The sequence below is a fragment of the Ruegeria discodermiae genome (genome assembly GCF_030758345.1).
Lineage (GTDB): Bacteria > Pseudomonadota > Alphaproteobacteria > Rhodobacterales > Rhodobacteraceae > Ruegeria_C.
In genome coordinates, this window is the sequence record NZ_JAVAMO010000001.1 from 1,121,819 (window position 1) to 1,172,588 (window position 50,770).

A 50,770-nucleotide genomic window follows, 5' to 3' on the forward strand; every position below is an offset into this window, starting at 1 on the left:
CGGGATTTCCAAAGTTTCCCCAATTCTGCCCATCCGCGTTGTCAGTCCACGTTGCCGTGCCAACTACCTTCCAGCCTGTGTCGGCCATTGGGGCTAGCCTGCGGCGAAGGCGCTGGACGCAATCACACCATCAAGTGGTGCTGCGAGTGATGCCAATTCTGACAGCGGAATGCTTGCGGTCTTGTGCCCTTCTGCCAACGAAAACGTCACGTGTGTCAGCTTGGAAAACACGACCTCGTAGGCGGAGTAGAACGCCTCAAGGTCCGACCTTAGCTGGATAAGCGCTGCATGAGTGTCTGCAGGCGCACCTATGGTGTGAGCCGCGACCGTGGTGTTAACCGCCGATGCGCTGTTTTGTGCGGCATCCAGAAGCGGCTGAACCGTATCTAGGTACTGTTTGCGCATTCGGTCTAGGTACGCTCGAAGGTTGTCAAATTCGATCTCAGATGAGCGCGCACGCAGATTTATCGCGTCCGAATTAATTGCTCGGACGCCGAGAATCGCTTGGCGAACCAAAACATCGGGGAATATTACTGGCATAATCTTTCCCCCTATGCCGCTGCGGCCACGGTGGTTCGATAAACACCATTCGCATCGATAGTCACAGACAACGTGCCGTTGGTGGTCGAGAGAGACCCGCCGTCTTCCAGTTCACAGCAGAATACCGGGATGTCTGTTCCCGCGAGCGTGCCGTTGCTGTCCGCGTCTCGCACAATGATGGCATAGGCAACATTCGACAGCGTCGAAGATGTCCAAGACTGATCGTCGCAGTCGATTTGAATAACGCGTGCTGTCGGATTGCTGGTGGTAACTGTCAGCAGCTTTCCGTTTGCCGTGTATCCCGTGCCAGATATTTCATTCGCGGAAATATCAGACCACGCATCGTCGGTGGCCTGGTTGGGGGTGTAGCCAGTGCCGACGAGGACCATGCGGAATGCGTCGGTGTCAAAGTCAATGCCGCCATTTGCATGCGCAAGTGCGGCCTGGTCATAAAAGAAGAATGGGTTAGCAGCCATTATCTTGCTCCATGTTGTAGGATGCGGCTCAGCCGCAGGGGATGAATTCCAGCGCCAGAACAAAGCCAGCAAGGAACGAAAGCGCCGCGCCAAGACCCATTAGGAGGCGCGCCGCAGTTTCAGGTGTCATTGGGACTTCAGGCCGATCTGCTCTTTGGCAACGACTCGGCCATACATTGCGTAGATACCGCCGAGGGCCGAAATGATCGCAGAGACCTTCTCTTGCAGGTCAGCCGCGTCCGCCTCGGTGAACTGGAAGCCGAAGATCAGCGCCAGTTGGGGTAGGATGGCGATAACTGCACCCCACACCGTCTTGGACGTCAGAAAGCTCTTCACATCGGTCATTGGGTTGCCTCCTTCACAGCAGCGCAAACCGTCTCTATGGTTGCGATTTCTTCCGGAGCGAAAACTGGGCCAAGGCGGCATGCGCTCTCCAAGACCTCCAACTGCTCAGGAGAGAGGTCAACGATGGTCTCGCCTTCGTCTTGCATCGCATCGGCAATGAACACGGCCTCGGCAACAAGTGCTGTCTTTTGCTCCGGCGTGAGATCGGAACAAGCCGCAAGAATTGGAACCGCCATGAGGGCGGCAATCATACGTTTCATGGGGTTTTCCTTTAGGTTTTGATTTTGGAGGTCTTGTCGTCTTTGCCGTAGACAGCCCACGGCAATTGCCAGTGGGGGCCATCCTTGAAGCTCCGCCAGTCACCGCCCCACTCAATCTGTATGCCCAGCTTTTCGGCGCATTGCTTCACGACAGGGGCTAGCTCGTGGTAGTGTGGCCAATGCCAGGAAATCTGACCATCGACGTAGGGTGCGATGTCCACTGCATGGCCTGTCAGGTGGCGGCTGTTCATGGTTCTGGACGCGCCCGAGCGAACCAACTTCCTCTGCCGATCTACGCTCCGCAGCCCCTCTAAGATAGTGAAGTCGATGGGCGTTTCTTTGATGGCAAGGTGCATCAATGAGACGATGTCAGGGTGCACGCCTTTAAGGCGCTCAAGCGAGCGCTTCGAAAATCTGAATGTCATGATATTACCTCTGGGGTTAGTCTTTGCTGCGAAGCGCGGCTTCGATATCGTCCAGCTTGCCCATGATCTGCCGGTACTGCTCTTTGTGGAACCCTACCTGCGTTTGGAGCACGGCAATGTCTGTATCCTGCTTTGACTGCTTTCGATGCAGTAACCAGTTCCAGCCCAGAAGCGGTGCAACCACGAAGTTAACGGCGTGGATAATCCAATCGGGAAGCGTCATCTCAACCAGTCCTCAGCCTCGTGGCGCTCAACGTTGCGGCGTGACCGTTCCACTTCCCACTCCCACCACTTGCGGCAATGGTTCTCTTCACCGAACATCGAGAAAAGCGCGTCAATCCAGCGTTCTGTCCATAACTCCTCAACGTGAGACCGAGCTGAGAAAGTGATATCGGCGCTTCCGCCCAGCAAAACGTTAATCAGCCGCGAAACGACCGACAGGACTTCAAGCGCGAACCTCTTCACGTCACACCACCTGCAATAGTCGCCACCAGCCATCGGTCCCGTGCGCGTCCTTGCGCTGCGTGAGCTGATCGCCGGATTCATTGAACTTTATCCTTAAGCTGCTGTAGCGGTTGGTGATCTGGACCAGGCGGCCACCAGAGATGAACGAGCCGTCCCTAGCGCGCACGTCGTGAACCGGGCTCACCATCCACTGACCCGCATAGTTGGCGCTGCCCGTTCCGGGGCTGTCGAACACAGCACAGAACTTGTTGTTGCCGCGCCCGTCATCGCGCACCCGCAGGATTTTATTGGAGGCAACATTCGTCAGGAGCGAGAACCCGACCTCGTCAGAAATATCCCACAGGTCACGATCTGTCCCCGTCAGCGCGCTCCCCTCCACCAGTGCGTCCTCAGTGGTGTCGGTCGCGACCATGTAGAGGCCGGTCTTCACGTTTTGAATGCGATACCGCCCAGCAGGAACCGCTACGGCGTCCCAGTCTTCGAGAGCAAGGCGGCTGCCCCATTCCACCACCATTACGGACTTGTAAGTCGTCGGGAACATATCATCGTCGTTGCCGCTGTATGGGGTATCGCGGCAGTCCAGCATATCCTGTGACCCGACCTCGCCAAGATCATTGATCCCCCACATCTGATAGAGGCCGTAGAACCCATCGCCGGTATCGATGAACGATAGCTGCCACGTCCCGCCCTCAGTGGGATCACGAAGCATGACGGGGCGCGGGTACTTCTCCCAAGTGTTGTCTGTCTGATCGATAAGCGAAAGCGGCGTGCGGAACAGCGTCATGCCTTCCGGCCAGTCAGGATGATCGACAGTACCAATCGACGGCACCAGCATGTAAGCATAGGTGGCGTCCTGCCAGCCTCGGCCCGTCACATGGCTGTAGCGGTCAATCTCGCCATCAACGCCAGTGGGCTGCATGATGTCATTCTGACCGGTCCAGGTATCACCGAGGCCTGTCGCAGAGCGCCGCACCCGCTTTCCGTTTCCGAGCAGGGGATCATCGGCATTAACACCTCCAGCGAAAAAGAAGTTGCCGTTATGGTGGTAGATCGCCGCAATGTTCGATCCCCAAATGCCCCCATTCCAAAGACATTCCCCGTCGAAGTTGAGCGCCGGGGTAACAGGATCGAAGGTAAACCTCACCAAACGCTGTCCGGCCTCTGCAATCATTACATAGAGGTAGACGGTGCCAGCGACATTGATCGCGTGCATGTCGCCCCATTTTTCTGCGGCGGTTGCGGTTAGGCCCGGCTCTGTAGCGGCAAGAACATCAGGCGTATCAACAAGTGGGTTTGTCCGCCAATCCCCCTTCCAACCCGGCTTACCGAAGTCAGCAAGAGGCGTAGACATCATGCTTAGTTGAAACTCGCCCCCTGCGGTCTCCCGCATGTCGATGCCGCGATAGAAGACATAGACAGTATCGTTAAGAACCACCGGAGTGCAGGACAGAGCCCCCATGCCGTCCCATTCGCCGGATCGGGTTGTATTGCCCCCTGCCCTGATTGATCTCTCGTTAACGCGCTGTGGAAACATGACTTAATTCCCGAAAGCGACATAGAAGACGGTGCGCGCTACGCGCGTGGTTCCGGTGTTGTCCTTCCGGTTCACGGCAACGTCAAAGCCAGTGATGGTGCGGTTCTCGGTGATAATTTCGCGGACATTGGTGTCGACGGGTCCATTACCGCTCGTGAGAACCCCGTGGATTTCTGTCGAAAATGGCGTGTCAAACACGACAGCGGTGGTCCCGGACGTCGTGGTAGTTACAAATCCTAACCTGATCTGGGTGACGGTTGAATCTGTATAAGCCGACGGCAGGTTGAGCGAATGCTGGTTGCCTCCTGATGCCCCTGCAAAGCCCATCATTTCCTGCAGTTGAGCGTTCCCCATATTGATAGGGGTGGCAAGGCTGTCGGTCGGATTGCCGACAACAGTTCGAGCCGTCATCTGCACAAGACGATCAACAGCGACCTGATTGACCGCATCGTCAATCTTTGCGCCTGCAATTGCTACTGCGTCGTCTGCTGTGTACCGGTCCACCCATCCAGAAGAAGTTTTCTCAAACTTCGAAGTTGGTGACTCAAGCACAGTGCCATTTTCGTAATTGGCACCATAGTTTGTCAGGTAAAGTTGAAGCTCTGCATCCGAAGCGAACGTGATGGTGTTGTTCTCTTGGTGGATGTTGTCAGCTTCGTAGATTGTGACGTCGCTCGCATCCTTGACGACAAACTTGTAGACGCCAGCCGCCGCATAGACCTGCGCAAAGAACCCTGCGGCATCGGCAACAATGGGCTGGGTGTGAGGTGTGGTCAACGCGATGTCCGAGTACACCGTTTTGTCGGTGGTGGAACCGCCCTCATAGACGTACATCCGAGCGCCGGATACAGGGTCGCCGTTGCTGTCCAACGCGCGAGGGACAGCCTCAAAGTCTGATCTTGCCATGTGTTATCCCCTAGAAATAAGACGCTTCACGCGCCCTGCGACTGCGATTTATGCCGTCGTTGTGGCTGCCAAGCGCCATTATCGCGCCTCTGGCGTCTCCGCCGGTCCTGAGGGCATTCGTGACCCCGGATAGATCGTCATCCCACGCTCCTGCTCCGTAGTTGTAAGCAAGAGATACAAGCGCGGCTTGCTGCTGAGGATGAAGCGCGTTGAACTGATCCTGTCCAATCGCATTGACAGCAGAGGGCATGAATTCGGTATTGACCCGGCGCATCAGGTCACGCTCGGCGGCTTCGCGATCCACGCTCATCCCCTGTCGAACCGGGATCACCGTTCCATCCTCAAGCGTGACGGTGTCCGACCCGTACCCAGCCCGATAGGCGTTCACGTCCCAATAGGGGCTTTCCCGGTAGCCTTCAAAATCACGGATCAGGCCGAGAATTGCATTGTCACCTTGCGGCGCGGTCTGACCGGTGCTCTGGGTCGTCTGATTTCCACCGGCCAACGCATTTCTCAGATGCATCACGTTGGCATAGGTCGAGAGCGCGTTGCCCGAGATGTTCGGTCCGCGAATTTCTGGAAGCATGGGGCCTCCTATCGTGTCTGCCAGATGGGTGGACGCCGGTCAGTATTGGCGCTGGGTGAGACTGTCGCGGCATCTGCTGCGGCCAGTCTGAGGATCGTCTGGGCATCCATGGCATAGGGCGAGCCACCGCGAGCAATGGTCTGCATGGCCTTGTAGTCGCCCCGTGCGGCCCTGTTGGCGGCTTTTAACCAGCGCTCAGAGGTCAGCGCCCGTGCTGAGATGTTTGCGGCACCTACAGCAGCGGCTGTGGCCCCTACGTCCACTCCAGCGCCGAACACAATGGCGAGCCAGGTTTCTACTGTGCCGGTATTGGAAAAGTTTCGCTCTGCGTTGGCGTTCTTCAATCCCTCGGACACCTTGGCCAGCTTATCCAACTGCACACGCGCCTTGGGTGTAACCAGCACACCCTTTGCGTCTGAAGACATCTTGTTCCACTCGGTCAAGAATATGCTTGGTGAAAAAACGTCACCGGCCGCGTTCTGCTGACCCGCTGGGGCTTTGCCGAGGCGGTCAATGATACTGGCCGAAACCGTGTTCCATTCCTCAGTTGGCATGGATTTCCTGATCTTGCGCATCCTGGTCACATCGGCAGTGGCGCGATCTGCCTTGGCCATATTCACGAACGCCTCGAATGCACGCTCAGGACTGTCTGCCTTGATTGTTTTGTCTAGAGCGCCCTGAATGTGCTGAGCGCCCTTGCGGTAGTGCGTATTGGCGGTTTTCCATGCGGCCTCAGCCTGTGGCCCGGCCTGCTTGACTGCGGCCTCCATGTCAGAGGTCAGCTGAGCATACATCTGCTTCAGACGCCCTTCGCCCATGTCTGAAAGCGGCCCCTTTTGACGTCCGATACTTTCCCCGATGCTGGACCGAAGATCGCTCATCGCACGCCAGGTCAGGCCGCCCTCTAAATCCTGACCGATGCTTGCGAAGCGGTTCAGGCCAAGCTCTCGCTGAATGCTGGGTTGACCCTCATATTTGGCCATCATGTCGTTGATAAACTGGACCGTGTTCGGTGACTCCACCCGCACAGTTTCAGGCACATGCTTGCCGACCTGATTGTAGAGCCGTGTTGAAACTTTCTCGAAGCGCTGAACAAATTTTCCCAATCCGCCCTGCAAGGCCTCGCCTGCGCCCGCAGCATCGCTCGCGGGGCCGATACCTCGACGCACTTTGTCGAATGCTTCTTCAACATCCCCGACAAACCGGGTCGCGTCCCGCTCAAGAACCTTACCAACACCCGGCACCTTTTCGAGGAAGGCCCCCGCTTGCGCCTTGGTCTTGCTGGTGGCCCCGAGGCTTGGGACTATCCCAAGATCATCAGCCGCCCTTGCAATCTCCTGCCTCGGCGTCGGGGGTTTGGCTGCCTTTTCCGCTGCTCTTGCAACTTTACCTGCCGCTGTAACACCGCTTGATACACCCGCCATTTCAGGCACAGCCACCTCGCCCATCATCATGAGGTCACGGGCGAGCTTTTTCTCGTTCGTAGGGCTTCCGCCGAGGGTTTCGCCAACAAGGCCCGCTCCAAATGCGTACGTGGTGCCTGCTGCGGAAAGGGCTGTTTGCCCAGCCGCCAAAGCCCGTTCTCCCAGGCTGTTCTCCGGGTCCATCACCTCACCAGCAAAATGCTTGGTGGCCGCGAGCGGCTGCTTTGTTGCTGCTCTGATGGTGTCGCCAAACCGATCAACTTGAGGCGTGGCGACGTCCTGAGAGGGGTCGTATGCAACGGGAGCAAGGTTCCCGGTACCCGCTACATCCTCCTGCGTAACGGGTGGGGCCTGCAGGAGCGACTGCGCCATCTGCACCAATTCACGCGCTGCATTGGTATCACCGGCGTTCTCAGCGTTTTCCGCTGCACCCATGAGTTCTTGAAAAGTTGCCATGCCGCCCCCATGCTAAGGGTATGATTTTACGCTGGACGCCGCACAAAACGGCTATTTGCATTGCCCTAGGCCTATTAGCCGCGTGGTCGGGAATCGCCGTTCACACTCTTGGTGCAGATTGGTGGATACCAACCATTTGGCCTGCGATATTCGTTACTTACGTGGTGTTTCTCATTATCCGCTGGGAGTGGCGTATTTTTCGAAGATCGCCTTCTGACGATCATTCTGAAACTGGAATTGCGAACCAGGATCGACCTCCAGCTCGCTAGGTGCCTCGGTTTGACCAGGAGGGGCAAACCTGTTTCCTGACGCAGCAGAAACTGCCTGAGCCCATTGGTCGCGAAGCTGCTTCTTATAAGCAACCGTTTCGGGTGTATCCCCCGCCTCCGCGAAGTACGTTCTCACAACACGCTCAATTTCAGGCTGGGTTGCCGCCGCACCGGTGGACAATCGCAACGCACCTTCGGCCCACGCCGCTGCCGCCGCCCGATACTTTTGCATATCCTCGCTGCGGACAAAGTTTCCGAACGTGCCAAGGCTGTCTGCCGCTTTATCCCTGAGGTTGGCGGGATTAAACTGCTCTTCTAAGCCATTGATAACAGGCATAGTGCTGTCCATCATCGACCCGAATAGAGCAATTTGCGACTGCTTCTCGGAAAGCTTGACGGGTTTCTGACCCCCTGTCCCGAACTCAATACTGCCATCAGGCCCAACGCTTAGGGAGGTTCCGCCTGTCCGTAGGGGCGTGCCCTCGGGCAATATGCCTGCATCGATGTCGGCCTGCACCTTGCCCGGCCCCGACATAGGCTTCGGCCCCGCCTGACTCTCCAAGATGTCCGCAGCGGTCGCATAACGATTCAGCCACGCATCCTTGTTTTCAAACTGACCCACGAGGTCTTGAGCGCCGAACTGAGTTGCAATCGCGTCCCACTGTTCCGGGGTTTGAGCCGAAGAAGCGGCAAACACGCCCTGCCTGATTTGTTCCGCCTCTTTCGCAGCCTGGGCAGCATCAAGGGATGCCGCGTACTTCTGCACATCCAGATCGAACTGCTTGGCCATACGCGCCTCTTGACGCTCGCGGAACCCATAATCCCGCTCATTGTTGCGGATGCTTATCGCCTGGCCTGCATCAACACCAGCCAAGGCATTCATGGCGTTCGGGTCTCCGGCAAGGATGCCCTGACCGTGTTCCTGGTAAACGTCGCGCAAGGCGTTTTGCTGACGAACGCGGTTCATGACCGCAGCCGTGCCGACGCCCCGCGTGATGCCGTCTAGGATGCTCATGCGAATGCCCCCAACTGGTTCATCATGTAGAGGCCACCAACATCACCGAGAGTGTTATTGAAGGCGTTGGCGGTGTTCGTGTAGCCAGAAGCGCGCGCATTACCTGCATTCAGGAAGGCATTAGACGCTCCGGCTGCATAGTTCTGTCCTGCGCCAATCTGCTGGTTGGTTGCAGTCTGTCCCGTGCCCGAGATAGACGCCAGCCGGTTGAACGCGTTCCCGTATTCCTGAGACGCAAGCCCGCTGGCATAGTCCCCGATGCCCTTCATCGTAGCGCCGGATAGACGGAGACCACGTGCCGCAGCCGCCCGCTCCATCGCCTTGGTGCCCTCATCCAGGCGGAACTGATAACCGGGGTCCTGCTCGAAGCTGAACCGCCGACGGTCCATCATGCGCTGCGCACCACGCTTTTTGTCGAATGACCTGATGACCTTACCGAAGTTGTTCTGGACTTCCCAAGCGCCATCATTGTTGTGCACGCTCAGCCGGTTGCCCGCGCTCCCAAACGACGGCATGTCGCCAATGCCTGCCATACCCTGCATGGCCGCAAGTGCGTTGTTGCCCGCATGGCGTTGCGGTTCGGTCAGCTTGACAGAGCGGTCAAACATGTACTTGTTGACCGCTGCGGAACGGTCTGCGGCTTCCACGTGCGCGTCTGCCGCCTTGTCGGAGCTTCTCGCACTAAGTGCGCCGCCAAGAAGGGAACCACCGATAAGTGCGCCTATGCCCATTTCTTCCACCCCTGTAGAATTACGTCGCCTTCAGGCAGTGGCATGCGTCCATACTCGAAAAACCCGAGGCGGCGCGCAAATGCGATAGCTGCTCTGTTGGTAGCGGGCGTCCAGCCCGTGATTAACTTTGCGTCACTGGCGTCCCAGAACGCGCTTAAAACGGCGGTTGCTGGCCTCGTCAGCCTTCCCCACCCTACAGGCTTTACGCCGTAGTGAGCGTTGAACACGCCCGGCCAAAGGCCATAGACAAACACTCCGCAAACCGGACCGCTGGCCCAGAACTCCATTGGCTGCTCATCCGTCAGGTCTTCCGGCGTGAAGCCGATTTGCTGTGATCGGTGCTGGAAGAACTCTCGCGCTTCACCCGCACTGATCCTCACGACTTCACTAGCCAATTCACACCTATGACGGGCGGCAGAATGTCGAACGCATCGCCTGACCCTGTGTTATCTATCGTGATGCCAGTAGTGCCCGACCCAACCGTGCCGTCAGCAGTCGCGTTATCGATGGTGATACCCGTTGTGTCCGTGGATGTGCGAACCGTGTCGTTTTGCAACGGAACCCGACCATCCGCACCGGCGGTAACGTCCACCGTCGCAGTTCTGGTCATATCGATATGGCTATGGCCCGGATCGGTGATCGTATGATTGTGCGGCGTGCCTGTGAACGTATGGCTATGACCCGCATCCGTAACGCCGTGATTGTGCGCCGGAAGGTTGCCAACATTCAGAGTCGCGGTTGAACTGCCTGCGAGCGCCATTAGCGCCGTTGTTCCAGCCCCAACAGGCAACCTGTCCCTTAAGTCCGGAAGGTTGAAGGTGGTCTCTGTTTCTCCGTATGTGCCCCCGAACACCTCGTAGAGCGTCGGAACGCCGGTCTTGCTAAGCGCCTGACCGTTCAGAAAGTACCAACCATCCGGCTCGACGCTATTGAACGTCACCTTGACGTCTCCAACGCCTGACGCCGCTACGGTTAGTGAATTTGCACGAAGGATGATCTGCTCAAGCCATCGTATGAACTCTTGGCTTGGCGTGACCAATCCCCCAACAATCTGCCCAATGGACAGACGAGATGGAAACGTTGGTAGGTTACTCATAGGTCAGCCCGTAGATATCCCGACCGACTGGATCGGTAATCCTCACTCGGATTTGCATTCTCCGGCCCGTACCGAGGCTGTGCCACACCACACGCCGCCAAAATTGACCGAGCTTGCCCAGTTTGCGCCAGCGCTCAACGCCCCATGTGCGGCCATCCTTGGAGACCTGGAGCATCACCTCGCCTTGGGCGTTCACATCCCCGGCCTCAATGTTCATATGAACCTTGTTGATGGTGACGTAATCGGCCTCCGAAATCGGAACCGAAACTGCCTCCGCCTCGATATACGCCCCGAGGTCTTGGTACGTGTCCTTGTCTAGGGTTGCTATCACCCCCGAGGACGTTCCGACATAAAACGCTGATCCCACACGGCCTGAACAGCACCCGATCCAAGGACCTTCACCAATCCCGGTAGAAAACTCACACCAAAGCTGCGTTGTCAGGTCATATGCTTGGGCGGGCTGGTCCTTAAACCGAACAACAAAGAACTTGTGGCCCCTGATGTCAGCAATGAAGCTGGTGTCCAATGACCCCGCCTCTATGACCTCCTCAACCTCTCGCGTGCTGATAACCTGGGGAGTGGATCCGCCCGACCGATAAGCCCTCAGATCAGCGCCAATCCAGAAAACTCCATTATCTTCTTTCGAAGCCGTGTTGGCAGTACAGCCTCGTTCAAGCGTCCGCCCCTGGCTTCTTGCGAACGGAAAACCTGATGCCCCCGCGTTGTACCAGACCTCTACGGTCGAAGACCCAAACAACCAAAGTTCGTTGTGATCCTCGATAATCGAAACGATGTCATCCGGGGAGTTTTCCGCGAATGCGAAGTCCAGCGCATCAAACGTTGTCCCATCATCCAGGCCAGACACCGTGATTGCATCACCGCGTCCACCAGACGTGCCCGCAACGACGAAATAGCCGTCGATGAAGGCAACCCCTACCGGATTGGTCACCGCCCCCGTGGTGTACTCTGTCGTCGTGGTGCCATCACAGATGTAGTATTTGCCATTGGCGACAATCGCGACCTCTGTTGCAGATACCGCCATTTGGGTCGGCGCATCATCCACTGTCCCTACGTTCGTGGCGACGCCAGAGGCGATTTTGTATACCGCGCCCCCCGATACCGCGAACCCCGTCCCGTTCTGATCGACTATCGCTCGGACAGCCCCTGTGAGACTGAAGGCGGCCTTCAGTCCAGACCGCCCTATCAGCGGCGTTTGCTCATCAGACGGGCGTAGAAACAGGTTCTTCAGGCGCTCGCCCGAATACCCCGCCTTTTTCGATTGGCGCGCGAAGGGAATGAGAGGCATTAGTAGAACGCCGCCCGGTCATCTGCCTCGACCTCTTCCTCGGTCCAAGGCTGCTCGCGGTCATCGTTGATGTGGTAGGCTCTCAACCTTGCAATAGCGCCAGAGCGCGACGGGCCTGCCTTGCCGTATGTTGGTGCGATTTCCGACGCAAGAATGTCTGCAAGCGGTAGAAACGCGGCGTCAGGCGTCGCATCCAGTGACCATGCTAGGGAAAGCTCCTGTGTGTCTTTGAGGTCTTCAAACAGCGCCTCTAGAATTGTCGTTGCGTCCGCTGCGTCTTCGGCCTCGGGAACCTCCGCGACGCTAACGACCTGAATCTTGCGAAGTGCGCGGGTTACGATGTCCAGTTTTGTTTTTGGCATTGCCGCGCCCCTTCACTTCCTGCCAATCGGGCAGGTCTTTCAGCTTGTTGCCGATATGCTCGGTAACCGTGGTGATCTTGTTGGGGATGAAGACGGCCCCACGATAATTGCAGGGCCGTTTTCCTTTGTACTTAAGACGCATTAGGCGTCTGCGACCGACGCAAAGTAGCCAGTCAGCAGGCCGTGGTCCTTGTTGTTGAAGGTCATCTTTTCAACGCCAAGACACTCTTCAATGCCGCGACCGGCTGCGAAGTCGTAGTCGTCTTCCTTCTTGCGGGTCATGCGAGGCTCCTGGCCCCATGCAATCCCCAGCGCCTGCGCGCCGCAGAACATGACACGACCAACGTCAATACCGCCGTTACCAACGCCCGAGATAACGCCCATTTCAGGGATTTCCCGAACAATGACACCGTCATAGATCAGATCGCCATCTTGGAAGATCGGGTTGGCTTTGACATCGCGCGGACGCGCCTCGCGGTTCGCCTGCTGCATGACCGAGTCCTCTTTCAGGTCGCGGAACAGCAGCGAGTTGACGAACGCCACGAAGTACTCACGGCCCTGCGAGTTATTCACCCGGATCGGGCGAATGTGAGCGTCAGCGGTCTTGGCCATACGCTTCATCAGCGTGAGCGCAGCCGCGTCCAGCTTGTCGTTGGTTGCGTCAACTGTAAGCAACGCCGCCGAGTGGTCGTTCGACGCGTTGTTGGCTTTGGCAGCACCAAACAGAACACGATCAGCGTTGTTTGCCAGCCAGGTGTCTTTCTGGCCTTCAGTTGCCGTGCCGTATGCAACGCCGTCAATCGAAGCGCCCGCAGCAATGATATCGTCACGCAGCTTTTCAGCCGACCAGACTTTCAGCATGTCACCAGCGGCGCGCAGCAGGTCCATTTCGGTCCAATGGCGCTCGGGCTTCTTGATCTCGACAGCGTTACGACGCCAGTCAACCGAGATCGGCATGTTGTAGTTGTTCAGCGCCTCTTCGTTGCCAACCAACGTGCTGGAGCCGGTAACACCAGCGCCCGTCAGGCGCGTGATGAGCGGCAGGTTGACGGTCTTGCCGCCAGACGTCAGTTCATACTTGACGCAGATAGGCATGTTGACCGATTTGCCCATGTACGGCTTGAAGCCGGATTCACGAACATACTCTTGGAAGTACATGGACTCCCATTTTGCCACCTGTGAGGCGGTGGCCAGGACTGTAGTAGCCATTTTGAAGTTCCTACTAAGGGAAAAGGCGACGCCTCACGGCGGGCCAAGTGGGTTTAGGAGAACATCCCGTCGAAGGTGTTCCCCGGCGTGATCGTATCCCCCTTGCCTGCGGATGGCGCTTTGCTCATCGAGGGCGGGGGCGCTTTGGGTTTGGGCGTCTGGGAAGTGGTCATTTCCGCCATGATTTCCTGGCGGATTTGCTCACGCATCTGCTCCTTATACGCCTCCGGGTTTTCCCCGACCTCGCTTAGGAACTTCTGCTTTTGATGGAACTCGACAGCCGCGTGAAACGGTGATGCCTCGCTCATCAGTTGGTGCGACAATTGAGGGTTCTGGTTGAAGTATTCGAATGCCTCAGCAACAGCCTCCTTGCCAAACTCTCGCTCAGCGAAGAAGCGTGACTGATTAAGTCGCTGCTGCTCCATTTGCTGGTGAATAGTCTGCTGCTGGAACTGTGCTGCGGCCTGCGGATCTTCATCCCAATCCGGGGCCTTCTGCTGTTCGGCCCGTTGCTTCGCCTCAAGCTCGGCCAGTCGTCGCCCGGCGTCTTCTGCCTTGCGCTCGGCCAGTTGTCGCTTTTCCCGTTCGTCCAATAGTGCTGTGACAGGGATGGCTTGTGGCTTTTCTTCCTGGGCAACCGGCGGCGCTGCCTCTTCTTCGCCCGTAGCTTCGACCTCTTCTTGAACCTCCGCCTCTTCGGCGTTTTCCTCGGTCTGCTCAGCGGCTTCGGCCTGCTCTTCCTCAACCTGTTCGGTCTCGGCTTCCTGAGCCTCTAGGGTCTCGTCTGTTTCGTCTAGAAAATCCAGTTTGTCATCGCTCATCTTGCACTCTCCAATATCGCTGTGAGACACGAAAACGCCCGATCCCCGGCGGCGGGGACTGAAAACACTCAGTCAGATGTAAACGCCCGTTAAACCCGGCGGCGGTTAGCGCAGTCCTGCGGCCATCTGGGCCGACTCCACCTGCGTTTTCTGTGCGGTCGCTGCGTCCTTGTTCGCTGCGGCCATATCTCTCTGGGCCTTGGTCTGAACCTCGATAGTGCGAAGCTCACCCTCTTGCGCGGCCTGTTGCATCTGAGCCTGCATCTGCATTTGCCTCTGCTGCTCCAGAAGCTCCAAGACCTCATCTTTGTCCTTCAGTGAGGACGCCTTGATAATCATTTCTGGCGGGATCGGTATGCCCTGCGCGGCCATCTCGGAGAGCTGCTGGAATTGCTCGTGCTGCAACGTGATGTGGTCGGGCGTGTCCTCAATGATGATATCCACATCCATCTCGGCCAGAACGTTCTCCATTTCCGGCTGAAGCATGGCCCCCTGTGGCCCCGTGACCTGAACAAAACCACCCGTCGGTATGTTTACCCCGATCCAATCATTGCCCCGCTTGAACTCATCAGTGACCCTGATCCAGCGCTCCTCGGTCCAAAACTGGCGAATGCGCTCCCAGATGGCCCGATATACCCGCAGCGTCCAATCTCTCAGGCTATCATAGAGCGGTGCAAGCTCGGCCATGCCCGCCTGCTGCTGCGCCATGATGGCTCTACCCGACGCATCACCCTCAGTCTGACCGATCAGCGACGGGTTTGGCCCAATCATGTCAATCTCTGCCTTGCTTTCCTGCAAGAGCGAAAACTGCCCGGCTACCTGATCGTTTTGCTGAACAACTTCGAACGGACGCATGCCAACGCGCATTGCGTCTTCCATGACCTCGGTCTTGATCTCTACATGACCATCCGGTGCGGCCAGCTCCCGCTTCATCCTCGGTACGCTGTCGATAGCGCCCTTGATCCCGATGGTCTGGCGACTGTTCAGTTGGTGGAGCAGTTTAGACCGGCGCTTGTTGATCTCGTCTTGCTGGGAAATCATCGACCGAACCATGCCATAGCGGCGGTTTTCGCGATCAACATACCCCGTCATCAGGTGAATGGGGCAAGTCGGCTTTCCGTCTTCATCCTGGTAGGGGCTTTCACCGTGCCATACCTCGCCACCCGAGACGAAGATGCAGTAGTGCCAAACTCCCTTGTATGTGTAGTACATGCTCGCCACACGGACGCGGCGCTTGCGCTTGTCAGACCAACGAAACGTTGCTGACTCATACGGGCGGTCTTCATAGGTGATACCCGTCTCAGTGCTGGTCATGGACGTCTGTAGAAGGTCCTCAAGCTCGCCTTCCTCGCCCTGCCAGGCCCCGGACAGCATGTCCATCGCCTTGTCGACGTCCATCCACTTGTAGGTCCCGAGGTAAGCCGCGTCCGAGAAATCCTTCTCCCGGCTGTGGGGATCAAAGAATATCTCCTCCCAACGAAGGCGATTGATCTCGATCTCGAACTTGCCCCGGCGTTCCTCAACGATAACCTCAACGCCCCCGAAGCCCTCGACAATCATGTTCTCGAATGCAGCAGAGCGCTTGGTATCGAAGCGAGTGTTATCATCCACGAACGTCAACGCCTTAGTCGCGACGTCAGCTACTTCCTCATCGTTCGGGTTGCGCGGGTGCGCTTTCGGGTCAACCCGCATGCGCTGCTCAAGGCCGACCATGGCGTCAACCTTGCGCTTGATACGATTGATGGTAATCACCGGTTGCTTGCGCTTCTCAAGAACCGCCTGCTCCTCTGCGGTCCATTGATGCTCGTCGTAATAGTCGCGGTCGCGCTCAGATGTGACACGCGCCTCCTGCGTCAGGTCTGCGGCGTTCTGCACCATCTGCTTAAGCTTTTGCAGGTCCAGACCTGTTTGCTTTTCCTGCATCATGCCACCTTCCAACTGTCCGCATCTTCGCGAACGCTGCTGTATGCGTCCTGTGGACGCTCCAACCTGTTGTTCTGCTCTTCCACCACACCCTCAAGCAGCTTGCCCTTACGGTGCGCTCCTTCGGCCCCGTACCGAAGCCCGTCTATGTGGTGATTGTCCTTGTCTTCCGGCGTCGTCAGAATCTCGCCAGTGTGCTTAACGATCTTGTACGAGTGCACCTTGAACTCGTTCAGCGTATTCTTGCAGCGAGGGTGGACCACGATATCCAGCCCCTGAAGGAACGAGTAACCGTCCTCAACGCTGCCTTTACCCTTCTTGGCCGACCGAATCTTCGGAAGACCATTTCGACGACAGTAATCAACCATTTCAGGCCGGGCGCTGTCAGCCCTGCTCACACGATCCGCTATGCCTGGCAACTCTAGCAACTTACCCGGTACATCCTCATTCCGTATCCCCGTGCCGTGGGCCTCATGGCTGATGTACATCGTGCTCTTGCTCGGGAAGCAGAACCGGTTGGCCGCCATCGGATCAGACGCAAAGCCCCAGTCAATCCCGTAGAACCAAACGACATTGTCAGGCACGTCCAGTTCGCCCTCTTTCCAGTTGTGGAACACAAGGCGCTGTGAACGGTTGTCATAGTAACCAAGCCAGACGTGGTTGAACTTATCGACAATCGCTAGGTCTGCGTCGGCTGGGTCTTCCTTAATCGCTCTTGCCGCTGCAATTCGCTCCCTTGCCTCAACGGCTCTCGCCTTCTCCCGTCTGTACTCTTTCCAGGCAGTGTCGCTTACGAATGGGTTGTCAAAGATATTGACGCTCAGGACTAGAAAATCCTCGTGTCCTTCGTTCTCCGCAATGAAGACGTCTATCGGGTCTGTCTCTTGGTCTGGGTTATACGCAAACCAGATTTCAGACCCTTCTTTTCTGAGCGTAGGTGTAAGCTTCTTGATTGACGTAGCACTGAGGTTGTTCGCCTCATCCACTAGGCCGAGGTCGAAATCCTCAAGACCCTTTACCGCATCTGCTGTGTGATCCTGCATCCCGAAGAAGGCCGCAGCAGTGTCCCCGTTGTGCCGCTTGATCTCCGTTGATTGCATGTCAAACAGATATGAAGCGCCTTGCTCGTGTATCTTCTGCTCAAGCAAGCTCTTCATGCTGTGCTTGATGGACTTCTGGACCTCACGAATACCCGCGACCTTGAACGTCGGGTTGGACGCCATTTTCTCTGCGGCTATCTCGCAGAACTGGTGCGACTTGCCTCCCGACCTTCCGCCCCTAGCAATCTTGTACCGAGAGGGCTTCAGAAGCGGCAACGCCCAACGCGCTACCTTTGCTTCAATCGTCGTTCCGCTTTGGGTCATGCACTGTGTACTTCACGGCCTCAACGGCGATAGGCCCACCGCCCGGCCCCTGAAGTTCGTGTGTTTGCTTGTCGCCGTAGACCTTTGGCCGCAGCTTGCCTGCCATCCACTTACGCGCGTCAATGCGCAGTTTAGAGCGCTGGATATGTTCGCCATTAATCTGCCAGCCCACGCCTTCTTCTCCGCTACGCTCCATCCAATCATTCGAAGCGTCGTCTGCAATCTCTAACACCTCATCAAAGATTGCATCCGCCTGCACTTCTCTTGCGCGCGCGTACTGGTCTTGAAACTCTTGGTGCTTTGCCAGCCATCGGAAAACTGTTCCTTTTGCGGGCATATCATCAGCCCTACAAATCTCACGTAGGCTTTCACCTTCTGCTAACCGCTCACAAATCGCGCCTGCAATCTCTTCACAGTAATCAGATGGCCTGGCCATGACTTACCCCTTCTGCGCCACTAGTTCGGACGCAACGCACATGTCGCACGCTTCACCATGAACGGCATCTTCGATTTCTTTTGGCGATTGACCCCTTCATAGTAGTCCTTCACCCCTGCCCTTTGGTCTTTTGCCAGGTCATTCCAGTCGACCCATTCAATACTGCAACCGATAGACTTGGCCATTAGATTCATTGCTGAGAATGTTGGCGTGCCAGTAGCAGCGAAGCGCTCCCCGAACTTTCCCGCAATGGCGTTCAAGTCGTGGCTCGTGTTCTCTTTGTTCAGGCATATCATCGGGCGCGATCTCTGTACGAACTCGCTGTCGATGATAATTAACTTCGGCCCAAGTGACCGAACGAGATCAAGCAGCCTGAAGTGATCCACAACATGGTAGAAAACGCCATAGATCGCTACGACGTCGTACTTTTCGCCCGCCTTTACCTCAGATTCCAGCTCAGCAAATAGATCGTTACAACGAAGCTCGATGCGATCCGTGATCTCGGACTTGGGGTAAGCCTTGAACAGGTCCAAGACGTCGGCCCGGCCCTCGACACCAACAACTTTTTTCGCACCGGCGAAGGAAAGCGCATAAGACCACCTTCCGTCATGGCACGCGAGGTCCAAAACCCGACCGCCTGCGATGTCGCTCTTGAAGGGCTCCACTATGTGGCGATACCTCTGCTCAAGGCGGTTCATCCCTTTCTTGTTGTACTTTTCCCCTTTGAGAAAATCCTTAAAAACGTACATTTCATCTCCGTTGCTCTGTCAGTGCCAGACAAATCAATCTGACACCCGGAGGTTGTCTTTGTTCTGGATCAGAGACAACCCCAGTTTTCAAGAACTCAACGGAAAGATGTGATTGAAGTGGGCACCATTACCCACTCTGCGACGAGCTGGCCTCAAGCTTGTCCATCAGGTCGATGGCAGCTTGGCGGTCTCCAGTGTCGTCAATGACCCGCATCCCGGAAATCTTGTTGTCCTCAGGAATAGTGATGATCGTTGCGGACATCTGGCCTTGCAGGTTGTTGGGTTGGAAGATGCGTAGTTCTCGTGCCATGGTGCCGTGCCTCTGGTTGTGTTAAATGATTGTGCGGTTCAGCCGCCGTAGGTCTCGTATCGGCGCTTCTGCTTTCCGCCGTTGATAGACTGATACCAATTCAACCAAACCCAGCCTTCGCCAGTCATTCGGCGGGGTATCCATGCGAACTTGGGCTCATACGATGTTGAGGTGACGCAAAATGCCATATCCGACCCCGCTGAATTCGGTGCCTCCGCTCCCGCCCCGGAGGCTGGGCGTACTAGTCGTTCTTCCAGTGATGATGCCACTTGTTCACCATGCACTTGCACTTGGCGCACCACTTCACCTTCGGAAGTGACCGCAGCCATTCATGGGTTGTCATGACGTACCCTGCATATCTGCCGTGATTGCTACCTGAACGCCCACGTCCAACGCTTCTGCCTGCGTGGGGGCCTGTAGCGCTGGCCTGTGTCGCAGGTGCGAAGAATGCGGCCTCTCGCTAGCTTGCACTTCTTAGCCCAACGTCTGCATTCCCTATGGCTGGGCATTGTTAGAATTCCTGACTTTGCTCCGCCATTTGTACGTTAGGACCCATACCATTTGTATAACAGCTACCTACACGTGGTACCTTGGTGTGTAGGTATGAAAACTGACCCTTACACTTTCGCGCAGAGGGGTCAGCCATGGGCCGGTGATCAAATCCGGCGGGTTGTTACCCAAGAAGGGCTGCTAGGTTGGCGCTTAGCAGCGAGCACGGATGGGCTGTCCTGCAATAGGCCCCTCGTTACCGTATGAAGCCCCGCGCTCGTGACGACACACCGTGTGTGCCGACAGGAAGGCGGGCCCAGAATCAAAAAAGCGCCCAAACTCTGGACGCAATTCCGCAAGGTCAGAATCGCACACTTTTTTTGTGATTGCAATAGCTTCATTTGTGAATGGTCTTTGCGCCCACGACCGCAAACCAGACCACCGCAAGGACGAACGCCATAACCATGCCGGTGGTGGGGCCGAACGTATCGGTGATGAGGTTTAGAAACGTCACCAATCCGAAAATCATCGCAAAGAATCCGACGGCGATGGCTAAGCCAGCAAACAGTCCATACCAGTTCATTTGAAAAACCTCACTGCTTCATTGAGCGCCTCTCTCAGCAAGCCGACCTCACTGAGTTTGGGCTCGTTGTGGTCAACGCATATCCAGCGCAACAGCTTGTCACGTTGCATTCCGAGGAACAGGTATAGCTCTTTCCTGTCCCGTGCGGCCTCTACAGGCCCGTCTCCGCTGTCGTGGCCCTGTGGTTCCCAGATTGTGGTGGAGTCGCGCGCCTGGGGCGTCTCCTGCGCTCTGAGGTACAGGGATTCAAACTCCCTCGCAGCGCTTGCCTGCTCGTTGCTGAGAGCGCCTGAGTTTTCCAGCCTGTCAATCGGAGTTGATGCCATATCCTTTGCCACCCTGCGGCCTGCTATTTCGGTATCAATGAACACCCAATCCCCCCGCTTGCGGCGTTCGAGTGTAGGCCTGTCCTGATCTTCACGCGGTTCCCAAGTGCTTATCTGCTTGGGCTTCGCGGCACCCACATGCCACGCCCCGCAGTATTGGCAGCGGTATTCGTGGATGCGACCATGGCCCGCCCGTCGCTGGGCCTTTGCGACCTCTTTCGCACGCGCCTTGCTGGTGAACTTGTGCTTGCCTTCGCAGCTCGCGAGCTGTCCCTCGTGTATGCTCATCTGCCTGTGTTCCTCATTGCCCGAAAACCTGCATTGCCGATGCTATCGGAATCCACGACGCCCAAATCGCCAGCCAAACAAGGAAGGCCCAGTTAGCCCAGCGTTCTACCTTCTCGGTTCTTTTTCGCCGCGCCTCTTGGTTTGCCTTCATGGTCGCAAGCCGCTTTGGACTCAGCACTTCAAACAGATCCGCAAACGCCCCCGCATCCTCTGGAGAAAGCCGGAACTGAACCTCCATGCCTGAGTGCTTGGCGACCTTCAGCCGTTCGACCAGTGTTAGCTCACTCACGCCCCTGCCCTCCTGCCGATTGCGTACTCGCGCTTGTATTTCAGGTCTTCAGGGTTGAGACGCCCAGAACGATAGCTGTCCAAGACGAAATGCCCGTCCATTCCAGCCAGTGCGCAGACAGTGTGGAAGTCCCTCGTTCCAATCCAGGCGCGGGCTTGGTCAGCGTGACACGGCTCGATAGATATCCTCCGGCCCGTGGTGTCTATCAGGCCGTTGATGAGGACAGTTTGCCAGAGAAGACGCTCAGGTGTCACCACGCGCCTCCATCTCTTCGAAGCGGCGCAGACCATGCAGAACGCTTGTGTGGTCCCGGTTCCAGAAGCGGCCAATCTGAGGAAGCGTGTAACCCAAGTCCCGAGACTTCTTGAAAGCCTCAAAGCGCGCACTGGTGTAGTCCCTCGTCCGCTCATGCCCGCGCAGTTTCTGAGGACACAGGCCGTGCTTAACGGCGACGATGACGTTTATCTCTCCCATCTTCATCTTGCCGGTGGCCAAGCTTTGCCCCTCCAGGCCGCGCCGATAGGACGACGACCTTTCGCCTTCCAGCATCATCATGCGTTCACGCCGGTGGCGGGCTTCCATCTCCTCCCATGTCTCGGTCATTGGGCACCGTCCCAGTCGTAGGCTTTCATTTTCTGAGGTTCAGGCTTGGGAACGGGGCGGCCTGCGGGCTGTCGGTCGTCTGCCTCTATGGACTCGTGCAATGCCTTTGCCGCATCCTCTTTTTGACGGGCATATTCCTCGTCGTACTGGGCTTTGAGCTTGAAGTACCAAGCCGAACGGTACTTGCGCAGAGTGTCTGAATTCACCAGTCCGCGCGCCTGCATGTCCACCGCAATCCGTCCGTAAAAACACCCGTCTGGTACCGGCTCGCCGCGCTCCATGCGCTTGGCGTAGATATCCAGCGGGTCAATTTCGTCGCCCTGTGCGGGACGCTTCGAACTAGGCCCCGCAATCGCTGTGGCTGCTGCCTTCACCTCACCAGCCGTCGGCCAAGCGCGCGTCTTAGCGTCCTCGTCAAGCCGGTCCTCGAAACGCGGCCACCATTCCTCGAACCGGTCCCTCGGGGCGTAGCGCATGAAGCACCGAACGAGGCTCTGCATTTCGTCGGCCTGCGCTCTTGCACCGAGATTGCGAGGTGGCGACTTGCGGTCGAGGTATCCAGTGATTTTTTGGGTCAGAAACGTTTCACGCTGTTTTCGGTCATATACGCTCACGGTTGGCCTCCATTGCTTGCGCCACGAGGTCAGCCGTTGAGGGCTGCTCGGGCTTCTGTTTCAGTCTGGCGGTAATCCACGACACCGGCTCGGTAACGCCCTCTCGGTTCGCGTCACGAAGGGCGTTGAAGGTTTCACTGTCCCCAGCGTCTTTGCGCCACATCCCGATTAGACTTCGGGCCTTCTTTTCCGGTGTTCCGTATTTGCTGAGAAAGGCGACGCCTCTGTCGAAAACCTCTTTCGTGAAATCGACAGGCGACGCTTCAGCGTCCGATACGTTAGTATCGGAACTAATTGGTAACTTGGTTACTTGGGAAGGATGGTCCGGGGATTTATCCACCGCATCTTCCGCCGTAGCATCCGTGGATGGTGGCGGTTCATTATCTTTCAATGCCTTATCTGGTTTTTCGGCTGTTTTGCGGTCCGATTGAGCCTTGCACTGACGTTCCACATAAGTGGCTTGTTCTCGTAACTTCTTGGACTTCAGCACCCCATCTTCGGCAATCAGGAACTCGCGAATGACCGGCCCGATGCGTGACTTCCAGAGCCTTTGAGACACCCGACAGACGGCAGCGAGGCGGCGATCCTCGTCGGGGAAGTCGCACGACTCCCGCGTCCACATCGCCATCAGGATCATCATGTAAGCACCCACCTCGTCAGCCCCGAGGTGCTGCGTGTCGCGCTGGAACGCATCGACCCAAAGAGGGCATGGGCGCTTAGCTCGGGCACGCTGGGGATTGAAATCACTCATTCAACGCCGCCCCTCAACTCTATGAACTCGGTCAGCGCCGCGCCTGACATGATTTCCCGCGCCAGGGACGCAAAGCCCTGCAGGCTCAGGTCTGCCCACTGGTGACGTGAAAAGGCCGCGCAGAAGGCGTACATCGGGACACTGACGCGGGTTTCCATGCGGTCTCCGCGCCAACAGACGGCAGGCAGCTTGTCTTGCCTCTCTGCTGCCTCTTCGGCCTGCTTCTTCCATGCTGGCGCGCAGGTGTTTGCAGTGGCGTATCGCTTGCACTCAATCGCGAACGGCCATGCGTCATCATCGGCGCGCAGATCGTCGTCACCCGACTTTTGGTACTGTCGAAGGTTGCGAGCGAAGTTGATGCCGGTGAGCGCATGTAGCTCAAGAGCCACCTCGCGTTCATAGGCCGCGCCTTTGGTTCGGCTGAGATTACCCATCCCCCTGCCCTCGCTTTACGAACTCAGCCATTACCCGCCCCAGACGTAGCTTTGGGGTTCGGCATCGCTGAACAGCCCGGCGTCAACCGGTGTCAGAAAAGGGCGTAACTTTTCGAACTGATCCGGGTTGATTTCCGTGCCGTCTGTCAGGTCGTATTGCTTGTATTTCATGCGACCGGTTGGCAGCGTGACCATGACGCGCTCACCGCGCTTGATGCGCTCAAGAATGTGCATAACGTTCATCTCCGCTTCCTCTGCTTGGGTGTCAGGGCCTTGCGTCGCTCGTGGATCGCAACCAGTTCCTCACCGGTGATCCCGCGCTTCTTGGCCTCGGCCTCGTATGCGGCGAGTTCCTCAAGGCTGGTGATTGTCTTGATGATCTGGGGTTTAGTCATGTCCGCCCCACTATTCCGCCGCCAGCGCGAAGGCCTGCTCAAGGCCCCACTGATCAGCTATTGCGTCCGCGATGCCTTGAGGTGTTTCAGACCGCTTCTCGCTGCGATCCGGCCCCGGTGGCATCCGAAAGACCCATTCCCATTTCTTGTATTCCTCGGTCCCCTTTTCCGGCGGGGTCAGCTTGTTTGTGGGCACCAGCTTGGGGAGACCCTCAAGATGAAAACCCGTGGCCTTGAACATCTTCTCGCCGAACCACCAGGGCTGCACAAACTGCGTCGCCCTCGATCCAATCCGATTGGCGGCGTGCTTGTGCATGATGGGGTTTTCAACCGCCTTCTTCTTTGCGTTCGACCGCAGGCACAGCTTGAAGAACGCAACAGCCTCACCCATGTCGGCCCACCGCTGCGGGTCAGGACCGTTTGCTTTCTTGCCATCGACATAGAGGTGCTTTGACCCGGCATTGGTCAGGTAAGTGCACTCGGGATGCGCAATGATGCCCTCCCAGCGCTTGAACAGAAGCTCTGTTACGTCACCTTGAATGTGCGGACCTTCGGTCTTGCTGGGATGCAGGTCGCACGACACAGCGTCGATACCGCGAGCCAGCATGGCATCCCGAATGCGCCCTGAACGCTCGCAAGCGATGAGCCAAGTCATGCCGTGCCCCCTGTATGTGCTGGGGTGGGGATTGACCTGCCTACGAACTCAGTCGGGCCAGTGTCTTTCTGGTCGAACAGGTACCAGCAGCAGTTGTCTTTGCCGGTGTACGGGCTGTCTGGAATCCACTTGACCCGGCCAACTGAAACGATTTTGCGCAGCCATTTGATGTACGGGGCGCTCTGTTTCGTGTGGACCCAATCCGCATCGAACAGCAGCCACGTCGGACACATTGCCGAGAAATGCTCGATCATGGGGTGCAGAACTTTGCGGTCCCATGGTGGATTGGTGATGATGAGGTCAGCCTTGGAGTTCTCGACCTCAAGCGCGTCTCTCTGGAATACCCATGCTGCGCGAGGCTCAATATCACTGCCGCACAAGATCGCCCCATCATGGTTGTCCATGATGTGCTCAATAAGCTGGCCACGTCCCGCACAGGGTTCCCAAGCCCAAAAGCTATCGGGAAGTTGGGGAATGATCGGTAGCACTGCCTCAAGCGGCGTGTCATAGGCATCACGCGGAATGCGATCAAACGAACTACGCTTACCCATGACGCCCTCCAATGTGTGACCCCGGCTTCGGACACCCCGCCGGGGAGGGGCTAGCAATCAGGCTTGCGTCAGGAGTACGAAAAAACCGCTCGCCTGCTGTCCATTCGGGCCGTGAGCGGCTTGCCGAATTCTGGTGCGCGCTTACCCGGCGCGGGCGGGATGCAAGCAGGCTCATTGACTCGACCTCCGGTTTACCGAAGGCTGAGAAAACCTGACGTTTTCAGAATCTTGCCAATTGGAGGAGCCGCTTTGAGCGAAGCACCGTTTATTTACTTCGACGTCATCACCGACACGGGCTGCGTGCCGAACGTTGCTCAAGTTACCTTGGCAGCGCTCATTCGCGTTAGAGAGGACAGCGTTATGACCGGCATTGAGCAAGTTCCCGTTGCTCACCTCAGATGCAATACCACTGCGGCACGTGAACTTATCACCGCTCTGGAAGTTGCGATTGAACATGCCGAGGCACCACCGCAGATACCGGAGGGCAAAGCGAACTAGCGGGCGGGATGCTGAGAAATGACGCGTAATCAACGATTTTTCCCCCTACCTGTGGGTAAGGATTTCCTGACCGGGGTGTTGAACGCGGCGGAGATGTAACTATTTTCGTTACATGTTAAAGAGTAATCCATGTTCGATTTCCCTTCACTTGTCATCCGCTTGGGCCTTGCCCGGCTTGGGAAAGAAGTCTTCCGCAGTGATCGGCAGGTCGTTTTTACGAGCGTACGCAAGTAGGTCTTCGGCTGGTTCGGGCGGAATCCTTCCGTCCGTGCCGCCCTCGCTCTTCTTCTTGGTCCAAGCGTAGGTTCGAACGCGATGACGATTGGTGATTTCGGCAACTTTGGCGTGACCGCCAAATGCTTTTATGATGCTGCTGGCTGGTTCCATGCTGATAGTTTGTAATGATAATCATGACAAACGTCAAGCAACACGTACCGCACTTGTAAAGAATTTAGCGAATGTTCTTTTGTTCCGAAAATAGTGATTTTGACTGCATGGAAGCACATGCAGAAAAAATCGACGGCGACTGGATCAAGGCGCGCATGGACAAAAAGCGTGGCGCTCAGGCCCGGATAGCCGAGGCACTAGGTATCACAGCGCAGGCCATGTCCGCCCTTATGAAGGGTGATCGAAGCGTGCAGTCGCATGAAATTCCGATATTGCTTGAGTACTTTGGCGAGACACTCACTGGTAAGCAAAACGAGGACTTCAAGGCGTCCCTGGTTCTGTTGCAGGAGATTTCACCCGAGAAACAGAGCGAGGCGCGTCGCTACCTTCAGTTTCTAAAGGACTCTGAAGAGAGCGGAGAAAGCTAAGCATTTTCTCCCTTTTGCTGGCGGGCAGCAGCGCAATTTCGAGAGCCAGCATCGTAATGTCGTTGTCGTTCATCACTTCCCCTATATTCCCCCACCCTGAACAAAGCTCGCCCATGCGCCCCTGAGCGTTAAAAATGGTCATGCTTTCCGTCAGGTTAACCCCCGGTCACCCTTCGGGGGCTGACTGCTGTATTGCAGTCTCATTTTCATAGTAGACTGTCGGTCACATTTTCGTCAAATTTGATCTGTCCAAAAAACGACACCCCTAAAGCCATGATATCTCAGGAAAAGGGATTGATATCATTGGGGAAACTGATTGTTGAACATGCCGGATTTATCTCGGGAAGGCCCGCATCTCTGAAAATCCGAATCAACCCTTCAGAGAAACCCACACGCTGACCGAGTGCGATTTCTCGGGTCTCTCTATCGACCCAGACGAGAACGCCTAAACCCTCATCGGATATGCATATTTTATAGCGCCTGCCGCGCTTCATGTAACCGGCCTTTAGGTTCCGTTCGATAATTGGGCGGATAGTGTCTCTGTTGCGATTAAAGCGTTGCGATAGTGTCGTCATGTTCCACGTGCCGTCTCCCTCGAACCATAGCGTTCGGAATATCTGGCGGGCCAAAGGGTCCACCCCGAGCATCCGCGTTGCTCGCTCGTATCGGTACATGAATAAATTAAACTGCCGGACTGGTTCCGGTACATCTATCAAATTCAAGCGCGCCCCCAGGCTGGCCCACACCCATTATGCCACGCTTATGTCTGTGCTTATAATTAATTCCGTTGCGGTGGACGCACTCCCTAATCTCACTCCCCCATCAAGTGACCGTACCAACCCCGCTCCGGCGGGTTTTTTGTTGGGTAAATCCGTACAAGTCAGCACGGTACTTACTCAGGCGCCAATTAGTTTATCATGATTTTCTTTACATTAGCGCTTGACAGTTTGTAACGATAATCATTACATTGGTCTCAAGCAAACGGAGACCAACGATGCCTTTCGACAGACACCACACCCGCCCAGACTGGACGATTTGTGACCGCAAGGTGGACATGTCTGACGTCTGGATTGAGGAGATGGACCCGGAAGGCGAGCGCGGGGAAGAAGTGACCGCGTTCATGGATAGCGCCGACCTCATCGCCAGCAACGACCGCCACGAGGACGTTCATGTCACCGGCATGAAGCTTGTCGGTATCTGCATCAGCGACGGTTCGACGCCTGTCTACCGCGACCGCGAGTGGTGCGTGAACAAGCTGGGCGTCGATGTCGTTTGGCGTGTCGAAGAATACGAGATGGAGGCGTGACCATGGACAAGCGCACTCTAGAAGCCCTCAAGGCCAGTATTGACAAGTGGGAGAAGAACTCGCGGGTTCGGAAGGCTGAGAATGCAAAGGTTGGTTCGACACACAGCCCCCTTTGCCAAATCTACAATCGGGCCGAGGAAAAATACAGTGAGCGCTGTCTCGGGTGTCCTGTAGCGGAATTTGCCGACCGGAGGTGGTGCGAGGGTACGCCATACGTTGATGCCGAGTACGAGCTTCGCGATTGGAGAGATGGAATATCCTCTAACGGCAAAGACTTCCGCGCCGACGCCCGTGCCGAGGTCGAGTTCCTAAAGTCCCTCCTCCCCGAGGGCGAGCAATGACCGCCTATTACGCCATACCCCCTGCCGCCGCCTTGGCTGGTGTTGGTTGGTATCTCTGGTGTCGCAAGGCCGAGAGGATAGCAGCCCGGAACGCCAAGGCGGTGTGTGACCGGATAAGGGTTCTGGATGAACTAAACCGACCGATTTCTTCAGCCCTGCTGTTTCGGGAACTAAGGGCGGTCAAGCACCTCTACCACGAGCGCGCAGTCCGGTACTTCCGCGACCCTGCCAAGCTCTACGGCCCGAACGTGGCCCGGATACTTAGACCTGAGAATGGAGACGAGTGATGACGCGTTTTGAATACACCGAGAATGCCCGCCGCATGCGTGCAGCAGAGCAAAGAGACCCTGTGGAGGCTGCCTTCTATGCCCTTGCGTCTCTCAGCCAGTCTGACCGTGAAAGGGCCGTAGCCCGGTTCAATCTAACCTACCGGGACGTCCAGTCCGTTCCCCTTCTCTCGTGGGGCACGTCATGACCCCCGACCGCGAAACGAACTGGGACACGTTCCCTATTGGACCCCTTGGAGGTGATTTGGGATGATTTACTGGAACTTGTTTGGAGTGGCGATAGGCGGCGCGTGCATTGGCTTAAGTACGATGTCGGTGATTGTTGGCGCTGGTTCTGCCTTAATTTCCCTGATGGCTGCGCTGCTGGGCCTGATGTCCTGCACCCTCAACTCTGTGTCCATTCTGGCTCTTCTTGAGTGGCACAAAGCCCGAGGTGACGCATGACCCACCTCACAGCAAACCAACTCCGCCGCCGTGAGCTTGCGCGAGGCATGAACAAGTTCTGTCTGACCCTCTTAGCCATGGCCATCGCGTTCATGGTCGGAATTGAGGTCGGAAAGATACTGACGACAGCAATAACAGACGTGAACGACGTTCGGCTGAACCATGAAGAAGAGAGGTACTGAGGATGATTGGCCATACCGAAAGCGCGGCCAGAGGTTCGCTCTGCTACCAAGGCGACGATAACTGCCGTGGCGGTTCGTGCATGGCGTGGCGTTGGCTGCCTCTCACCACCAGCGAGCCGGGATATGTGCAGGCCGTCAAGGACGCCATCGGCATCACACCAGAGGGCCGAGAAAAGCCGCTCACCGAGAAAACCGCCCCCGCATGGGTAAACGAGAACCGTGAGGCTCTTAGCCTGCGCACTGAGCCGTATCTGGGCTTCTGCGGATTAGCCGGAAAGCCCGAAGCATGAACAGAACATAGGGTGGTCACTAGTGGGAGAGGCAGAACCACTGAGCACGACGGTGCCAGCGACACGACGGGACGCCGGATTTGTCGCCCGCCTCTCCACCCCAATACTCCCCGCGCGGCTTTTCCTCCCTGAACTAGTCCGCCGCGCCAACTCCCGGTCGGGTTCCGACCTGGCCGGGTCTTTTGAACACCGAATGGAGATGATGATGAAGGTCCAAGATATGCCGTCCCGCGTCAGAGAGGCGTGCAAAGAGCGCGGTCGCATGGATGACGAAAATCTGACGCCGCTTGTGGCCATGAGAGAGTGGTCTGGGTGGCACTTAGGCGACCCGTATTGGGCCGATACCATCATCAATCTCTACGAAGAAATGAAAGACCAAACCTAACCACCACCCCCGGTGGCCCACCGAGCCCAAGGGCTCACAGCAAGTCCCCGCGCCTTCGGGTGCGGGGCAGGAGAACACAGAACCCGCAAGGGGCGGACGGCGGGCGCGCAGGTAACGCGACCAATGGAAAGGGATGCTCGGTAAGCCCCGCCGCCCACTAAACGAAACGCATCAACTGGAGAAATGTTAGATGCCCTTGAATATCACAAGCTCTTACGAACCCATAGAAATCACCAATCTGGTGATGACAATATACTCGCAACCCGGCTTGGGTAAAACAAGCCTTGCGTTCACTGCATCGGAACCGTTGCTGATAGACTTCGACCACGGGGCACACCGCGCGGTAGACCGGCGCGACGTCGTGCTTGCAAGCAAGTGGTCGGACATATCCAGCATGGATGCTGACGACCTCGCCCCGTATGACACCATCGTCATTGATACCGTCGGGAAGGCGCTTGATGCCCTGACGCAGGACATCATCAACACCGCCCCTCGCCTTGCTTCTGCTGGTGCATTGAACCAGCGCGGGTGGGGCCAGCTTGGGGTTCGGTTTGGGGCGTTCCTGCGCCGTGTCCGTGGCTTTGGCAAGGATGTGGTCCTGCTGTCCCACATGGATGAAAAGGCCGATGGCGAAGTGGTCAAAGAGCGCCTGAAAATCCAGGGCGGATCGAAAGACCTCGTGCTGACCGATAGCGACGTGATCGCCCGCATCTCAATCTACAACCGTCAGCGTCAGTTTATGTTCTCCCCGACTGAGACGTCATTCGGGAAAGACCCGGCCAACATCGGTTCGTTGGTTATCCCAGATGCAGGATCGCCCGAGTTCAAGACCTGTCTCGCTGGCATCCTTGATCGGGTGAAAGAGGGCATCAACCAGCTTTCGCAGGAGCAAATCGAGCGCCGCAGCGAAATCGATTGGTTCGAAAACACCCTACCGGACATCAAGACCGCAGCGGACATCAATGAGGTTCTCGGACGGGCCAAGAAAGCGGGTCGTGACGTGGCCCTGATGGTTGCCCAGCACGCAAAAGACCTCGGCCTTGAGTTCGACCCCACAACACACGCCTACGTGCATCCCGAGGATGACCTTGAGGACGCGCCAGAGCCAGAAGAACCGGAGGCCGCGTGATGTCACCCCTCGCCGCCATGAAGGCCGATGCCAAGCGCTGCAACAATCGCTTCCGCCGCGTCTGGGGCTCCGAGAACCATGGTCCCCCGACGCCCAATCGCCGCGCTTCAAAGCAGGTGTCAGAGCGTCGTCAGGCGGTAAAGGATATGCGCGAACAAGGCATGAAGCTCTGCGATATCGCCAAGGTATTGGGCGTCAACTACGCGACCATCCAATACGACGCCTATGCAATTCGGCGGGGTGCGTGATGGGCAAGGAAACCGAAAAGCTGGCCCGAACAGTTCGCCTGCTTCTTGAGGGCTTCTTCGTCTGCATGGGGCTTGTAGTGGTCATTGTCGTGATTGGCTGGGTGGTGCTGTGATGGAGCCGCAGACCCTCCCCCTTACCAGCCTGACCAAGAAAGGCGAGGCAGCAGAGGCCGTGCTTAAGGCCCCTGATGGGTGGGTTTGCATACTAGAACCACCCCACCGCTCGTCTCCGCAAAACAACCTGTCGCACAAGTGGTACGCGGAGATTGCCAAGCAGCGAGGGGACACCCTGCCTATAGACGTGAAGGCGGAATGCAAGGGCTTCTATGGGGTTCCCATTCTCTGCGCGGAAGATGCCGAGTTCAGCGCCGCATACGACCGAGCAATTCGGCCCCTGCCCTTTGACGTGAAAATCCAGGCCCTGCGCTACTGGCCGGTCACCAGCTTAATGAACAAGGACCAGAAGCGTCGGTATCTGGACGCGGTTTACCACGACCAGACCGCAAAGGGCTTTCGCCTGACTGAACCGGAGGACGCGTCATGAGTCGTATCACCCCGCAATTCCCACCCGCTCAGAAGGTCCGCACAATGCGCGGCTCGACCGAGGAAAAGCGCTACTACAAGTGGCTGCACCTCAACTGTGTCTGCTGCCTGTCGGGTCGGATTGATATCGAACTGGCGCACACGGGTGGACCTGCCGAGGGCAAGGGTATGTCTCGTAAGGCAGCGCTATGGACTGTCCTACCCCTTTCTAAGCCCCTGCACCACGCAGAGGAACGGAACAGGCGGGAGTTCTGGAAGAACGTGGGCATCCCTTATCCCCAGCATATCGAATGGGCTGAGCGTTTGTACGACCACTTCACCAAGCAGGACGACCCAACAGCGCTGTTGGCAGACATGCAGGCACGGGCAAACCGCGCGTTCCTGGCGCAGATATTGGAGGCGAGATGAGTTTGACTGATGGGACATTCGTCTGTGCTCTTTGTGGAGAGTGGATGACGGGCTGCCTTCTATGTGGATCGGCACCCATGATCGACATGCGCAGCGCCTTAGAAGCGGAGAAACGGCAGGAGCGTGACGCTGAGCGAGAGGCTTGGATGCAGGAGAAAGCGATCAGAATCTGCGCTGAGGCCCGCAGGGAAGGTCAGTCATGATCCGCACCATCATGCCCTCCGGCCCCAATGGCCCATACGTGCAGGGGGAGTACGTGCGCACAGAGCCGGATGGCAGGATCACCGTCAAAGCGGGTGGCGAGGAAATCACCGGCCATCCATGCCCAATCACCAGAGAACGCCTAATCGACATGCCATAAGAGGAGCAGAGCATGACTGACAGAGGGCCAGCGCCGGTAGACCACCCAGCATTCGACACGCCCACGATTGGCGGAATGAAGCCGTGGACGTGCAGCCACTGGAAGGACGGCAAGAAGTTCGCAATCACACTCTATGGCACCAGTGCAGAGCAGGTGCTTGAAGACAATTGTGATGCGCTGGACCGGCTTTCGGTCGATGGGGAATTGGCGGCAACAATACCGCTGAACGATGACGAAGCTTGGGCTGTGATCGACGCATATGAGAAATCCAGGAGAGGCTCGCCATGACTGAGCAGAGACAGAAGGACGCCCCACACGTCCCCGCCGCATTCATCAATGCAATCCGAGAGGAAGGCACCCACGAGGAGGCCTGCAACTTCCTGCAAAAGGTTTGGAACGAGTTTTGCGAGGCATGCGACGAACGCGATGCGGCATGGAATGAGGCGATAGAGGCGATGGCGGTCTACTGCGAAACCACCGCAATGACCACGCCGGGTGATCCCTCCAAAGCGAACTGCGACATTTACATGCCTCAACCGGCGCACCCGATAAAGGGAATGTCGCACCCCGGAATGGGATACGCAGCGGGCATCCGCGCCCTCAAGAAGGGAGGCGAGGCATATGACAACGGATAAAGCGCCAGAGAAGATCTGGGACTACTGCCCCGAATGTGGGTCGGAGAATTATCATGGCGGCTATTATACCCGCACCTTGAGGCTCTGCACTGACTGCGGCCAAGACTGGCACACCGACATTGATTACACCGAGGTCGTCGGAAAAAACTTGCGGCCTCTCCGCGCCGATGCCCGCCCCACCGCGCAGGTGAAGGTCAAGCCGCTGGAGTGGTGTAACTCGGTAGATGGTCGGGGCCAAATCGCCGTAACTGAAGTCGGTCAATACGCCGTCTTTGACGAAGGGTCGCCCCGCTGGGCTTTTTCTAAAAGAGGCGGATACACCTATCACCCAACGAAAGATATAGATGAAGCCAAAGCCACAGCCCAAGCCGATTACGAGAAGCGCATCCTCTCGTCCCTCGACACCCAGACAGGGCTGAGGGAGGCGGCGCGGGTGCTGCGAGAATTACGCGAAACGCTAGAGACAATCGAATACTGCGCGAAAAACTGCATCAAAAGTCCCGGGCAAAAGTCAAACTTTGAGTTGGCACAGGTCGGCAAATTTAAAGTGGATACCGCCCTCCGCGCTCTGGCAGAGGAAGGTGACCGATGACCCTCTATCTGCGAGCAGCATTCATGTACCTCTTCGGCTGCATATTGTTTCCCTACGAGTGGATATTGCAGCAGCGCCGTGCAGTTTCCATGGCCTACCGGCTCAGCATTGGAGTCGTTCACACCCAGGTCAAGCAGGCGTTCTGCAAACACGTAGATGTGGACATCCAAGAGGACGACTGCACCTACACCTGCCGGAAGTGCGGGAAGATCGAGAGAATGGATATCTGAGGAGAGGGTGATGGGCGAACACGCAGAATATCAGTGGCAGCAAGCTATGTACCGGGGAATGCGCGACCCCAAAACAAAGCGCACGGGGCCAAACCCCTTCACAGCCGTGTGCCCGATTTGCGGCAAGAAAACCCGCTCTTTGGCTGGCGATCCGAATGGCGGTCTCAAGCAGCACATGAAGGACAAGCACCCAAACGAGGAGCCAGCCCAATGACCGACGATCCGAAAGCAGAACCACGACGGATTGAAGCGCTGCGGGAGATGACAGATTCGGAATATGCTGAGTTAGTCCACTGCGACCGAGAATGGTTTTCGTGGCCCGGCATCGCGTCCATTCGCGCGCGCTGTGAGGCAAAAGCGCAGGTCGAAGGAATCCGGGGTGGGCTCGAATTGTTCTTTCGGCAGCAAAAGCTTTTCAGCGAATGTCTCGCTCGCAAGCCGACAATGAAGGACCGCCAAGCCCAAAGGGCCACCGTTGCCAAAGTGAATGATCCGCTACGCGAGGCGCTTCAGGCAATTGCAGATGGGCACAATGACCCGCGCTCGTTGGCAATTTCGACCCTCCGCGCCCTGCTATCTGAGGGAGAGCAGACATGACTGACTATGACGAACTGTTCCGGGAATTGAGAAAGCTTGAGTTCGATACGACCGAGTTGGGGCAGACGGGTCCAGCCGCCAAGGCCGCCCAAGCCATCGAAGACCTGCGGGCGGAGGTGCAGCGTTGTCATGAGCGGCTAGAAATCACGCACGTCTGGCGTGTTGAATTCGACGCAGAGCCAGACGACGGTGAGGATTACTCGCTGATAAAAACAGAAATCCCATACGACGAGCGCGCGACGACAACAGACGGCATCGAATGCCGAGATTGCACGATCCAGTTGCTCGAAGAAGACATAGCAAATCTCAGGGCAGATAGAGCGAAGCTGCGGGAAGCACTGACCGAAATCGCCACGGGTCGCAATGCGAAGGGCGAGAAGTCAGATTTCCCCGAGGAGATAGCCCGCGCCGCCCTCTCCCCCAGTGAGGATGGGTGAATGCAGCTATCAACAGTTTCAGGCCTTGTCAGAAAAGTGCAGATAAAGCCACTAAAGGACGGCCAAACAGTCGTGAACTTCTGCATTTGGGCGCGCCCCTATGGAACTATGGAGGATGTCAGGGTCGGAATCCATGTTCTCGGCAGACAGGCGAATTCCATCGCAGAAGTAATCGATGATGACTGTTATGTTACCTGCTTCGGCGGGCTGTTCCCAATCCAGCACACAGACGGGTCATTGGGGCTTCAGATGAAGGCAACGAAGATAGAGATGCTGGGTGTTCAAGTGGACTACTTGGAGGACACCCCATGACCTGGAAGCAAATCAACGACCCTGTGAACCCAGCACCGAGGGATGGGACACCGTTCTTAGCTGCATGGTCGTACCCCGACCAAGTGGGCATAACAACGGGCGTTACGGTCCTGCACTTCGATGACACCGAAGTACATGGCAACCCTTGGTTTGATTGGGAGGACCAAGCTTACTTCAACGCGACTTACTTCACCCACTGGATGCCACTGCCCGAGCCACCGGAGGGAGAGCATGATGCCTGAGACAGTTACCGGATACATGTGCGCGACTGATTGGGAATTCGAGCTTGGTGAGGCTGCGGGCGGAAACATTGTCTACGCTTCCGTGGCCGACGCTAAAGAGCACCGTAAGTGCCTCGATGGCTGCGGAATAGTCGAAGTTAAGGTGACATTCTCTCGCGTCATTGAGAAGGGCAATCGCTGGATAGACCAGCTTGAGCCGAACCCGGAGGGCAAGTAGATGCAGCCCGACCAGATTGCAACCAAGGCCGACGTTGAGGCTGTGCGCCGCGAACTGGCCGACCTTAAGAAAATGCTTGCAAGAGTCGCAGTCTCACCGCAGCCGCGATGGATTAGCGCCGATGACTATGCTGAGAAAGTCGGGAGGTCTCTACAGACCGTACGTCGCTGGGCTTCTCTGGGCCGCGTCGAGACCCACAAGGGCCTATTCCGAAACCCGGAGGCCTAGTCGAGACGTTTTGCTAACTCTTCCGCGCTCTCGTTGTAGTAGACCTGAAGCATTCTCAAGTCTGTATGTCCGACCATCCGTGCCAGCGCCAAAACATCCAACTTCCTCGCCAGAGCCGTAATCGCTGCATGGCGGGAGTCGTGAAACGTAAGGTTCTCTATCTGGGCCTTATCACGGGATTTCCTGAACAGAACATCCAATTGCCTGCTCGAAAGCCCGAAGACCGGATCCGCATCTGGTAGCTGTTGAAGCAATCGAATGGCCTCAGACGAAAGGGGCACATCGCGAGGCCGCCCGTTCTTGGTGTGTTTGAGATGGGCCACCCGACGTTCAACGTCCACACAGTCCCTCTCAAGCCCCGCAATCTCGCCAGCTCGCATCGCGGTTTCCATTGCAAAAAGGAAGGCGTGAAAGGCGCGTGCAGTCGCCTTCGATAGGTCTTCTCCAGCACAATGCCGCAGCGCCTCGACTTCTTGCTGCGTCGGTAACCTGTCTCTTGGCGGTGGCTTCTTGGGCTTAGACACATCGCTAATAAAGTTGTGCTTGATTAAGCCCCACTCCCTACGGGCTGTATTCAAGACAGATGACATAAGCTGCAACTCGCGGATGACAGAGGCCGGGGCCACTTCCTTCAGCCGCCTGTCTCGCCAATCTGCAAAGTCCTGCGTTGATAAATCCTCAAGCTGTATCTTCGCGATACTATCACGACCCAGCATTTCGAGCCTGATTGTCTCCCAGCGTGCCCCCCGCTTGCTCGGTGACACTTCACGGGCGTAGCGGCCGAACACCTCACCGAGTTGTAGCTTGGAGGCTATCTTTTCTCCGTTCAGTATCTCGTATTCAACCCGGGTGGCCCACTCCTTAGCGTCCCGGCGAGTCGCAAAGACCTTGGATTTACGCACACCTTTACGCGCGACCTCAGCGCGGTATCCTGTCTTGAGCTTTCGAATTGATGCCATGAGTTACGCACTTTTGCGGAAAATATGCGTAACTGGTTGCACAGTTTTGACGCTCATGGGAACTCAAAACTTGTGGCAGTGGGCCGCTTGGGCCTTAATTTGATAGTTTTTGATAGTTTTTGATATCAAATGATATCGCCTGCTGGTGCGGTCGAGAAGACTCGAACTTCCACGGGTGTTACCCCACAGCGACCTCAACGCTGCGCGTCTACCAATTCCGCCACGACCGCACTGTCAGGCTTGGTAGAGCGGCATATAGACGAGGGGTGCGGCGATGTGAAGAGGGAAATACACACTTCAGTTTGATTTCCCCCCGGGTGCGATCTCTGCTAGCGATGCGGTTGCAGAAATCGCAGGAAACACCGCCATGAGTGACGCGCAGAACCGCCCTATTGTCCAGATTGATGTGGTCTCGGATGTGGTTTGCCCATGGTGTATCGTGGGGTTTCGGCAACTGGATCAGGCGCTTGGGGAAACCGGGATCGTCGCACAACTCAGATGGCACCCGTTTGAGCTCAATCCCAACATGCCGCCCGAGGGTCAGAACCTGCGTGACCATATTATGGAGAAATATGGCACATCGGCCGAACAAAGCCAGCAGGCGCGGGAGCGGCTGACGGCGCTTGGGCAGGGGCTGGGAATTACCTTCAAATTTACCGATGACAGCCGCATCGTGAACACGTTTCAGGCGCATCAATTGCTGGATTGGGCCGAAACGCAAGGAAGGCAGCACCCGCTGAAGCTGGCGCTGTTTGAGGCCTATTTCACCCATGGCCGCGATATCTCCGACCCGGATTTCCTCGTCGCGGCAGCGGCACAGGCGGGGTTGGAGCCGGAGGCCGCGCGCGCGGCGCTGGACTCGGGCCAATTTGCCGCCCCGGTGCGTGAGAAACAGCAATTCTGGACCAGCCGCGGCATCACCGGCGTGCCCGCGATGGCGTTCGGCGGCAAATACCTTCTGACCGGAGCGCAGGGCCGTGAGACCTATGCTGAGGTGCTGCAACGCTGCCTGGCAGAGGCCGCCTGACCCCTTCCCTCGCCCGGCAACGAGGGGTAAGGACAGGCCATGGACTGGATCACTTCAGACGGTTTGACCGATTATGACGAGGCTGTCGCCTTCATGGAGGCGCGCGCTTCCGCGATTGCGGCGGGCGAGGCAGAGGAATGCATCTGGCTACTGGAACATCCGCCGCTCTATACCGCTGGCACCTCGGCGCGGCGCGAGGATCTGACCGATCCGGACCGGTTCCCGGTATATGAGAGCAAGCGTGGCGGCCAATATACCTATCACGGTCCGGGGCAGCGCGTTGTCTATGTGATGCTGGATGTGGGCAGGCGCGGCAAGGATGTGCGCAGGTTCGTGCAGCAGCTTGAGGAATGGGTGATCGCCACAATGGATCAGTTCAACCTGCGTGGCCATATCCGAGAAGGGCGCGTGGGTGTCTGGATCGTGCGCGATGACAAACCGCTGACCACCAGCGGCGCCAAGCCCGAGGACAAGATCGCCGCCATTGGCATCCGCCTGCGCAAATGGGTGAGCTTTCATGGCATCTCGATCAATGTCGAACCAGATCTGAGCCATTTTGACGGGATCGTGCCCTGCGGCATCACCGAACATGGCGTCACCTCGCTGGTCGATCTGGGCCTGCCGGTCACGATGGGTGATCTGGATGTTGCCTTGCGCAAGAGTTTCGATCAGGTCATCGGCCCCCTGCCCGCGCACGCGGCGCAAGACTGATAAGGAACCAGACTCGCGGCTATAGACCGTCCTGCGCGCTCAAGTTGCGGCTGCTCGGCAAGCGCATGACATAGTAGGCTGCCGCGAGATTGAGCGGGATCATCCCGATCAGGGCCGCTTCCGCGCCTTGCACATGCGCAATCATGCCCAAAACCAGCGCCAGCAGAAACCCCAGAACACCGCTGACGAGATTGGACGCGGCAACGCAGTAGGGCCGGGTGTCATCGGAAGCGGCGTTCACCAGATAGACGGTCTTGCTGACGCTCACCCCCTGATTAGCGATCGCAAGCAGCAGAAAGGCGGCGCTGTGGGTGGCAAGGTTTCTGAGATCGGGAAAAAATTGCAAGCTCAGCGACAAAAGCGCCCCCAGACAGGCAATCAGCGCCGAGACATTCATGGTCAGACGGTCGGATTTCCGACTGAATGCCGGAAAAACTGCACCCCCGATCATCATGCCCAGCGCTCCGGCAACAACAAAGGTCGGTAGGCTGGGCGCTGTGTCGGGATGCAAGGCAACGGCGTGAATGGCAAAAAACGGTGTCGCAACCTCGATCGGCGTCAGCAGCATTCTTGCCACGAGGTACTTGCGAAACCACGTCTGGCGCCCGGCAATCGCAAGCCCGCCGCGCACCTCGTCCGAGAAATTTCTGAAAGCGCCGGTGTCGGTCTGCTCGGTGCCGCCGGAAGTCGTCTTTGCAGGTTCGCGCAGCATCAGCGCAGCAGCCGCCGACAGCGTCAGCAGAACCGCTCCAACGACAATCAACTCGCTGTTAAAGCTGTCATCGCCGTCAAAATCCAGATAGTTGACCGACAGATAGGTCGACGCGATCACGCCTAACCCGGTTACAGCCCCGGTCAGGAACAACAGCCGCGCGCGCGAGGACTGCCAGAGCGAGCGACCGAAAACATCCTGGAAAGCCAGCACGCCCAATCCCTTTCCGACACCGATCAGCGCGGCGGCGAGCAAAAAGATCACCACAACCGTCTGCGCGGCGAAATCATCGCGCATCATCGCGACCGCAGCCAGTGCAGCGACGCAAATCAACGTCGAGCACGCCATCACGCGTTTGCTATATCGCACGCGGGTCAGGAAGGTCGCGCCAGGGACCTGGGACAAAAACTTGGTGATATTCACTGTCGACAGGATCGTGCCAGCGAAATAGGCCGGCCCACCCACCGCAGTGTAGATAAACGGCAGGACCAGCTTTTCGCTGCAAAGCTCGAAACCGACCTGGTTGCAAACGCCCTGTACTGTCAGCGACCCGAAGTTCCAACGATTGGTCTTGGTATCAAGAGGTACCATCATCCGACATTCTGCACCGTTTCACGCCGAAGAGGTCGGGCGCTTTGTGAGCGATTGTCGAGGTATCGCACAGGCCCCGACAGTAAGCTAGCCGGACCGGTGCGCCACCAATGGCCGGAAAGAGTTCGCAGCGACCGGGGTCAGGGCAGCGTGATCGCCCCGGTCACATCGTTGCGGTAGCTGCCATCATCGCGGGTGCCAGCGCGAAACGCGCCGCCGCCCGAGGCACCGTCCCATTTGCCGGTGCCGCCCTCGACCGACCAGATGCCGATCGTCAGCCCGTCACGCCCGATCCCCTGCGGCACCCAGCTTAAGATCGCCATATCGCCATCCTGATCGGTGTAATTGCAAACGCCCCCGCCCGAGACCTGCCCCGACTTGATCATGATCGATCCAAAGCAGGGCCCTTTGACCGTCGCCAACGGGTTCTGCGGATCGACGGCGTCGAACTTTTCATACTCGGTGTGGACGTCAACGACGATCAGCGCCTCTGAGACTTGCGTCGTGACCGAGGTCGAAATGGCAATCCCCGTACCATATGCATCAAAAGACTCCGCCCAGGCCCCATGAGAAAACACAAAAGGAAAAAGAACGAAGAGCAGCCTTGAACCAAACATCAAAAAAAATCCCCCAAAAAAATCTTGCGACCCGCCAGTTGAAATAAACGGCGGCGAGAGCAAGGATATCACAGTTTCAGGTTGAGACCAATTTAGCCGCGGTGCCCGGCAGGGCAATCACTCCAGTGCGGCGCGGATTTTCTCGGCATGTTGCGCGATCAGGTCGAAATCGCCCATGTTCCCGGGCGGGCGCAGCGACACCCCCTCATGGCGTGGCAGCACGTGGAAATGCAGGTGAAACACCTCCTGCCCGCCAACCTCTTCGTTGAATTGCTGGATCGTGACACCTTCGGCGCCGAAGGCCCTCATCACCGCATGCGACAGCTTCTGCGTGGTTGCGATCACGGCTGAAAGCTGCTCGGGCGTGGCATCCAGCAGGTTGCGGCAGGGCGTTTTCGGGATCACCAACAGATGCCCGTCGGCGCGCGGCATGATGTCCATGAAGGCCAGTGTCTGATCGTCCTCATAGACGCGCGTGGCCGGGATCTCCTCGCGCAGGATCTTGGCGAAGATGTTGTCGGGATCGTAAGCCATGGCGCACCTGAAGTTTCTGCTAATGCCCCGTTGTTGCCAGCCCGGTGCGCAAGGTCAACCCATGATCGGGTTGCGCCCTTTCCAAACCGGTCTTTTCAAGAGGCGGCACTCAAAGCTGGCTGCGCGGTTGCCTCTTTGACGGGCCTCTATCCGAAGTACAGCGCGCGCCTGCATCCGGGACAGCACAGGAATTAACTTTACCCGATGCATCGCCCCCGCCTAGTCTTTGCGCAGGTCGAATGCGTGCAGGATCACTCTTGCGCACAACCGGGTGAGTTGCCCCTGCAGGTTGTGGCGAGCGAAAGACCTGCTGCTATTCTTCTGAAAATGCCCGACAAAATCCGGGCAGCCTTTCGGAGAGGTGGGGCCAGATGATGGTAAGGTGCAGCAACAGAATGTGCAGATGGGTCGTGGCGATTTTTGTGGCCACAGGATGCGGTGCAGCAGCCGTCCACGCGCAAACAAGCGCCGAGAGCGCCCATATCGCGATCGAAAACCCCGCCGACCTGACCAAGGAAGAGGCGCAAGAGATCTATGATGAAATGTCCCGCCGCATGGCGCGGGGCTATGCCGCATCCCGGCTCGATCTGATCGCGCGGTTTCAGGACTGGCCGAAGTTCAACGACGCCCCCTATGTCTCGGCCACCCATGGGCAGCGCTATGTCAACAGCTATGCCAACAAGATGGCCACGAATTACGCGACGCTGAAACCCGGTGAAAAACTGCCCGTCGGAACCGTGCTGGCAAAAGACAGCGTGACGGTGACCGACGATGGCGGGGTGTTCCCTGGCGCGCTGTTTGTGATGGAGAAGCTGCCCGCAGGCCAAAACCCCGATACCGCCGACTGGCGCTATATCATGGTGATGCCGGACGGCTCGCTCTTTGGTGACACGATGGGCAGCCGCCGCGCTGCGGTCGCTTATTGCCATAGCTGTCATGAGGCGGTGGCGGATCGCGACTACACCTTCTTCGTGCCCGAAGACTATATCGCCTCAGAATAACGCCTCACCCGGCCCAGCAGGCGTAGACACCCCTGGAATGCAAGGGGGTGCGGCTATTTTACTTGATCGAGATCAAACTCTGCCATTGAAGGGGACGCCGCCACCCACTAAAACCGGCTGGAATCCGCGCGGTCCGGAGCCAACCGTCTGCGCGTCAAAGTCGCAACAGGAGGCACCTATAATGGCAGATGCAGCCATTCATGGTCATGAACATGAAGATCAACGCGGGTTTTTCACCCGCTGGTTCATGTCCACGAACCACAAGGATATCGGGATTCTCTACCTGGTATTCTCGGCACTTGCTGGTTTCATCTCGGTCGCACTGACCGTATTCATGCGGCTCGAACTGATGGAGCCGGGCGTTCAGCACATGTGCATGGAAGGGTTCCGCCTGTTCGGCAGCGGTGCCGAGGTCTGTACCCCGAACGGCCATCTGTGGAACGTGATGATCACCTATCACGGCGTCCTGATGATGTTCTTCGTGGTCATCCCCGCCCTGTTCGGCGGTTTCGGCAACTACTTCATGCCGTTGCAGATCGGCGCGCCGGATATGGCCTTCCCGCGGATGAACAACCTCAGCTTCTGGCTCTATGTGGCCGGGACCTCGCTGGGTGTTGCCTCGATGCTGTCTCCTGGCGGCAATGATCAGCTTGGCTCAGGTGTCGGATGGGTTCTCTATCCGCCGCTCTCGACCACCGAAGGCGGGATGTCGATGGATCTGGCGATCTTTGCGGTCCACGTCTCGGGGGCCTCGTCGATCCTGGGCGCGATCAACATGATCACCACGTTCCTGAACATGCGGGCACCGGGCATGACCCTGTTCAAGGTGCCGCTGTTCTCCTGGTCGATCTTCATCACAAGCTGGCTGATCCTGCTGTCCCTGCCGGTTCTGGCAGGCGCGATCACCATGCTGCTGATGGACCGCAACTTTGGCTTTACCTTCTTTGATCCCGCTGGCGGGGGCGACCCGATCCTGTATCAGCATATCCTGTGGTTCTTTGGTCACCCGGAAGTGTATATCGTGATCCTGCCCGGCTTTGGTATCATCAGCCATGTGATCGCCACTTTCTCGCGCAAGCCGATCTTTGGCTACCTGCCGATGGTCTGGGCGCTCATCGCGATCGGTGTTCTGGGCTTCGTCGTCTGGGCACACCATATGTACACGGTTGGTATGACCGTGAACCAGCAGGCCTATTTTATGCTGGCCACGATGGTGATCGCGGTGCCCACGGGCGTGAAAGTGTTCAGCTGGATCGCGACGATGTGGGGCGGCTCGATCGAGTTCAAGACGCCGATGCTGTTTGCCTTCGGCTTCCTGTTCCTCTTCACCGTGGGCGGTGTGACCGGCGTTGTTCTGTCCCAGGCGGGTGTCGACCGGGCCTATCATGACACCTACTATGTGGTTGCGCATTTCCACTATGTGATGAGCTTGGGTGCCGTGTTTGCGATCTTTGCCGGTGTCTATTTCTACTTCGGCAAGATGACCGGGCGTCAGTATTCCGAGTTCTGGGGCAAGATTCACTTCTGGCTCTTCTTCGTCGGTGCAAACCTGACCTTCTTCCCGCAGCACTTCCTGGGCCGTCAGGGCATGCCGCGCCGGTATATCGACTACCCCGAGGCCTTCGCCTACTGGAACTACATCTCAAGCTGGGGCGCGTTCATCTCCTTCGCCTCGTTCCTACTGTTCTTCGGCATCGTCTTCTACGCGCTGTTCCGCGGCGCGAAGGTGACTGAGAACAACTACTGGAACGAATATGCGGATACGCTGGAGTGGACCCTGCCGTCGCCCCCGCCCGAGCATACGTTCGAAATCCTGCCCAAGCAGGAAGAGTGGGACAAGGGCCACGCGCACTGATCCCCGCCAATAGCTGACAAAAGCCCCGCCATCGCGCGGGGCTTTTTCTTTGCCGATTGCAGATTTGACGTCCTTGCTTAAGCTAAGCACATCCCTCCGCTGCGCGCGTCACCCTGCCCCACACTCCGGATGCCTGATGAGCTCTGACATCACCTTCACCAGATTACCGGCAATCGATCTGGCCGAAATCATCTCTCATATGTCCGACCCGCGCGTGGCCGAGCATATGCCACTGCTGACCTTCGAATGGGACGCCGCCACAGCCGCCGCCTTTGTCGCTCAGAAAGAGGCCCGCTGGCAGCAAGACGGGCTTGGACATTGGGCGATCCTGTCCGATGGCTCTTATGTCGGCTGGGGCGGGTTTCAGAAAGAGGGTGAGGACTGGGATTTCGGCCTGGTCCTGAAACCTGACCATTTCGGGCTGGGCACGCGCATTTCGAAAAAGGCGATCGCGTTTGCCACCGCTGATCCGCGCATTCCCTATGTGACCTTTCTGCTGCCGCCCTCGCGCAAGAATCGCGGCGCGCTTGCGCGTTTCGGTGCAAAACCCGTTGGCGAAACAGAATATGACGGCGCGACCTTCCTCAAGTACCGGCTTGAAACAACGTAGCCCCTTGGCCCGCAAACCCCGATCGACAAAGAACCATCGAAATCTTACGGATTTTGCTTTACCCTAGGAAAAGACCCCATAGTCGCCGGAGCAAAGCAATGCCCGAGATCGATTTCTGGTTTTCTATCGGCAGCACCTACACATTCCTCACGGTGATGCGCCTGCCCGAGTGGGCGCGCGAACGGGATGTGACCCTGCGCTGGCGGCCCTTCAACGTGCGCCGCGTGATGACCGAGCAGAACAACATCCCCTTCGCCAACAAGCCCGAGAAAACCGCCTATATGTGGCGCGACATCCAGCGGCGCGCGGCGAAGTACAAGCTGCGCTGCGCCCTGCCTGCGCCCTACCCGATCTCCGACCTGCCACTGGCCAATCAGGTGGCGCTGCGGGGCATGAGCGAAGACTGGGGCATCCCCTTCGTGCGCAATTGCTATCGCTTGTGGTTCGAAGACGGGATCGAGGCCGGGTCCGAGGCCAACCTGACCGAGGCGCTGCACCGCGCGGATCAGGACCCGATGCAGATATTGGCACGCGCGCAGGACCCCGAAACCGTCGCGGAACTTGCAGCCGAAACCGAGACCGCCGCTGACACGGGCGTATTCGGCGCACCCAGCTTCGTGGTGCGCGGCGAGGTGTTCTGGGGCGACGACCGCCTGGAGGATGCTCTGTCCTGGTCACGGCTGGGGCACGTGGCCTGAACGTATATCCCGTTCAAGCATCGCCGTAATCAGCTTGCGAACGGTCTCCCCGATACGATGAAGCGAAGTTAATGCAGTCATAGTCATGCCATCACACTCGGGAACTAGCTCCTGATTCAGGCAACGAGCCATGGAAAGGGGAGCGCTGTCTCAGGCGGCGAGACCCTCTGAAACAGGAGATGATGATGACACCATCGAAGCAAAGCGCAGCCGAGGCCCAAAAAACGGCATTCTTTGAAAAGGTCTGGAATGACGATGCGTTCGCGCAGGCACTGGAAGATAATCCTAAATCCGCTTTGGCAGAACTTGGGCAAACCCCGCCAGAAAATGTGGACATTCGGGTCGTCCGCGACACCGAGAAAGTGAAATATCTGCACATCCCGGCAGCACCAAAAGAAGGTGAGATATCTGACGCCGAATTGCTTGATGCGCAAGGTGGTACAACACTTGCCTGTGTCTCCCTTTCCGTGACTGTCGTGACCGTCGCCACAGCCACTACTGTCTTGACCGCCGCCACAGGCACTAATTGAACCGATGTGACCAACTGTCAGGCTGCGTCTGACCGGCATATACGGTGCTGGTTTCGGCGTGGGGCCGCAGCGGGGGTCACGTCGTGCGTGTGCATTTCCCCTTCGACCAACGCCACAGCCATGCTAGGTCACACCCATGCCCTACCGCTGGACCATATCGTCTGACACCAATGCCGAGCTGCGCCTCTGGCCGCATAACTCGCTGCCGCCCAAGGGCTTTGCGGCAACGGTTCTTGGGATCTTTGCGCTGGCCACCATACCGCTGATCATGCTGCTGGGGTCGATCCTGCTTTGGGGTATCCTGCCCTTTGTTCTGCTGGCAGTGGCCGGAATCTGGTGGGCGCTGCAGATCAACTACCGCAGCCGCCGCATTCTGGAAGTGCTGACCCTGTCAGACGCAAACGCGCATCTGGTCCGGCACGACCCCGGCGGGGCGATGCAGGAATGGCAGTGCATCCGTTACTGGGCCCAACCCGAGTTACACCCCGATGACGGACCGGTGCCGAACTACGTGACGCTGAAAGGCGGCGGGCGCGAGGTCGAAATCGGCGCCTTCCTGTCCGAGGACGAACGCAAGGCGCTGTATGACGATCTGCTGACCCGGCTCAGACCCGCTTGAGCCAGATCAGCACTGCCCGTTTGACGATGCGCAGAGGTGATCCTTGACCATCGGTCCGACCTTGCCGAAATCCATCCGCCCGGTATAGCGCGACTTCAACTCGCCCATCACCTTGCCCATGTCGCGGATCGAGCCCGCGCCGGTGGAGGTGATAGCCGTCTGGATGGCATTAGCGACCTCATCCTCGTCCAACTGCTTGGGCAGGAATTCGGCGATGATCTCGACCTCTCGGGTTTCCCGCTCGGCCAGATCCAGCCGCCCGCCCTCTTCATAGGCGCGCGCGCTTTCCTGGCGTTGCTTTGTCATTTTGCCAAGGATCGCAAGCACATCCGCCTCATCGCAGCCGGTCGCCTCTTCCGCGCCTGCACCGCGCGCAGCGATATCCTTGTCCTTGATCGCCGCGTTGACCAGCCGAAGTGTCGAAACACGTTCGCTGTCCTTGTCTTTCATCGCTTGTTTCAGGGCCGCATTGACCCGAGAGCGCAGATCCATCTGTGTATCCATCCCCATGGAAAGCCAGACCCGACCATACCCAAAGAAAAACTCTGACACAACCACAAGCAGCAGCATCTAACCCATTGAAATCTCTTGATAGGCCAAAAAACCGGCACTCTTGACCGGGGCGATGAACCCCCTTAGGAACAAGCCGGTTTACCCAACAGGAGAGTCGCGCCATGGCACACCCCGCCCCGTCAAAGCCCACCGCATGTCTGGCATTGGCGGATGGGACGCTGTTTTATGGCATGGGCTTCGGTGCAACCGGTCAAACGGTGGCCGAGCTGTGCTTCAACACCGCGATGACCGGCTATCAGGAAATCATGACCGACCCGTCTTATGCGGGCCAGATCGTGACCTTCACTTTTCCCCATATCGGCAATGTGGGCGTGAACCCCGAGGATGACGAAACCGGTGATCCGGTGGCCGAGGGCATGGTGGTGAAATGGGACCCGACCACATCGTCGAACTGGCGCGCGGCAGAAGAGCTGAAGGACTGGCTGGCCCGGCGCGGACGCATCGCCATCGGTGGTGTCGACACAAGGCGGCTGACTCGTGCGATCCGTCAGCAGGGCGCGCCGCATGTGGCGCTGGCACATGACCCCGAGGGCAATTTCGACATCGCCGCGCTTGTTGCCGCCGCCCGCGCCTTTGCCGGGCTCGAAGGCATGGATCTGGCCAAGGAGGTCACCTGCGCGCAATCCTATCGCTGGGACGAAATGCGGTGGGCCTGGCCCGAGGGCTATACACGGCAGGAGGCCCCGCAGCACAAGGTGGTCGCCATCGATTATGGCGCAAAACGCAACATCCTGCGCTGCCTTGCCTCGGCGGGCTGCGATGTCACGGTCCTGCCCGCCACGGCCACCTCGGACGAGGTTCTGGCCCACAAACCCGACGGCGTGTTCCTGTCCAACGGCCCCGGCGATCCGGCGGCCACAGGCGAATACGCGGTACCAATGATCCGCGAGATCCTCGACAGCACCGATCTGCCGGTCTTCGGCATCTGCCTCGGGCACCAGATGCTGGCGCTGGCGCTTGGTGGCGAGACGGTCAAGATGAATCACGGCCATCACGGTGCCAACCATCCGGTGAAGGACATGGAGACCGGCAAGGTCGAGATCACCTCGATGAACCACGGCTTCGCGGTGGATGCGCAGACCCTGCCCGACGGCGTGGTGGAAACCCATCGCTCGCTCTTTGACGGTTCCAATTGCGGTATTCGCATGGCCGGCAGACCGGTCTATTCGGTGCAACACCACCCCGAAGCCTCGCCCGGACCGCAGGACAGCTTCTACCTCTTCGAACGTTTCGCCAGCGCTATGGCGGACCGGAAAGCGGCAAGCTGACACTCACGGGACGTAGTTAACCCGGCGTTAACCTTGGTAAGAGACCCTGCCATCCGGGGGTTTACCGAGGCGCGCGATGAGCGATTTGCAACTGATTTCCCAGCGGCGGAGCGCAGCGGTTCCGGTTGCTGCGCCACATGTGCCTCTGGGGCGCATTCTGGTCAGGAATGGTGCGATCACTCATGCGCAGTTGCACGCCGCGCTTGAACTTCAATTGCGCCTGAACGCCCCGATTGGCGAGATCATCGTCGCCGAAGGCTGGGCCAGTGAAGATCAGGTACAGGCCGCCCTGGTCGAGCAGAGCAACCTTGAACAAGTCGAACTGGCCCGGAACCGGCCCGAACCGGCGCTTTGGGACCTGCAGCCGCGCGCCTTCTGGCAGCGCGTGGGGTGCGTGCCCTACAAACAAGCCGGGGCCTTTCTGCAAGTCTCAACCGCGCGTCCCGATCGCTTTGCCGAGGTCGAGGCGGCCTTTTCCGAATCCGGCCTGATCCCGCTGCCTGTCCTCAGCCGCAGGGCAGAGATCGACGCAGTGTTTGCCGACCACTTTGCCGCCACTCTGGCGCAGCGGGCCGAAACGCGGGTTGCGCCCGCCTTCAGCTGCCGCAGCTATGCCCGATCCTATGCACTTTGGGGTGGCGGCGCGCTGACCGCTATTGCAGCGCTTGGCGTTCTTGCCCCTGCGGCGCTGGCCATCACCGCTTTCACCCTTTCCTGCCTGACGTTACTGTTGTTCTTTTCGTTGCGCGGTGTCGGGTTTCTGGCGCATGTCCTGGCCCCGCCCATGGCGGTTGATGAGCCCCCCATCCAGACCAAACTGCCAAAGGCCTCGGTCATCGTGCCGCTTTACAAAGAGCGAGAGATCGCGACTGCGCTGATAAAGCGGCTGGGCCGTCTGACCTATCCCAAGGCCCTGCTGGATGTGATCCTGGTGCTTGAGGCCAAGGATGAGGTGACAAGCGAAACCCTGCGCGGCCTGACCCTGCCCCATTGGATGCGGGTGCTGGAAGTGCCCGAAAGCGACGGCCTGACCACCAAACCCCGCGCGCTGAACTATGCGCTGGATTTCTGCGTCGGCGAGATTGTCGGCGTTTGGGATGCCGAGGATGCGCCCGAACCCGATCAGATCGAAAAGGTGGTGCAGCAGTTTGACCAGGCGGGGCCGGATGTTGCCTGCCTGCAGGGTATTCTGGACTACTACAACCCGCGCACAAATTGGCGCGCACGCTGCTTTACGATCGAGTACAGTAGCTGGTTCCGCGCCGTGATGCCCGGCATCGCCCGGCTGGGCTTGGTGGTGCCGCTGGGCGGCACAACGCTGTTCATGCGCAAAGCAGTTCTGGAAGAGCTCGGCGGGTGGGACGCCCACAACGTCACCGAAGACGCCGATCTGGGCGTGCGGCTGTGCCGGGCCGGATATCGCACCGCCTTTATCCACACCGTCACCCATGAAGAGGCAAACCACCGGCTCTGGCCCTGGGTCAAGCAGCGCTCGCGCTGGCTCAAAGGGTTCATGGTCACCTATCTGGTGCATATGCGCGCGCCTCGCCAGCTTTGGCGCGATCTGGGCAGTTGGCGGTTCCTGGGGGTGCAGGCCTTTTTTCTGGGCACTCTGGGGCAGTTCTTGCTGGCCCCGGTGCTCTGGTCGCTCTGGCTGGGCGTGCTGGGCGCACCGGGTCCCTGGGCTGGGCTGATCGACACGAGGATATTGACCACTGCCGCAGCGCTGCTGCTGGCGGTCGAGGGGATCGGGGCACTGATCGCTGCCAAAGCCATCTGGACACCCAACCGCCGCTTTCTGCTGCCCTGGGTTCTGACCATGCCACTCTATTACCCGGCGGGGGTGATCGCGGCCTACAAGGCGCTCTACGAATTGGCGGTCAAACCCTATTTCTGGGACAAGACCCAGCACGGCCAAGCGACCGGAGATGGCACGATCTAGACGCGCTCGCGCTCATCCGCGTCCTGTTTCAGCCGGGTCACGAAGGCGACCGAGATATGATCCTTGAGCGCCCGGCCCGCCGCCTCTTCGTTGCGCGCAGCGATGGCATCGACGATGGCTTTGTGTTCGGCCTGCGCAATCTCGCCCCGGCCCTGCGCGGCCAGCGAGGTGGTTGCCATCAGCGCCATGGTGCGATGCACCAGATCCAGTTGCTGCACCAGATAGCGGTTATGCGAAGCCAGATGGATCTGCTCGTGAAACCGCCGGTTGGCGCGGCTGAGCGCGGGCGGATCATCGACCAGCGCATCGTCCGCCTCGACCATTTCACGCAGCACCTTGATTTCCTCTTCGGTGGCATGACGCGCGGCAAGGCTGGCGGCCAGCCCCTCCAACTCGCTGCGCACCACATAGAGCTCTGCCATCTGGTTGTGATCCAGCGAAGCAACGATCAGCGACCGGCCATCGCGTTCAAGCAGCGACTGGGTCTCAAGCCGTTGCAGCGCCTCGCGGATCGGTGTGCGTGAGACACCGAAGCGTTCCGCCAGATCGCTTTCCACCAGCCGGTCACCGGGTTTGAACACCCCGACATCGATTGCTTCGAGAACGAGATGATAGGCGTCTTTCTGATTGGACTGGGTGCGGTTCATGCAAGCGGCTTTCCTTGTTCGGACCTGTCTAGCGCCCCCTGCCCCCGCCAATCAAGCCAAAGCGTTGAAAACCTGCGCGCACTGGCCTAGACCCGGCCCATGGTCAGGCAAAACTTCTCACATGTGGCGCATTGGGTGTTCGATCTGGACAATACCCTCTATC

The 50,770-nt window shown here is 57.9% G+C and carries 76 protein-coding genes and 1 tRNA gene (1 of these 77 only partly in view); 35 read left to right on the top strand and 42 right to left on the bottom strand.

The genetic code is table 11. The features are described 5' to 3' along the window. Positions 1-93: 93 nt before the first annotated feature. The 34 genes from Q5Y75_RS05595 to Q5Y75_RS05760 form a co-directional block, all read right to left on the bottom strand. The gene (locus Q5Y75_RS05595) at positions 94-540 is read right to left on the bottom strand and encodes a hypothetical protein (RefSeq protein WP_306195141.1); all 447 of its coding nucleotides are present in this window, start codon (positions 538-540) and stop codon (positions 94-96) included. Between the two features lie 11 nt (positions 541-551). After that, a complete protein-coding gene (locus Q5Y75_RS05600; protein ID WP_306195143.1) occupies positions 552-1,016 on the bottom strand; it encodes a hypothetical protein in 465 nt (154 codons plus the stop codon). Positions 1,017-1,142: 126 nt separating this feature from the next. Next, positions 1,143-1,361: a hypothetical protein gene (locus Q5Y75_RS05605; protein WP_306195145.1), complete on the bottom strand. Its 219-nt coding sequence runs from the start codon at positions 1,359-1,361 to the stop codon at positions 1,143-1,145. Next, positions 1,358-1,621: a hypothetical protein gene (locus tag Q5Y75_RS05610; RefSeq protein ID WP_306195147.1), complete on the bottom strand. Its 264-nt coding sequence runs from the start codon at positions 1,619-1,621 to the stop codon at positions 1,358-1,360. Before Q5Y75_RS05610 ends, Q5Y75_RS05605 begins: the two co-directional genes overlap by 4 nt. Positions 1,622-1,632: 11 nt before the next feature. Continuing rightward, complete coding sequence (locus Q5Y75_RS05615) at positions 1,633-2,046, bottom strand: M15 family metallopeptidase (protein ID WP_306195149.1); 414 nt, start codon at positions 2,044-2,046, stop codon at positions 1,633-1,635. A gap of 16 nt (positions 2,047-2,062) precedes the next feature. After that, positions 2,063-2,269, bottom strand: coding sequence for a hypothetical protein (locus tag Q5Y75_RS05620; protein WP_306195151.1), 207 nt, complete (start codon positions 2,267-2,269; stop codon positions 2,063-2,065). After that, positions 2,266-2,511, bottom strand: a complete 246-nt coding sequence (locus Q5Y75_RS05625) for a hypothetical protein (protein WP_306195153.1) — start codon at positions 2,509-2,511, stop codon at positions 2,266-2,268. Before Q5Y75_RS05625 ends, Q5Y75_RS05620 begins: the two co-directional genes overlap by 4 nt. Before the next feature lies 1 nt (position 2,512). After that, the gene (locus Q5Y75_RS05630; protein WP_306195155.1) at positions 2,513-4,045 is read right to left on the bottom strand and encodes an RICIN domain-containing protein; all 1,533 of its coding nucleotides are present in this window, start codon (positions 4,043-4,045) and stop codon (positions 2,513-2,515) included. 3 nt (positions 4,046-4,048) lie between these two features. Beyond that, positions 4,049-4,951, bottom strand: a complete 903-nt coding sequence (locus Q5Y75_RS05635) for a hypothetical protein (protein WP_306195156.1) — start codon at positions 4,949-4,951, stop codon at positions 4,049-4,051. Between the two features lie 10 nt (positions 4,952-4,961). Continuing rightward, complete coding sequence (locus Q5Y75_RS05640; protein ID WP_306195158.1) at positions 4,962-5,537, bottom strand: lysozyme; 576 nt, start codon at positions 5,535-5,537, stop codon at positions 4,962-4,964. An 8-nt stretch (positions 5,538-5,545) separates the two neighbouring features. Then, positions 5,546-7,342, bottom strand: a complete 1,797-nt coding sequence (locus tag Q5Y75_RS05645) for a hypothetical protein (RefSeq protein WP_306195160.1) — start codon at positions 7,340-7,342, stop codon at positions 5,546-5,548. A 249-nt stretch (positions 7,343-7,591) separates the two neighbouring features. Then, the gene (locus tag Q5Y75_RS05650) at positions 7,592-8,701 is read right to left on the bottom strand and encodes a hypothetical protein (protein ID WP_306195162.1); all 1,110 of its coding nucleotides are present in this window, start codon (positions 8,699-8,701) and stop codon (positions 7,592-7,594) included. Beyond that, positions 8,698-9,432: a hypothetical protein gene (locus tag Q5Y75_RS05655; RefSeq protein ID WP_306195164.1), complete on the bottom strand. Its 735-nt coding sequence runs from the start codon at positions 9,430-9,432 to the stop codon at positions 8,698-8,700. Before Q5Y75_RS05655 ends, Q5Y75_RS05650 begins: the two co-directional genes overlap by 4 nt. A 376-nt stretch (positions 9,433-9,808) precedes the next feature. Beyond that, positions 9,809-10,372, bottom strand: a complete 564-nt coding sequence (locus Q5Y75_RS05660; RefSeq protein ID WP_306195165.1) for a phage tail protein — start codon at positions 10,370-10,372, stop codon at positions 9,809-9,811. A 148-nt stretch (positions 10,373-10,520) separates the two neighbouring features. Further along, positions 10,521-11,834: a packaged DNA stabilization protein gene (locus Q5Y75_RS05665; RefSeq protein ID WP_306195166.1), complete on the bottom strand. Its 1,314-nt coding sequence runs from the start codon at positions 11,832-11,834 to the stop codon at positions 10,521-10,523. Continuing rightward, a complete protein-coding gene (locus Q5Y75_RS05670) occupies positions 11,834-12,196 on the bottom strand; it encodes a hypothetical protein (RefSeq protein ID WP_306195168.1) in 363 nt (120 codons plus the stop codon). Before Q5Y75_RS05670 ends, Q5Y75_RS05665 begins: the two co-directional genes overlap by 1 nt. A 141-nt stretch (positions 12,197-12,337) precedes the next feature. Then, positions 12,338-13,405 (bottom strand): phage capsid family protein, encoded by a 1,068-nt coding sequence (locus Q5Y75_RS05675; protein WP_306195170.1) that lies wholly within the window; start codon positions 13,403-13,405, stop codon positions 12,338-12,340. A 53-nt stretch (positions 13,406-13,458) separates the two neighbouring features. Beyond that, entirely contained in the window at positions 13,459-14,226 is a 768-nt protein-coding gene (locus tag Q5Y75_RS05680) for a hypothetical protein (RefSeq protein WP_306195172.1), read from the bottom strand. 105 nt (positions 14,227-14,331) lie between these two features. Further along, positions 14,332-16,152 (bottom strand): portal protein, encoded by a 1,821-nt coding sequence (locus tag Q5Y75_RS05685; protein ID WP_306195173.1) that lies wholly within the window; start codon positions 16,150-16,152, stop codon positions 14,332-14,334. Beyond that, positions 16,149-17,513, bottom strand: coding sequence for a PBSX family phage terminase large subunit (locus Q5Y75_RS05690; RefSeq protein ID WP_306195174.1), 1,365 nt, complete (start codon positions 17,511-17,513; stop codon positions 16,149-16,151). The genes Q5Y75_RS05685 and Q5Y75_RS05690 overlap by 4 nt, the downstream gene beginning before the upstream one ends. Beyond that, positions 17,488-17,949, bottom strand: coding sequence for a terminase small subunit-like protein (locus tag Q5Y75_RS05695; RefSeq protein ID WP_306195175.1), 462 nt, complete (start codon positions 17,947-17,949; stop codon positions 17,488-17,490). Before Q5Y75_RS05695 ends, Q5Y75_RS05690 begins: the two co-directional genes overlap by 26 nt. A gap of 20 nt (positions 17,950-17,969) precedes the next feature. Continuing rightward, positions 17,970-18,698: a class I SAM-dependent methyltransferase gene (locus tag Q5Y75_RS05700; RefSeq protein ID WP_306195176.1), complete on the bottom strand. Its 729-nt coding sequence runs from the start codon at positions 18,696-18,698 to the stop codon at positions 17,970-17,972. 127 nt (positions 18,699-18,825) lie between these two features. Then, a complete protein-coding gene (locus Q5Y75_RS05705; protein WP_306195178.1) occupies positions 18,826-19,008 on the bottom strand; it encodes a hypothetical protein in 183 nt (60 codons plus the stop codon). Between the two features lie 886 nt (positions 19,009-19,894). Beyond that, positions 19,895-20,080, bottom strand: coding sequence for a hypothetical protein (locus tag Q5Y75_RS05710; RefSeq protein ID WP_306195180.1), 186 nt, complete (start codon positions 20,078-20,080; stop codon positions 19,895-19,897). Next, positions 20,077-20,694, bottom strand: a complete 618-nt coding sequence (locus tag Q5Y75_RS05715) for a hypothetical protein (RefSeq protein WP_306195182.1) — start codon at positions 20,692-20,694, stop codon at positions 20,077-20,079. Before Q5Y75_RS05715 ends, Q5Y75_RS05710 begins: the two co-directional genes overlap by 4 nt. A 13-nt stretch (positions 20,695-20,707) precedes the next feature. Continuing rightward, positions 20,708-20,983 carry a hypothetical protein gene (locus Q5Y75_RS05720; RefSeq protein ID WP_306195184.1) on the bottom strand — a complete coding sequence of 92 codons (276 nt, stop codon included), beginning with the start codon at positions 20,981-20,983 and terminating at the stop codon, positions 20,708-20,710. A gap of 243 nt (positions 20,984-21,226) precedes the next feature. Beyond that, positions 21,227-21,586 carry a helix-turn-helix domain-containing protein gene (locus Q5Y75_RS05725; RefSeq protein ID WP_306195186.1) on the bottom strand — a complete coding sequence of 120 codons (360 nt, stop codon included), beginning with the start codon at positions 21,584-21,586 and terminating at the stop codon, positions 21,227-21,229. After that, on the bottom strand, positions 21,583-22,200 hold the full coding sequence (locus Q5Y75_RS05730) for a hypothetical protein (protein WP_306195188.1): 618 nt from the start codon (positions 22,198-22,200) through the stop codon (positions 21,583-21,585). Before Q5Y75_RS05730 ends, Q5Y75_RS05725 begins: the two co-directional genes overlap by 4 nt. Beyond that, positions 22,187-22,951, bottom strand: a complete 765-nt coding sequence (locus tag Q5Y75_RS05735; RefSeq protein WP_306195190.1) for a DUF1376 domain-containing protein — start codon at positions 22,949-22,951, stop codon at positions 22,187-22,189. The genes Q5Y75_RS05730 and Q5Y75_RS05735 overlap by 14 nt, the downstream gene beginning before the upstream one ends. Beyond that, positions 22,948-23,385 carry a putative PDDEXK endonuclease gene (locus Q5Y75_RS05740; RefSeq protein WP_306195192.1) on the bottom strand — a complete coding sequence of 146 codons (438 nt, stop codon included), beginning with the start codon at positions 23,383-23,385 and terminating at the stop codon, positions 22,948-22,950. Before Q5Y75_RS05740 ends, Q5Y75_RS05735 begins: the two co-directional genes overlap by 4 nt. Positions 23,386-23,415: 30 nt before the next feature. Continuing rightward, the gene (locus tag Q5Y75_RS05745) at positions 23,416-23,628 is read right to left on the bottom strand and encodes a hypothetical protein (RefSeq protein ID WP_306195194.1); all 213 of its coding nucleotides are present in this window, start codon (positions 23,626-23,628) and stop codon (positions 23,416-23,418) included. After that, a complete protein-coding gene (locus Q5Y75_RS05750; RefSeq protein WP_306195195.1) occupies positions 23,625-23,780 on the bottom strand; it encodes a hypothetical protein in 156 nt (51 codons plus the stop codon). Before Q5Y75_RS05750 ends, Q5Y75_RS05745 begins: the two co-directional genes overlap by 4 nt. A 10-nt stretch (positions 23,781-23,790) precedes the next feature. Next, positions 23,791-24,435, bottom strand: a complete 645-nt coding sequence (locus tag Q5Y75_RS05755; protein ID WP_306195196.1) for a hypothetical protein — start codon at positions 24,433-24,435, stop codon at positions 23,791-23,793. Next, positions 24,432-24,986, bottom strand: a complete 555-nt coding sequence (locus Q5Y75_RS05760; RefSeq protein ID WP_306195198.1) for a TRM11 family methyltransferase — start codon at positions 24,984-24,986, stop codon at positions 24,432-24,434. The genes Q5Y75_RS05755 and Q5Y75_RS05760 overlap by 4 nt, the downstream gene beginning before the upstream one ends. 249 nt (positions 24,987-25,235) lie before the next feature. On the opposite strand from Q5Y75_RS05760, the gene Q5Y75_RS05765 reads away from it, so the two are divergent. Beyond that, positions 25,236-25,484 carry a hypothetical protein gene (locus Q5Y75_RS05765; protein ID WP_306195200.1) on the top strand — a complete coding sequence of 83 codons (249 nt, stop codon included), beginning with the start codon at positions 25,236-25,238 and terminating at the stop codon, positions 25,482-25,484. Between the two features lie 144 nt (positions 25,485-25,628). Here the strand turns inward: Q5Y75_RS05765 and Q5Y75_RS05770 are convergent, their stop codons facing one another. After that, positions 25,629-25,871: a hypothetical protein gene (locus tag Q5Y75_RS05770; RefSeq protein WP_306195202.1), complete on the bottom strand. Its 243-nt coding sequence runs from the start codon at positions 25,869-25,871 to the stop codon at positions 25,629-25,631. 71 nt (positions 25,872-25,942) lie between these two features. On the opposite strand from Q5Y75_RS05770, the gene Q5Y75_RS05775 reads away from it, so the two are divergent. The 23 genes from Q5Y75_RS05775 (at position 25,943) to Q5Y75_RS05885 (ending at position 35,485) form a co-directional block, all read left to right on the top strand. Continuing rightward, positions 25,943-26,299 carry a helix-turn-helix domain-containing protein gene (locus Q5Y75_RS05775; RefSeq protein WP_306195204.1) on the top strand — a complete coding sequence of 119 codons (357 nt, stop codon included), beginning with the start codon at positions 25,943-25,945 and terminating at the stop codon, positions 26,297-26,299. Between the two features lie 994 nt (positions 26,300-27,293). Next, positions 27,294-27,605, top strand: coding sequence for a hypothetical protein (locus tag Q5Y75_RS05780; protein ID WP_306195206.1), 312 nt, complete (start codon positions 27,294-27,296; stop codon positions 27,603-27,605). 2 nt (positions 27,606-27,607) lie between these two features. Continuing rightward, positions 27,608-27,946 (top strand): hypothetical protein, encoded by a 339-nt coding sequence (locus Q5Y75_RS05785; protein WP_306195208.1) that lies wholly within the window; start codon positions 27,608-27,610, stop codon positions 27,944-27,946. Next, entirely contained in the window at positions 27,943-28,233 is a 291-nt protein-coding gene (locus Q5Y75_RS05790) for a hypothetical protein (protein WP_306195210.1), read from the top strand. The genes Q5Y75_RS05785 and Q5Y75_RS05790 overlap by 4 nt, the downstream gene beginning before the upstream one ends. Positions 28,234-28,482: 249 nt before the next feature. Next, positions 28,483-28,677 carry a hypothetical protein gene (locus Q5Y75_RS05795; protein WP_306195212.1) on the top strand — a complete coding sequence of 65 codons (195 nt, stop codon included), beginning with the start codon at positions 28,483-28,485 and terminating at the stop codon, positions 28,675-28,677. Then, positions 28,674-28,859, top strand: coding sequence for a hypothetical protein (locus Q5Y75_RS05800; RefSeq protein WP_306195213.1), 186 nt, complete (start codon positions 28,674-28,676; stop codon positions 28,857-28,859). The genes Q5Y75_RS05795 and Q5Y75_RS05800 overlap by 4 nt, the downstream gene beginning before the upstream one ends. An 80-nt stretch (positions 28,860-28,939) precedes the next feature. Next, a complete protein-coding gene (locus tag Q5Y75_RS05805) occupies positions 28,940-29,149 on the top strand; it encodes a hypothetical protein (protein WP_306195215.1) in 210 nt (69 codons plus the stop codon). A 205-nt stretch (positions 29,150-29,354) separates the two neighbouring features. Then, positions 29,355-29,534 (top strand): hypothetical protein, encoded by a 180-nt coding sequence (locus tag Q5Y75_RS05810; RefSeq protein ID WP_306195217.1) that lies wholly within the window; start codon positions 29,355-29,357, stop codon positions 29,532-29,534. A 190-nt stretch (positions 29,535-29,724) separates the two neighbouring features. Beyond that, the gene (locus tag Q5Y75_RS05815) at positions 29,725-30,663 is read left to right on the top strand and encodes an ATP-binding protein (RefSeq protein WP_306195219.1); all 939 of its coding nucleotides are present in this window, start codon (positions 29,725-29,727) and stop codon (positions 30,661-30,663) included. Continuing rightward, positions 30,663-30,911, top strand: coding sequence for a hypothetical protein (locus Q5Y75_RS05820; RefSeq protein ID WP_306195220.1), 249 nt, complete (start codon positions 30,663-30,665; stop codon positions 30,909-30,911). Before Q5Y75_RS05815 ends, Q5Y75_RS05820 begins: the two co-directional genes overlap by 1 nt. 112 nt (positions 30,912-31,023) lie before the next feature. Beyond that, on the top strand, positions 31,024-31,455 hold the full coding sequence (locus Q5Y75_RS05825) for a NinB/YbcN family protein (protein WP_306195222.1): 432 nt from the start codon (positions 31,024-31,026) through the stop codon (positions 31,453-31,455). After that, positions 31,452-31,862: a hypothetical protein gene (locus tag Q5Y75_RS05830; RefSeq protein ID WP_306195224.1), complete on the top strand. Its 411-nt coding sequence runs from the start codon at positions 31,452-31,454 to the stop codon at positions 31,860-31,862. Before Q5Y75_RS05825 ends, Q5Y75_RS05830 begins: the two co-directional genes overlap by 4 nt. Before the next feature lie 199 nt (positions 31,863-32,061). Beyond that, complete coding sequence (locus Q5Y75_RS05835) at positions 32,062-32,223, top strand: hypothetical protein (protein ID WP_306195226.1); 162 nt, start codon at positions 32,062-32,064, stop codon at positions 32,221-32,223. 12 nt (positions 32,224-32,235) lie between these two features. Further along, the gene (locus Q5Y75_RS05840) at positions 32,236-32,511 is read left to right on the top strand and encodes a hypothetical protein (RefSeq protein WP_306195228.1); all 276 of its coding nucleotides are present in this window, start codon (positions 32,236-32,238) and stop codon (positions 32,509-32,511) included. Then, positions 32,508-32,858 (top strand): hypothetical protein, encoded by a 351-nt coding sequence (locus Q5Y75_RS05845; RefSeq protein WP_306195230.1) that lies wholly within the window; start codon positions 32,508-32,510, stop codon positions 32,856-32,858. Before Q5Y75_RS05840 ends, Q5Y75_RS05845 begins: the two co-directional genes overlap by 4 nt. Beyond that, positions 32,845-33,450: a hypothetical protein gene (locus Q5Y75_RS05850; protein ID WP_306195232.1), complete on the top strand. Its 606-nt coding sequence runs from the start codon at positions 32,845-32,847 to the stop codon at positions 33,448-33,450. The genes Q5Y75_RS05845 and Q5Y75_RS05850 overlap by 14 nt, the downstream gene beginning before the upstream one ends. Continuing rightward, entirely contained in the window at positions 33,447-33,680 is a 234-nt protein-coding gene (locus Q5Y75_RS05855) for a hypothetical protein (RefSeq protein WP_306195234.1), read from the top strand. The genes Q5Y75_RS05850 and Q5Y75_RS05855 overlap by 4 nt, the downstream gene beginning before the upstream one ends. 10 nt (positions 33,681-33,690) lie before the next feature. Continuing rightward, on the top strand, positions 33,691-33,894 hold the full coding sequence (locus tag Q5Y75_RS05860; RefSeq protein WP_306195236.1) for a zinc finger BED domain-containing protein: 204 nt from the start codon (positions 33,691-33,693) through the stop codon (positions 33,892-33,894). After that, complete coding sequence (locus Q5Y75_RS05865; protein ID WP_306195238.1) at positions 33,891-34,277, top strand: hypothetical protein; 387 nt, start codon at positions 33,891-33,893, stop codon at positions 34,275-34,277. The genes Q5Y75_RS05860 and Q5Y75_RS05865 overlap by 4 nt, the downstream gene beginning before the upstream one ends. Next, complete coding sequence (locus tag Q5Y75_RS05870; RefSeq protein ID WP_306195239.1) at positions 34,274-34,714, top strand: hypothetical protein; 441 nt, start codon at positions 34,274-34,276, stop codon at positions 34,712-34,714. The genes Q5Y75_RS05865 and Q5Y75_RS05870 overlap by 4 nt, the downstream gene beginning before the upstream one ends. After that, positions 34,715-35,026 (top strand): hypothetical protein, encoded by a 312-nt coding sequence (locus Q5Y75_RS05875; RefSeq protein WP_306195241.1) that lies wholly within the window; start codon positions 34,715-34,717, stop codon positions 35,024-35,026. Continuing rightward, positions 35,023-35,268, top strand: a complete 246-nt coding sequence (locus Q5Y75_RS05880; RefSeq protein WP_306195243.1) for a DUF551 domain-containing protein — start codon at positions 35,023-35,025, stop codon at positions 35,266-35,268. Before Q5Y75_RS05875 ends, Q5Y75_RS05880 begins: the two co-directional genes overlap by 4 nt. Continuing rightward, complete coding sequence (locus Q5Y75_RS05885; protein ID WP_306195244.1) at positions 35,261-35,485, top strand: hypothetical protein; 225 nt, start codon at positions 35,261-35,263, stop codon at positions 35,483-35,485. The genes Q5Y75_RS05880 and Q5Y75_RS05885 overlap by 8 nt, the downstream gene beginning before the upstream one ends. A 224-nt stretch (positions 35,486-35,709) precedes the next feature. Here Q5Y75_RS05885 and Q5Y75_RS05890 read toward each other — a convergent pair whose 3' ends face one another. After that, a complete protein-coding gene (locus tag Q5Y75_RS05890; protein WP_306195245.1) occupies positions 35,710-36,672 on the bottom strand; it encodes a tyrosine-type recombinase/integrase in 963 nt (320 codons plus the stop codon). 143 nt (positions 36,673-36,815) lie between these two features. Beyond that, positions 36,816-36,902: transfer RNA gene (locus tag Q5Y75_RS05895), tRNA-Leu, on the bottom strand. A gap of 137 nt (positions 36,903-37,039) precedes the next feature. On the opposite strand from Q5Y75_RS05895, the gene Q5Y75_RS05900 reads away from it, so the two are divergent. Both Q5Y75_RS05900 and lipB read left to right on the top strand, forming a co-directional pair. Then, positions 37,040-37,699: a DsbA family oxidoreductase gene (locus Q5Y75_RS05900; RefSeq protein ID WP_306195247.1), complete on the top strand. Its 660-nt coding sequence runs from the start codon at positions 37,040-37,042 to the stop codon at positions 37,697-37,699. Between the two features lie 39 nt (positions 37,700-37,738). Beyond that, a complete protein-coding gene (lipB, locus tag Q5Y75_RS05905) occupies positions 37,739-38,410 on the top strand; it encodes a lipoyl(octanoyl) transferase LipB (protein WP_306195249.1) in 672 nt (223 codons plus the stop codon). A gap of 19 nt (positions 38,411-38,429) precedes the next feature. Here the strand turns inward: lipB and Q5Y75_RS05910 are convergent, their stop codons facing one another. The 3 genes from Q5Y75_RS05910 to Q5Y75_RS05920 form a co-directional block, all read right to left on the bottom strand. After that, positions 38,430-39,716 (bottom strand): MFS transporter, encoded by a 1,287-nt coding sequence (locus tag Q5Y75_RS05910; protein ID WP_306195251.1) that lies wholly within the window; start codon positions 39,714-39,716, stop codon positions 38,430-38,432. A gap of 137 nt (positions 39,717-39,853) precedes the next feature. Then, a complete protein-coding gene (locus Q5Y75_RS05915) occupies positions 39,854-40,330 on the bottom strand; it encodes a hypothetical protein (protein ID WP_306195253.1) in 477 nt (158 codons plus the stop codon). Positions 40,331-40,447: 117 nt separating this feature from the next. After that, positions 40,448-40,864, bottom strand: a complete 417-nt coding sequence (locus Q5Y75_RS05920) for an HIT family protein (RefSeq protein WP_306195255.1) — start codon at positions 40,862-40,864, stop codon at positions 40,448-40,450. A gap of 410 nt (positions 40,865-41,274) precedes the next feature. Here Q5Y75_RS05920 and Q5Y75_RS05925 point away from each other — a divergent pair, with 410 nt between their 5' ends. The 6 genes from Q5Y75_RS05925 to Q5Y75_RS05950 all read left to right on the top strand — a co-directional run bounded on the left by Q5Y75_RS05925 (position 41,275) and on the right by Q5Y75_RS05950 (position 46,177). Beyond that, a complete protein-coding gene (locus Q5Y75_RS05925) occupies positions 41,275-41,865 on the top strand; it encodes a cytochrome P460 family protein (protein ID WP_306195258.1) in 591 nt (196 codons plus the stop codon). A gap of 181 nt (positions 41,866-42,046) precedes the next feature. Beyond that, positions 42,047-43,720: a cytochrome c oxidase subunit I gene (gene ctaD / locus Q5Y75_RS05930; RefSeq protein ID WP_306195260.1), complete on the top strand. Its 1,674-nt coding sequence runs from the start codon at positions 42,047-42,049 to the stop codon at positions 43,718-43,720. 136 nt (positions 43,721-43,856) lie between these two features. Further along, positions 43,857-44,330: a GNAT family N-acetyltransferase gene (locus Q5Y75_RS05935; protein ID WP_306195262.1), complete on the top strand. Its 474-nt coding sequence runs from the start codon at positions 43,857-43,859 to the stop codon at positions 44,328-44,330. Positions 44,331-44,428: 98 nt separating this feature from the next. Then, positions 44,429-45,028 (top strand): 2-hydroxychromene-2-carboxylate isomerase, encoded by a 600-nt coding sequence (locus Q5Y75_RS05940; protein WP_306195264.1) that lies wholly within the window; start codon positions 44,429-44,431, stop codon positions 45,026-45,028. A gap of 185 nt (positions 45,029-45,213) precedes the next feature. Beyond that, positions 45,214-45,558 carry an NHLP leader peptide family RiPP precursor gene (locus tag Q5Y75_RS05945; protein ID WP_306195265.1) on the top strand — a complete coding sequence of 115 codons (345 nt, stop codon included), beginning with the start codon at positions 45,214-45,216 and terminating at the stop codon, positions 45,556-45,558. Between the two features lie 136 nt (positions 45,559-45,694). Then, positions 45,695-46,177: a DUF2244 domain-containing protein gene (locus tag Q5Y75_RS05950; RefSeq protein WP_306195267.1), complete on the top strand. Its 483-nt coding sequence runs from the start codon at positions 45,695-45,697 to the stop codon at positions 46,175-46,177. Positions 46,178-46,183: 6 nt separating this feature from the next. Here the strand turns inward: Q5Y75_RS05950 and Q5Y75_RS05955 are convergent, their stop codons facing one another. After that, the gene (locus Q5Y75_RS05955) at positions 46,184-46,669 is read right to left on the bottom strand and encodes a GatB/YqeY domain-containing protein (protein ID WP_306195706.1); all 486 of its coding nucleotides are present in this window, start codon (positions 46,667-46,669) and stop codon (positions 46,184-46,186) included. Between the two features lie 182 nt (positions 46,670-46,851). Between Q5Y75_RS05955 and carA the strand changes: the two genes are divergently transcribed. Next, positions 46,852-48,018, top strand: coding sequence for a glutamine-hydrolyzing carbamoyl-phosphate synthase small subunit (carA, locus tag Q5Y75_RS05960; RefSeq protein WP_306195269.1), 1,167 nt, complete (start codon positions 46,852-46,854; stop codon positions 48,016-48,018). 76 nt (positions 48,019-48,094) lie between these two features. After that, a complete protein-coding gene (locus Q5Y75_RS05965; RefSeq protein WP_306195271.1) occupies positions 48,095-49,960 on the top strand; it encodes a glycosyltransferase in 1,866 nt (621 codons plus the stop codon). On the opposite strand, the gene Q5Y75_RS05970 is transcribed toward Q5Y75_RS05965, so the two are convergent. Further along, positions 49,957-50,607: a GntR family transcriptional regulator gene (locus Q5Y75_RS05970; RefSeq protein ID WP_306195273.1), complete on the bottom strand. Its 651-nt coding sequence runs from the start codon at positions 50,605-50,607 to the stop codon at positions 49,957-49,959. The genes Q5Y75_RS05965 and Q5Y75_RS05970 overlap by 4 nt on opposite strands. 99 nt (positions 50,608-50,706) lie before the next feature. Here Q5Y75_RS05970 and Q5Y75_RS05975 point away from each other — a divergent pair, with 99 nt between their 5' ends. Then, on the top strand, positions 50,707-50,770 hold the 5' end (the start) of the coding sequence (locus Q5Y75_RS05975; protein ID WP_306195275.1) for a pyrimidine 5'-nucleotidase. The gene runs 581 nt beyond the window's last position; 64 of the gene's 645 nt are visible here — the first part of the coding sequence; the start codon lies at positions 50,707-50,709; its stop codon lies beyond the right edge, outside the window.

What these genes read in the sequence shown, in the direction of transcription:
- Q5Y75_RS05820 (WP_306195220.1), top strand. Translation starts at nt 30,663, where the DNA reads ATGTCACCCCTCGCCGCCATGAAGGCCGATGCCAAGCGCTGCAACAAT.
- Q5Y75_RS05750 (WP_306195195.1), bottom strand. Translation starts at nt 23,780, where the DNA reads ATGACTAAACCCCAGATCATCAAGACAATCACCAGCCTTGAGGAACTC.
- Q5Y75_RS05785 (WP_306195208.1), top strand. Translation starts at nt 27,608, where the DNA reads ATGGACAAGCGCACTCTAGAAGCCCTCAAGGCCAGTATTGACAAGTGG.
- Q5Y75_RS05915 (WP_306195253.1), bottom strand. Translation starts at nt 40,330, where the DNA reads ATGTTTGGTTCAAGGCTGCTCTTCGTTCTTTTTCCTTTTGTGTTTTCT.
- Q5Y75_RS05620 (WP_306195151.1), bottom strand. Translation starts at nt 2,269, where the DNA reads ATGACGCTTCCCGATTGGATTATCCACGCCGTTAACTTCGTGGTTGCA.
- Q5Y75_RS05840 (WP_306195228.1), top strand. Translation starts at nt 32,236, where the DNA reads ATGACTGACAGAGGGCCAGCGCCGGTAGACCACCCAGCATTCGACACG.
- Q5Y75_RS05695 (WP_306195175.1), bottom strand. Translation starts at nt 17,949, where the DNA reads ATGGCCAGGCCATCTGATTACTGTGAAGAGATTGCAGGCGCGATTTGT.
- Q5Y75_RS05665 (WP_306195166.1), bottom strand. Translation starts at nt 11,834, where the DNA reads ATGCCTCTCATTCCCTTCGCGCGCCAATCGAAAAAGGCGGGGTATTCG.
- Q5Y75_RS05635 (WP_306195156.1), bottom strand. Translation starts at nt 4,951, where the DNA reads ATGGCAAGATCAGACTTTGAGGCTGTCCCTCGCGCGTTGGACAGCAAC.
- Q5Y75_RS05885 (WP_306195244.1), top strand. Translation starts at nt 35,261, where the DNA reads ATGCCTGAGACAGTTACCGGATACATGTGCGCGACTGATTGGGAATTC.
- Q5Y75_RS05845 (WP_306195230.1), top strand. Translation starts at nt 32,508, where the DNA reads ATGACTGAGCAGAGACAGAAGGACGCCCCACACGTCCCCGCCGCATTC.
- Q5Y75_RS05595 (WP_306195141.1), bottom strand. Translation starts at nt 540, where the DNA reads ATGCCAGTAATATTCCCCGATGTTTTGGTTCGCCAAGCGATTCTCGGC.
- Q5Y75_RS05740 (WP_306195192.1), bottom strand. Translation starts at nt 23,385, where the DNA reads ATGGGTAATCTCAGCCGAACCAAAGGCGCGGCCTATGAACGCGAGGTG.
- Q5Y75_RS05755 (WP_306195196.1), bottom strand. Translation starts at nt 24,435, where the DNA reads ATGACTTGGCTCATCGCTTGCGAGCGTTCAGGGCGCATTCGGGATGCC.
- Q5Y75_RS05910 (WP_306195251.1), bottom strand. Translation starts at nt 39,716, where the DNA reads ATGATGGTACCTCTTGATACCAAGACCAATCGTTGGAACTTCGGGTCG.
- Q5Y75_RS05970 (WP_306195273.1), bottom strand. Translation starts at nt 50,607, where the DNA reads ATGAACCGCACCCAGTCCAATCAGAAAGACGCCTATCATCTCGTTCTC.
- Q5Y75_RS05685 (WP_306195173.1), bottom strand. Translation starts at nt 16,152, where the DNA reads ATGATGCAGGAAAAGCAAACAGGTCTGGACCTGCAAAAGCTTAAGCAG.
- Q5Y75_RS05835 (WP_306195226.1), top strand. Translation starts at nt 32,062, where the DNA reads ATGATCCGCACCATCATGCCCTCCGGCCCCAATGGCCCATACGTGCAG.
- Q5Y75_RS05760 (WP_306195198.1), bottom strand. Translation starts at nt 24,986, where the DNA reads ATGGGTAAGCGTAGTTCGTTTGATCGCATTCCGCGTGATGCCTATGAC.
- Q5Y75_RS05680 (WP_306195172.1), bottom strand. Translation starts at nt 14,226, where the DNA reads ATGAGCGATGACAAACTGGATTTTCTAGACGAAACAGACGAGACCCTA.
- Q5Y75_RS05900 (WP_306195247.1), top strand. Translation starts at nt 37,040, where the DNA reads ATGAGTGACGCGCAGAACCGCCCTATTGTCCAGATTGATGTGGTCTCG.
- Q5Y75_RS05655 (WP_306195164.1), bottom strand. Translation starts at nt 9,432, where the DNA reads ATGGGCATAGGCGCACTTATCGGTGGTTCCCTTCTTGGCGGCGCACTT.
- Q5Y75_RS05955 (WP_306195706.1), bottom strand. Translation starts at nt 46,669, where the DNA reads ATGGATCTGCGCTCTCGGGTCAATGCGGCCCTGAAACAAGCGATGAAA.
- Q5Y75_RS05675 (WP_306195170.1), bottom strand. Translation starts at nt 13,405, where the DNA reads ATGGCTACTACAGTCCTGGCCACCGCCTCACAGGTGGCAAAATGGGAG.
- Q5Y75_RS05965 (WP_306195271.1), top strand. Translation starts at nt 48,095, where the DNA reads ATGAGCGATTTGCAACTGATTTCCCAGCGGCGGAGCGCAGCGGTTCCG.
- Q5Y75_RS05735 (WP_306195190.1), bottom strand. Translation starts at nt 22,951, where the DNA reads ATGAGTGATTTCAATCCCCAGCGTGCCCGAGCTAAGCGCCCATGCCCT.
- Q5Y75_RS05705 (WP_306195178.1), bottom strand. Translation starts at nt 19,008, where the DNA reads ATGGCACGAGAACTACGCATCTTCCAACCCAACAACCTGCAAGGCCAG.
- Q5Y75_RS05940 (WP_306195264.1), top strand. Translation starts at nt 44,429, where the DNA reads ATGCCCGAGATCGATTTCTGGTTTTCTATCGGCAGCACCTACACATTC.
- Q5Y75_RS05710 (WP_306195180.1), bottom strand. Translation starts at nt 20,080, where the DNA reads ATGAACTGGTATGGACTGTTTGCTGGCTTAGCCATCGCCGTCGGATTC.
- lipB (WP_306195249.1), top strand. Translation starts at nt 37,739, where the DNA reads ATGGACTGGATCACTTCAGACGGTTTGACCGATTATGACGAGGCTGTC.
- Q5Y75_RS05600 (WP_306195143.1), bottom strand. Translation starts at nt 1,016, where the DNA reads ATGGCTGCTAACCCATTCTTCTTTTATGACCAGGCCGCACTTGCGCAT.
- Q5Y75_RS05870 (WP_306195239.1), top strand. Translation starts at nt 34,274, where the DNA reads ATGACTGACTATGACGAACTGTTCCGGGAATTGAGAAAGCTTGAGTTC.
- Q5Y75_RS05935 (WP_306195262.1), top strand. Translation starts at nt 43,857, where the DNA reads ATGAGCTCTGACATCACCTTCACCAGATTACCGGCAATCGATCTGGCC.
- Q5Y75_RS05865 (WP_306195238.1), top strand. Translation starts at nt 33,891, where the DNA reads ATGACCGACGATCCGAAAGCAGAACCACGACGGATTGAAGCGCTGCGG.
- Q5Y75_RS05890 (WP_306195245.1), bottom strand. Translation starts at nt 36,672, where the DNA reads ATGGCATCAATTCGAAAGCTCAAGACAGGATACCGCGCTGAGGTCGCG.
- Q5Y75_RS05795 (WP_306195212.1), top strand. Translation starts at nt 28,483, where the DNA reads ATGATTTACTGGAACTTGTTTGGAGTGGCGATAGGCGGCGCGTGCATT.
- Q5Y75_RS05810 (WP_306195217.1), top strand. Translation starts at nt 29,355, where the DNA reads ATGAAGGTCCAAGATATGCCGTCCCGCGTCAGAGAGGCGTGCAAAGAG.
- Q5Y75_RS05745 (WP_306195194.1), bottom strand. Translation starts at nt 23,628, where the DNA reads ATGAACGTTATGCACATTCTTGAGCGCATCAAGCGCGGTGAGCGCGTC.
- Q5Y75_RS05860 (WP_306195236.1), top strand. Translation starts at nt 33,691, where the DNA reads ATGGGCGAACACGCAGAATATCAGTGGCAGCAAGCTATGTACCGGGGA.
- Q5Y75_RS05640 (WP_306195158.1), bottom strand. Translation starts at nt 5,537, where the DNA reads ATGCTTCCAGAAATTCGCGGACCGAACATCTCGGGCAACGCGCTCTCG.
- Q5Y75_RS05815 (WP_306195219.1), top strand. Translation starts at nt 29,725, where the DNA reads ATGCCCTTGAATATCACAAGCTCTTACGAACCCATAGAAATCACCAAT.
- Q5Y75_RS05830 (WP_306195224.1), top strand. Translation starts at nt 31,452, where the DNA reads ATGAGTCGTATCACCCCGCAATTCCCACCCGCTCAGAAGGTCCGCACA.
- Q5Y75_RS05775 (WP_306195204.1), top strand. Translation starts at nt 25,943, where the DNA reads ATGTTCTTTTGTTCCGAAAATAGTGATTTTGACTGCATGGAAGCACAT.
- Q5Y75_RS05805 (WP_306195215.1), top strand. Translation starts at nt 28,940, where the DNA reads ATGGCGTGGCGTTGGCTGCCTCTCACCACCAGCGAGCCGGGATATGTG.
- Q5Y75_RS05615 (WP_306195149.1), bottom strand. Translation starts at nt 2,046, where the DNA reads ATGACATTCAGATTTTCGAAGCGCTCGCTTGAGCGCCTTAAAGGCGTG.
- Q5Y75_RS05825 (WP_306195222.1), top strand. Translation starts at nt 31,024, where the DNA reads ATGGAGCCGCAGACCCTCCCCCTTACCAGCCTGACCAAGAAAGGCGAG.
- Q5Y75_RS05650 (WP_306195162.1), bottom strand. Translation starts at nt 8,701, where the DNA reads ATGAGCATCCTAGACGGCATCACGCGGGGCGTCGGCACGGCTGCGGTC.
- Q5Y75_RS05790 (WP_306195210.1), top strand. Translation starts at nt 27,943, where the DNA reads ATGACCGCCTATTACGCCATACCCCCTGCCGCCGCCTTGGCTGGTGTT.
- carA (WP_306195269.1), top strand. Translation starts at nt 46,852, where the DNA reads ATGGCACACCCCGCCCCGTCAAAGCCCACCGCATGTCTGGCATTGGCG.
- ctaD (WP_306195260.1), top strand. Translation starts at nt 42,047, where the DNA reads ATGGCAGATGCAGCCATTCATGGTCATGAACATGAAGATCAACGCGGG.
- Q5Y75_RS05700 (WP_306195176.1), bottom strand. Translation starts at nt 18,698, where the DNA reads ATGTACGTTTTTAAGGATTTTCTCAAAGGGGAAAAGTACAACAAGAAA.
- Q5Y75_RS05880 (WP_306195243.1), top strand. Translation starts at nt 35,023, where the DNA reads ATGACCTGGAAGCAAATCAACGACCCTGTGAACCCAGCACCGAGGGAT.
- Q5Y75_RS05780 (WP_306195206.1), top strand. Translation starts at nt 27,294, where the DNA reads ATGCCTTTCGACAGACACCACACCCGCCCAGACTGGACGATTTGTGAC.
- Q5Y75_RS05610 (WP_306195147.1), bottom strand. Translation starts at nt 1,621, where the DNA reads ATGAAACGTATGATTGCCGCCCTCATGGCGGTTCCAATTCTTGCGGCT.
- Q5Y75_RS05945 (WP_306195265.1), top strand. Translation starts at nt 45,214, where the DNA reads ATGACACCATCGAAGCAAAGCGCAGCCGAGGCCCAAAAAACGGCATTC.
- Q5Y75_RS05670 (WP_306195168.1), bottom strand. Translation starts at nt 12,196, where the DNA reads ATGCCAAAAACAAAACTGGACATCGTAACCCGCGCACTTCGCAAGATT.
- Q5Y75_RS05725 (WP_306195186.1), bottom strand. Translation starts at nt 21,586, where the DNA reads ATGACCGAGACATGGGAGGAGATGGAAGCCCGCCACCGGCGTGAACGC.
- Q5Y75_RS05715 (WP_306195182.1), bottom strand. Translation starts at nt 20,694, where the DNA reads ATGAGCATACACGAGGGACAGCTCGCGAGCTGCGAAGGCAAGCACAAG.
- Q5Y75_RS05800 (WP_306195213.1), top strand. Translation starts at nt 28,674, where the DNA reads ATGACCCACCTCACAGCAAACCAACTCCGCCGCCGTGAGCTTGCGCGA.
- Q5Y75_RS05855 (WP_306195234.1), top strand. Translation starts at nt 33,447, where the DNA reads ATGACCCTCTATCTGCGAGCAGCATTCATGTACCTCTTCGGCTGCATA.
- Q5Y75_RS05950 (WP_306195267.1), top strand. Translation starts at nt 45,695, where the DNA reads ATGCCCTACCGCTGGACCATATCGTCTGACACCAATGCCGAGCTGCGC.
- Q5Y75_RS05690 (WP_306195174.1), bottom strand. Translation starts at nt 17,513, where the DNA reads ATGACCCAAAGCGGAACGACGATTGAAGCAAAGGTAGCGCGTTGGGCG.
- Q5Y75_RS05630 (WP_306195155.1), bottom strand. Translation starts at nt 4,045, where the DNA reads ATGTTTCCACAGCGCGTTAACGAGAGATCAATCAGGGCAGGGGGCAAT.
- Q5Y75_RS05875 (WP_306195241.1), top strand. Translation starts at nt 34,715, where the DNA reads ATGCAGCTATCAACAGTTTCAGGCCTTGTCAGAAAAGTGCAGATAAAG.
- Q5Y75_RS05850 (WP_306195232.1), top strand. Translation starts at nt 32,845, where the DNA reads ATGACAACGGATAAAGCGCCAGAGAAGATCTGGGACTACTGCCCCGAA.
- Q5Y75_RS05770 (WP_306195202.1), bottom strand. Translation starts at nt 25,871, where the DNA reads ATGGAACCAGCCAGCAGCATCATAAAAGCATTTGGCGGTCACGCCAAA.
- Q5Y75_RS05605 (WP_306195145.1), bottom strand. Translation starts at nt 1,361, where the DNA reads ATGACCGATGTGAAGAGCTTTCTGACGTCCAAGACGGTGTGGGGTGCA.
- Q5Y75_RS05920 (WP_306195255.1), bottom strand. Translation starts at nt 40,864, where the DNA reads ATGGCTTACGATCCCGACAACATCTTCGCCAAGATCCTGCGCGAGGAG.